The sequence below is a fragment of the Paenibacillus sp. JJ-223 genome, assembly GCF_927798175.1.
GTDB classification, from domain to species: domain Bacteria; phylum Bacillota; class Bacilli; order Paenibacillales; family Paenibacillaceae; genus Paenibacillus; species Paenibacillus hubeiensis.
The window spans coordinates 1-57671 of sequence record NZ_CAKMMP010000024.1; the positions used below are offsets into that span (position 1 = coordinate 1).

Consider the following 57671-nt stretch of genomic DNA (forward strand, 5'->3'; position numbering starts at 1 on the left):
ATTTTTTTGAAAGGGGTGGAAATTTAAGATTTGATAGCGACAGGGCACTGAGTTGTGGTAGTGCTGCTTTTGTTCTTGAAAATTGGGTTGATTTCTACAATAGTAGAATAGAAAAAGATATTAGCGATTTGAATTTGGAGAGCATTGACCTTAATGGTAATTGAATCTGGAGATATACTCGTAAAGTAACTAGATCAGTATTGGAGGTATAAGTAATATGGATTTTTCATTATATATTGGTTCTGATTTGCCCAAAAAAGAATTGGGGGAATTGCTTTACAGTATGATATTTGAAGTATTATTTGTAGAATTAATCGATTATGAGGCCGAGGTACGGGATTCGTCCTTTGCTCAGGAGGTAAATGTCGTGTGCACATATTTTTCAATGGACACTAATTCAGATGATGATGACGACTATACTGAACGTTTTAGGAAAGCAAATCTCGAATCATATGGTGTGGATACGAATGTCTTTTTTAGTATTCAATTTAAATCATATTCGTTTGAAATCGGATGGTTAAAGCTGCTCGAAGTCATTGGAAAACTATTACAGTTAAACGATTCGGATTTGTTTGTGTTGGACGATACCTCATATCCGCTATTGAAGAGGGTTAAGGGGCGTTTATTAATAAACAGTAATTTAGATTATCGATGGTGGTATTTGACTACAGAAAATCTAGAACTACTGAATTATCCTTATGATAAAGAAGACTTTTTAAAGGAAAGTGAAAAATAGAGATTACTAATTACTCACAATGCGAACTTGACACACTGCTGTGGGTTCTTTTCTGTGAAAATCAAAATGAACTCAGTTCATCCGGTTATTACTGGAGGTTTGAATAAAATGGATTTTAGATTATCTTTTGATTGCCCATTCTCTAAAGAAGAATTGAGGAAACTTATCCATTGTGTTTTATACGAAGTGTTATTTGTAGAACTAATAAATTATGATGCATATATAAAAGATTGGTCGGATGATCGACAGATAAGTATGACTGCTACTTACTTTTCTTTAAGTATTAATCTAGAGCGTGTCTTCAAACCTAATTTAACCATAGCAAAATAGAAGCCAGCGTTAAAAAGGCTCCAAACGTGCAGGATAACTTATCATATCGTGTAGCCAGCCTGCGATAGTGCTTCAATTTGTTAAACAAACATTCTACGAGATGGCGTTCTTTGTACAACCACCAATCGCATTCACGCTGGATTTTGCGATGTTTTCGGCTTGGTATGACCGCCTTAGCTTGCTTCTCACCTAGAAGGTTTAGAATATTATTCATGTCGTATCCTCGGTCAGCAATCACGTTCATCCCTTGAAGTTCCATCGACTGAAGCATTTCATACCCTGTTACGCAGTCATGACGTTGACCGCCGGTTAACTCGTAACGAAGCGGGTTACCAAGACCGTCGACTATGGCATGTATTTTGGTCGTTATTCCGCCTCGGGATCGCCCGATTGCTTGGAATTGCTGCCCCCTTTTGCGCCCGCTCCATGTTGGTGGACGCGAACGATCGTTGCATCGATCATGATGTTTTCAAAGTCAGGTGTGATGGAAACATGTTTCAATATTCCTTCCCCAACTCCGGCAATCTGCCAACGTCTGAAACGCGTATACACGATTTTCCATGAACCGTAATGTTCAGGCAAATCGCTCCATGGGGCTCAGATCTGTTAACCCTAAACATGGCGTTCAGCATCGTTCGATGATCTTTGTCAGTTCGCCCTCCCTGAGGTTTTCGTTCAGGAGGTAAGCAGATGTTTAATTTGATCCCATTGGTCGTCCTGAATTTCGTATCGTCTTTCCAAATGAAAACCTTTCCATTATTGATACTAGAATCATAGTTTTATAGTTTGAAGCCACGCTTTAGTTGCAACAGTATTATTAGTGAATTTAAAAAAGATTTTCCGAATTTCGATATTGAAGTGATTCATAATAACGGAAATAAGATTCCGAAAATGGAGACAGAAGGGGAATGAGTTAAATGTGGAAATATGAAGAGTGCATCGATGCATTTATGGAAGAATTTTCAGAACGGAAGCAGAGAGACAATGTAAGTAATAGCGAGGCTTTAGTTAGAACTTTTGGTGAATTTTATAGTCCGAACATGGAAGATGAAATGGCGAAAGCAATAATTAATGTGTTATATGTAGAACTAGCTTCAAAAAATTCAAGGATTTTCATTAAGGCAAAGGAGAATAGAGAGAAAGCATTAAAGTCAATTAATTTCGAAAAAATCATAAGTCAAATCGAAATGAAACAAATTACTAAAAGCCAAATTGATGAATTGATTATTCGTCGAGATAATGCGTTAGAACTAGTTAATACTATTCAGGTGGATTTATATCCAGATGCAAGATGGTACTATGAGGAACTTATAAATGAAGTAAATCAATATCTTGTAACAGTTGAGAATGAGAGACCAGAATTTATTGTTCAAGATGTATTAGAACATTTTGATAGGGCCTGCAACAACACAACTAGTGAAAAAATGACTATATATATGTTACTAGGAGAAAAATTAGTTAAAGAACATACATCCATTCCAGATAGCATATTAAAGGAATTGGTACAGTTTAATCGTGATGATATTGGAGATCAGCTGCTATTTGAAGAGATAAATGACTTAGAGTCACGAATTAAAAAAGTACTTGAGTTAAATGGTTAAGGATATTATTATATCAATCAATATTTTTTATTTAGATATATCAATAATTTTGTGTGAATTCTAGAGACAAAGACATACCTTTTCTTCAAACAAAATCAAATTGAATTAAGATAACATGGTGATAGTTGGTAGAACAGCTATCATCTTTTTTATATTTCTATTTTAAGTTTACAACTTAGGGGACGGGTGAATTTGACAATTCCATTCCTGAGCAATTTTATGAAGAAAATGAAGGCATGAATGCGGCAGATTTCTGAAAAACACTTGTATAATTCTGATGATCTATAAAAAGGAGTATCCATTTAATATAAGTACACCAGCTACTCCGATTGGATCTCATAGTGTCTTTATTAATCTTGAGAAAAAGCCACCAAAGACTAATAGAGACTCGCAATTCCCCTTTTATGGAGGTAAATAACATGCGAAGTATTACTATATTAGAAAAGGTTTTTAATGTAGAATTTCCAAATAAATTTAGTGAAAAAATGGATCATATCTCAAAAAAAATTGGGTGTGGTAATAAGCTTGTCTTGAACAATCGAATTGGTCCATTTCAATAATAAAGGTTTTAGAATTTGATTCGGAAAAAGAGCAGAGTATTTTTAGAGTATATACCGAATTTAGAGATTTGATGAAGGAAGGCAGTATCCCTATTGCAAATGCTGGGTATGAAGATTATATATGTCTATATTTTATTGATCGAAAATTACCACCAAAAGTTATATTATGGTGCTATGAGCGGGCATTTGAGAGCATTGATTACGCAATATTCCCTTTAGCAGATACTTTTGAAGAGTTTATAGAAAAAATAGAACAAGTAGATGCTTAGAAGAAGGCTTAGGTGTCGCTTGATCATTACTTTAAGAATAACAATCAAAAATCAGTATCTGTTAACCTACGATCGTGTATGGTGGAGGCAGCAATTGGGGCAATAAAAAGAAAAGTAAAACGGGAGAGACTGTTTCGAGAAGCAGAGAAGTAGCTGATAATGCAGCAGGCTCTGGATCAACCGGTAAATCAGCAAAGAATGCATCCCAGTCGGAGAGCAAAAATACGAGTCGCATACCTTCATCTAAAACAAGTGAGACAGATACAACGACAACGCCAAAAAATAGTACGACGTCGAAGAATAAAAATAACCAAGATGAAGCTCCAAATGAGATGAACTCTTGGAAACCTAAAGCATCGAAGAAGAAGGATGGGGGTAGATATCTTACAGAATTCCTGCATTGAATAGAGCTTTAGAGGAAATTCCTGGTGAATATAAAAATATCTCTAAACCCAAGACTGTCTACGATCCTAAGATCATATCAAATGTGCTAATGATTATTTGAGGTAAAGAGGCTATGAAAGTGGTGTGGTTAAAGGAAGATTAGTAATTGGATACGCTTCAAATGGACTTAGGTTTACGAAATATCTTGATGAAAATGGGAAAATTTCAAATTTTCATCCGTGATTTGAAAAAATAATCAAGGGGCAGCTCTATGTCAAATGTAAAAAAAACACATGAAAAAGAAATGATAGATCTTTTTTATTTTGCTATTGGAGACGGGAATCTACTTAGAGCTTTGGAAAAGCATAGTAAAGGGCAGGGGTTTGGAGTTGAGCATATTTGGTGTTTGTTTGCAGGCGAACTAGAAGAGTGGGAAGAAGGATATTTCGGAGAAAATGGAGTTTGTTATTATTTTGATCACCCTGCAGTAACTGAAGATGAAGCCATTGTACTGGATTACCCTACTTTTTATGTTTATCTTAAAGAAGCAAGCGAAGTATATTTGTCGAGACATTCTAATGACAAGGATGCAATTGAATCTTGGTTACATCAAATTAAACAAAGATTTAAAATAGTATAACCTATGGAACAGGTTTTACTATTTTGTTTGCATAGTAGCACAAGAATCTTGTGGGATTGATTGTCAAACCAAGTGTGGCAGTTCCTCTAAAAAGTTGTGAGTGATTCTCACCCCAGCGAGATTTGTACCTTGTCAAGTAATTAGAGCGGGAGGGAGGCTAAGAATTGGTTGCACGTATTTTTCAATGAGCAATAATTTAGAGGATGATGATGAAGACTATACTGAACGTTATCAGAAGGCGAAATGCGTATGGTGTAGATATAAATGTTTTATTTCGAAAGACATGAACAGGCTGATTTATATCTATAGCTTCAGAAGAAGGGAACAATGGGCCTCACCTCCAATACATATAATGAACATAGCTGCGATTGATAATGAGTATTTAGAGTCCAACCTTCTTTTACTATGAATTTAATAGAAATCTGCATTATAAGGATTTGAAAAATATGGCATGGAACTATCAAGAATTAATAGAGTCATTTATTGAAGAGTGCGAAGGATATAAAAATATTAATCATCTGAGTCACTATGAGGCCGTATCTCAGGCGTTTGATGAGAATTATAGCGAAAAATATTCTGATGAAATGGAAAAGGCAGTCCTTTGGATTATTGTAGCTGAACTAAGGTTACAACAGCCTCGAATATATAAGAATGCTAAGGATAATTACATTTTTAAACTTAAGTCAATAAATTTTCAAGTGGTAAAAGAATATATAGAAAAAAAGCAACTAACAAAAGAAGAATTTGAGGATCTTTATTTAAGAAGAAACAGAGTACTTGTGGAAATTGAAAAAATGCCAACGGATTTTTGCCCGAAAGCAAGATGGTTTTATGAAGAAATCACAGATAAAGTGAATGATTTATTTGTGAAGTCTGTAAATATTGAGGAAACTATTGATCATGTGATCGCTTATTTCAAGAGTGAATTTCGAAATAAAGCATGTGCCAAAAAAATTGTTTTTGCAACAATAGCTGAAAATTTAATGCGAGGCAATTATAAAGTACCTGACCATGTCATAAACGAGATTATAGATAATTACATCGATAATTCCCAATTTGAACTTTCTCAAGAGGAAAGCCTAGATTTATTAAATAGAATTGATAAGATTCTTGAATTACTTGAACTTAAATAAATCGAAATTTTGTTTAAGCATTCAATCCCAAAGCGATGAAAGCTTTTCTAAGCAAAAATGTTTCATTGACCCTGAAAAAACTCTACGCTACTACAGTTAAAGGGGCTACTTAATAGTTAAAGATGCTTTGGGAAATGGACGGTTTAACCCATTATTTAATTTGAAAGGATAGTTGTTATGAATATACATTTTAGTGTATCCAAATTCATTGAAGAAAATAAAGGAATTAATTTAATGAAATTATATGATTTTCTTATTTCAGAAATTTCAAAAGATACTCTTTTGCCTACGATTGAGTATATTATGTGTACAGAGGAGGAGGAAATATCTATCCTTCAAGATGATTTGTATAGAGGAACTAAATATGAAGGGGTTCTATGTGAAGGGAATCAATACTTGATAAAAAAAATGCATGATAAGGTTTTAGTTATAGATGCAGTAGCCGAAGAATATTGTTCAGACCATAGTATAACAAGGTTTGAACTGTTAAAGAGTGATTTTGTTGAAGTGATCCAACACAAAGAAAGAGTACTGGAATTGATTAAAGATTTGAGAAATTGAGAATCTATTGTCATAACCTTGAATGGCTTATGCTTTTCAAGGTTGCTTTTTTATGGGGGCTATCCAGTGCTGAATGAACTCAATAACATATATTATCCATATAATCGAAATAGAAGTGATTTATAACACTAAAGGAGGAGCAGGAAATATTTTTGGTCTCCAAGTTATCAGTAATCTCAATGGTCACACAAAGCCAAAAAAGGGTGATTAGAATGGTAGATGAAAAAAACATAATTAAAAAATTTGAATTTCATCAAGTATGGTTAGATTCAGTGGGGAGGGAGGGGGAGAAATTGGTACTTGACGAAATAAATCTGGAAGGTCTCGACTTGTCCAATTTTTCCTTTAAAGAAGCTAGGTTAATTGAATGTTCGTTTGATAGTATGAGCTTAGAAAAAGGAAATTTTATTTTAACTTGGCTATATTCATCAACGTTTAGAAATGCTTATTTACAGGGGGCTAACTTCTATAAAGGTTATGTTTCATATTCGGATTTTAGTTACTCTAATCTTAGAAACTCAAAATTTACAGATTGTGAAAGTGCAGAGACCATTTTTTTAGGGGCTGATCTTTCGAATGCTGAGTTAAATGTTTGTTATTTTAGTAGTGTAGACTTTAGAAATTCAAAACTGGATAATGCAAACATTGAAGATTCTTTTTTTGAAGATGTTTTAGTAAAGGGTGCAAGCTTCAAAAATGTTAAGGGAATTGAGAAGGCTAATATTATAAGTATAAATATTGGAACTACAGAGGAACCAATAACCTTAGGTGATGAACAAGCAAAAAGGTGGATTTTTGAAAATTGTATGTGATACTTTCCTTACATAACCCGGTTTCCAACACTAAACTGAAAGAGATAAACAATGAAAATAAATAAGAATTTTGATGAATTAACTGCAATGGAACTATACTTCCTCTATCTTGATGAAGATAAATTTGTAGATGCTCTTGAAGATTTTTCAAACTCGATAGGATATGGTATTTCGGAGTTTATCTGTTGTGCATTTCCATCTGAATATAAGTCGTGGGAAGAGGGATATTTTGGAGATAAAGGCGTGAAATTTGAAGTTGAACCCCCAGCAGTTGATGAAATTAAATATGAAATAGTATCCAATACAGACTTTATTGATTTTCTAGATAATTTAACCAGTCAGTACTTTCTTTCGCATCCTATGGAGAAATCTAAAGTGGAATTTCTTTTAAACCAAATCAAAACTACATTAATTTAATAAGTGGGGCTACCCAGTTCCGAAAGAACCCATCATTCAACCAATAACACTTATAACTCATCTAACGCTATTCCAGATACATCAAACAGGTTGATTATGGTCAGATACCAATGTATTCATTTCAACTTTGATTTTTGGGGGTTAATCGTCATGAGAAACTTTATACCCATGATAAAGGAGGCATTGTAATGAGCTATGTCTATGACAATGGTCAACTCTGTATGGACTTCTCCAATGAAGAGATTATTACATATCTGGTAGAACCTTTGAGCAAACATCCGAAGGTAGAGCTTAGAGTTCTTTCAGGTGATGAAGAATTTATACCTGCTTCAGGGAAACGGATCGAATACGTTGTTTTAGATGGAGAACATGAAGATGTTCACGTTAGTTTTTACCGTCATCAAACGTCAATTTTTTTCTTGAATGAGGAAATGATGTTTATTGATGATGCGGTAAAGGGAAATTACACTTCAAGTGATACGTACGGTAATGTCGTTTATGAAGGAAGTCTAAGAGACAAGTCACATCAAGAGATTCTTGAGTTGATTTATGAAATGCTTACTATAGTAATTGGAGTAAAAAGCACAACAATTGAAGAAACAAAAATTTCTCAGGTAGGATTAGAGTATCCAAAATGTGAATATAAAATAAAAATGACCTCAGATGAAATGGTAACAAAAATAGTGAAATATGCAAATGTAACATTGTATTTGAATGGTTCTGACCACGTTAGTGACTTCGTGTAAAAAATTCGTTCAACTTATATAACAAGATATAAATTGAAGGAGGAGCTTATGCATTATGATATTCGTGAGATTCTTCAATATTACGATTCAGATTTGCGAGTATATGATTACGATCAATTGATAGAAATTGGTGTGAGCCGAAATAACGCTGAATTCATGGTTTCTGTGGGAGTGCCAGAGGATTATGATGATTTTGTATTTTATGGAACGGATGCTATTCAAAAAATGTTAATTGACGGTACAGTTTTTATTAAAATTGGTCATTATGCGTGTTACGGGATACTTGGCTCAAATGGACTGTACATAAAAGAAGGGGAGGATGAACTTTTTACAAGCTCATCCTATCGTAAACCTCAAATTTATATGCTAAATAAAAACTTGAAAACATTTTTTTGGTTTCATTTAAAAAAAATGAATTGGCAATGGAAATGAAACGAGAAGGTGGTTATACTACACAAAAATATGTGAAAGAACTACATAGGCTGTATAAACAATTAGATCCTCTGGCAATGAAAGATGCTGAAGGATATTGGTCACATCTAATTGAGGACTATGCAACTGGATTATGAACCTCATCCTGAGGCTGCATTGGGTTATACAACGGATGGATGTCACAGCAAGTCTGTGTTCTTCCAGTGAAAGGAGTACATAAACTACTATGCAAATGCCATTAAAAAGTGACCATATCCCACCTATAGGGGATTCTACAAATCTTTTTGATCGACTGTTAAAATATATATCCAGAATCGATGAGGATTGGGTGAATCGAATCGAACCAGCAAAACAAGAGGATATAACTACACTGATTCATCTGACACAAATGAAAAATCACGGGTATCATTACCCTAAAGAATATGAGGTGTATTTGAATTATATGGGGCAGAACGACCAGGGGTTACTCAAAACTCAACTTCCGGGATATGCTTCCATTTCAGAGATCATTGAAACGTATGAAGGGATCCATGAAGAAGAACCAGACACTTTAAGTGATAGATATATACATTTTTTTCAAACTGAATTATTTTATGGTCAACTATCCTTTGATTTTACCCAAACTGATCATCCTCAAATTGTTATGACTAATGAAGAAAGCCAGTTTGTCAGTTATTTTGCCGAAAACTTTGAAAAGCTCTTATTTCAATGTGCGTTTAGTAAATACGAAAGATTGAATTATGATAAGTGTATTATCTTTGCTGGATCCCGTTACATGCTTAAAGAAGCAATGGAAAGGCACCATGTATCAGATGCAAGGGACATCATTGATCCATTTTTCGAAACCTATGATTTTCAAAGAGCCTGGTTTAGTGACCCGACCCATCATATCGGTTATAAGGACGGTATAAGCGTTTACATTGATAGTAAAAATAATGCTTTGCATGGATTTATAGCAGGTGATTTAGATAAACATATCGACACTATTGGCGCAACTTTACTGGCTGAATTAGGTGTCGATAAAAAAAATTAAAGCTTCACGGTGTGGATATTAAGAGTTTTTTTGTAGATACTTTTTCACCTGAAGTAGGCAACTGTTCTGTATAACAGTAAGTGACAAAAAGCAGAACAATGCGTCTATGGAGTGTTACTGAGAATATTTTCTTCAGCGAAAGAGCTTTCGTTATAAAAGATCAAGGAGGGAATCTATTTGTGACGTATTCAAGAAAATTGATTAGAGAGCAGCTTATTGATGCTGTCCATGGTATAGAGGAAGCAACCCATTACTTTCAGGAACGATTAAATGACAAGCTATTGTTGGACTTGTTAATCAAAATCGCTATGGATGATTATTCGACGGATGCATCTGCAAAAGCTTCATATTGGATTTCCCATTTTTCTGAGGACCTTCTGATCGAAGTAGAAGACAAGTTACTGATTCTTCAAAAATATAAGCTTAATGCAATTTCAGCATTTGCCATTATAGCTTTATCAAGGATCAACTCTAAAAAGGGGTTAAGCTACCTCGTCAGACATCGAATTGGCCCAAAGGTGAATTGGTGGGAATCGAAGGCGCTCAATCAGTATTTGAAAAATGAGGGATCTAAAGACTGTAGCCAACACTATTGAGAACGGATTAAAGCCTATTTTTCTCTTCATTTGAAACCGATATATATTATGTGAAAGATTGGGTGTAAGGTTTCTTAGAAGTATCGCATTTAATATAGGTGTCTGATGAAGGAATAATATTCATGAGTAGATGGAAATCGTACATACAAGGCATTTTTAAAGGAACAAAGAATAATGAAGCCAATATAGAGCCAACTTTGAAGGAAAACAATCTTTCCGTACAAGAAAAAGATCTGGTTCCTTAAATTTTTAAGATCCTGCGGACTTCGAGCAAATTCTGAATGATCCGTACTGTCTTATCTGAAAGACTTGTCTGTCACAGAAATGCTCCCACGAACTTATGTTGATTTTATGCGTAGAACCGGCAATGGTATAGCTTTTTGGCGGGTACAGACTTTTCGATGCATTATATTAGTAACGTAAGGGAATTGAGGCGCTTTCAAATTTTCTAATTTCGTATGTTGAATAAAGAGGCGATTCTATGAGAAAACGATGTATCTGTGGAGTTATTCTCTCGGATACAAGAGTTCCTAACAAGGTAGTGTATTGGACATACTCTGTATTAGAGGAAGCAAAGCTTCGCCAAACGTTTATGAACAAGGATTATCCCGAAATAAAGCAATTTGCCGTATGGTATTGCGAACAATGCAAAAGGTTCTATCATTGGCAGGATTGGAAAGTGTATACGTATGGTTTAAGAGGTATTTCCAGAGAGGGTACTACCTTGGATTGGTCGGACCTAGAAAACGTATATTACTCGTTCGATGACTTTGAGGATGACGAAATTCGCAATTATTATGAGAAGACAGGGGAAGTTAGGTTTCCTCGGAGAGTTCTGGTCGTGGACGGAGGCAATGATATTTGGGTGGACTCCAGAGGCTGGATAAAACGATATGAATTGGAGGAAACACAGATCTTGGAGGAAAGGAAGGATACAGGAGAGACATGATTACGAAGGAAAAACGAGACCTGGTGTATCAACATTATTCGGAAGGTTCATTCGACCGATTGTCGATGATGTTCGATTCCTACATGGCTGCTGATTGGTTGGATTATGTGGATCAAGCGGGTAGACTTATTCATATGGAAGTGCTGTCCTTATACATAGAAGTATCATTGCTTGCAGGTAGCGTTCATCGAGTAGAGAGTGAGTTGTTTCCACTTTTGCAGGAACTGTATAAAAGAAGTACAGAACACTACGTGTATGAGTATGAGAGTGTCGCTCGTCAGTTATTTGAAATCACAGAAGGGATTGTTATGGCATTACAGGACCCATGCGATGGTTACGATGTTATGCAACAAATCGGTTCTTTACTAGATAGGGAGCAGGAGAAAATTCAACCAGAGATGTATATTAGAGCAATCTATTATATGACTCTTGCCAATATAAAAGAGGGCAACTTGCTTGACGCGTTAGCCAAATTGCAAAAACGACCATCCACCAAAAGCTCATATTGGGATGAGAAGCTGAAGGACATGGAGGCATGGTTGGGAGAGCATAGTTTGTTGTATGCCGATGTGATGCAGTTTCCTTCCCGCAAACGAGCGGCTTTACTGCAACTGACACGGATGAACTCGTGGATCGGCGACGTGGCAATTAGCCCGGATGGCTCCCTTGGTGCAGTGATGGATTTCTCCGGACAATTGAAATTGTTCCGTATGCAGGATGGCATGGAACTTGCAGTATTGACGGATTACGAGGCGTTCTTTTTGGAAGAAAAAGCGATGCATGTTCGGTTAGTATTTAGCCCTGATGGGCAATTTCTTGCCGTTGGAATGGCCGTAGGTCTTGTTGCCGTGGTAGATATACAGCGTTTAGAGTTCGCCAGGGAGTTCCGATACCCTGGTCTGGATTGGGAACAGTTGATCTCCAATGCCTATTACGAAGAGTACACGCATGTATCTTTTAGCGCTTCAGGTCAGTATATTCTCATCATACCTACGGCAAGATCCTATGATCCTCAGGGAGATGATGGATTTCCCATACCAGCTGAGTATGGAACGTTCTATGTACTGAATTTTGTTACAGGGGACTTGATATTTAAACATACTTACAGTGACAGGAAAATTACAGCGAGTGCCTTCAGCCCGGATGAACGCTTTCTTGCCATCGGCCTAGCGGGGAAAGAAGTAGAACTATGGGATATTGAACGGGGGCAGCCCGTGATTTTCCGCAGTGATTTTGTATGGCTTGCTTGGACACATCGCATGGGAATGAACCAAACGCTAGCATTTACACATAACAGTGAGTGGCTGGTATATGCAACACACAACAGCGAAATCCGTGCAGTCCATGTGGCAGGTCATCATTCCGATGTTATACGCCCGTTGGGTAAGCCTTATGTTTGTAGTGCCATTGCGATGGATTCGCAGGATCGTGTCCTTATGGCACTATGTAATTACTCCAGTACATCTCAATTACATAGGTGGGGAATGGGGGATAAAAAAACGGAGGCTGTATGCACATTAGATCACTCACGAGATATCCATCAGATCATCATTGATGAGACGAGAAATCAATTATGGCTGCTTGACGAAACAACTGCGGAATTGCGCGATTATTCAAATAGTAGAAGGTTACGGATGTGGAATCCGTATTACTGGTTCTATACTAGGGGTGTTTTACGCCATTCCTATGCGATTCATAGCAAGAACGGACAGATTTTTGTCGGTTACCAGGATCACGCCAGAATTGGATTTTTTGAACAAATCCAGGAGGTCGAGTATGGATCATAACCAACAGCCTTTCTTTCGTTTCCAACCATACGCCTACACGAATGGTATCTTCGATACAAATCAAGAGAAGGAGCGGTGCTCCGTTTGTAAACAAGTCAGTGAATTCATGTACCATGGTCCCTTTTACAGCGTTCAGGAGGTAAGCGGAATTTGTCCTGTGTGCATTCATAATGGAGAAGCGTCCAGCGTTTTTCAAGGCGTATTTCAAGGTGGAGTGGAGTATGCGGGTGGATCGTTGTCGGTAACCTACGATGACGGTTTGAACAAGTTTGTTTATTACTTGAATACGGAGGAAGTCCCTGAAATTCAAAATCCGATGATTGATGAATTATTGTTTCGGACGCCGGGATATGTGTCTTGGCAAGAACCTTACTGGTTAACTGAACAGCATGTTCCGCTTGCGTTTGTGCAATATTTGAACGAGGATGATATTCGGGAGTATGGGAGTTTGTTAAACCAGGCGGTGGATGAAATTCGTGAACAATATGGTTTAAACGATCGCTTTTCCTTAAATTCCGAAGACGCAGGTATCTATTTGTTTGAATCGATATCAGAGAAGCATTCATACCGACTTCATATAGACTTTACATAGAAAAAGAGAAAGGACGTGTCTCATAATATGGAATTTGAATTTCACGTAACGGTAGAGGATTTGAAGCTGGAGGAGAAGCAGGCGTTCATCCGGACATGCGAGGAACAGAAGGTCAAACCGGTGATGATTGTGCTCGATCAAGGGGAGTATGTGCATCAGCCGATGTTTACGGGGAACGTACATAGCGACCGTTATGAAGAAGTGAAACAAGGCATGGATGCGCTGGCCTCGATTTTCGGGAAACAAGGGTTTAACGTGGTGCGCACCAAAATCGAAATTCCCGCGCAGGAAGAACGTTATTTTCACGAACCGATGGTTGCAGGCTCGAAGCCGTATTTTGAATGGCATGGCAAGGTGGAAGTCGGCGATATCGCAGACTTGAAAAAGCAGTGCGAGCCCTATGGCGGACATATCTCGCGTAATTCATTGAATGCCAATGGTAAAGTAAGGTTCATTACGGTGCGGGAATACGGCTCTGCCGCTCGTTTCTATGAACGGATCGCCGGCATTGAAGAGGTCTTGCGTCTGAACGGGATCAAGCTGCTGAAGCAGCAGCACGAATTGTGCGTACACGATAGCCGGGAAGAGCTGGATAAAGGTTGGGTATCGCAGAATAGTCATTGTTAGGATACTCACATGTAAACAAAAGGAGGACACGAAATGGCTGGCATTATGAATTTGGATCAGATGAGTTACGAGGAACGATTGTTAATCGGTCTGGAAGCGTTGTTGCGAAGGGCGGCATTGGTGAATGGGCCGTTTGCCTTGAAGGGCAGCCTGTTGACGAGGCAGTATTTGGCGGACCGGAGCGTGCGCGATGCGGACGACATCGATTTTTTGTGCCTGGAGACGATTCGGGACGAGAACGAGGCCAGACGTATGTTCACGGATTGGATGATCGAGGTGACCGAAATGGATCTGAACGACGGCGTTCAGTTCCGCAGCTTCCGGGAAAATGCGTTCTGGAGATGCATCGACTACGCGATGGCGGACGACTTCCCGACGGTGAACACCGATTTGGCGTATCGTTTCTACCGGACTTCCACTAGCGAGAGCACGTATGCGGATGAGATGTATCTCGACATCTCGTTTAATTTGTCTTTGGAAAACGAACCCGTGCCGCTGACCTATCAACCGTCGGTTGGGGAAGCATTCGTTGTTCCGCATACCGTGCCGCTGTCTACGCAGGTTGCCTGGAAATTGCATCAGACGATCGTCAGACCGAGATTCAAGGATTTGTACGACTTGACGTTTTTGCTGGCCCATCCGTCTTACGATGAGCAGGCATTGCGGGGAACCTTGCAGACGCTGGTGAATGAGTGCGCCATGGACTCGTCGATTACGAGCGAGGCGATCCGCAAGGTGCTTGTGGACGATCTGCATGATCTGTATCCTCAGATGGAGAGAGATTATGACTTGAGAGATTACGCGGGAGAGCGCGTGCCAGCCGTTTATTTTGCGGAAGTGGCCGCGGGGCTGCGGAACATGATGAACCAGCGTGGTTTTACTGAACAGGCGTATGAGCAACTGCCAGGACCGACGACGAATAGCTCTAAATAGCGCGATGAAGCTGTTCTTCCGGACAACCAGCGTATTGAAGGCGCCCCCTCGCCTAACAAAAGCGATTTGAATTTGCGCCCCCAACTCGCTACAATGGTTCCATGGATTTGGCACAGTCAGCGTGCTATTGTAGGAAGGAAGGATGACATAATGATAGACGATACAAATTTCGGCGACTTGAGCGATGCCATTCTGGCTGCGGCGGCAACGGAGCTCGAACAGATGGTACATAAAATATGCGAATTGATCGATATACCCTTGGAACGGACGACCGAGCTGCAGCGCCAGGTTATTGCCGCTTTTGGTTTCGGAGCCGTTTACGGCATTACGCACCGGGATCGGTTGGCTGAGCATCAGGCTCATGCCCTGAGCATTCGCATGCTGATTCAGCCGTTTGGTTACAGCGAACAGCAGGCGGTTGATTTCGCGGACGACCTGATTAAAGTTGCGTCCAACCGTGACGCCCACCCTGTCATGAATACGATTATTCACCGCGGCATAGATGGATATGCGCAGTTCACCCAAAACGATGACGAAGGATTGGGGCGGAACATGCAGGAGATTTTGGCGGCAGTGCAGTCTGCCAGCTAACGTAATAAGAGCCCTGAACAATAGCGGCAGCGAATGGAAAGGGGTGTGAGACCAATGGATTTGATGAAATTAAGCAAGGAGCTGTCTTACGCGCTGCGGCACGCGCCTTGGGAGTATGAACTGGAGCTGGACGACGAAGGCTGGGTCGAGATCAGCCAGCTGCTGGCGGCTTTGCATGAGAGCAAGAAATGGACGGCCGTCACGGAAGCGGACCTGCATCGCATGATTCAGGCCTCGGACAAGCAGCGCCACGAGATCGCGGACGGCCGCATACGGGCATTATACGGCCATTCGACGCCGCAAAAAATAAGCCGAACCCCTGCGCAGCCGCCGCAATGGTTGTATCACGGAACGCCGACGCGCGCGGTGGACTCGATCATGGCACAGGGATTGCAGCCGCGGCAGCGCCAATACGTGCATCTGTCTGCCGACGTCGAGACGGCTTCGCTGGTGGGCAGCCGGCGTGACCCGAAGCCGGTCATCCTGCGCATCGATGCACAGGCGGCTGCAGCGGACGGCCTTTCCTTTTATCATGGCAACGAGAACATCTGGTTGGCCGACCACGTTCCCGTGAAATACATTCACCGGGATTAGGCCGAATGTCGACACGAATACAAACACAATATACAAAGGAGCACCTCCAGCGAAGATGATTCGCCTTGGGTGCTCCTTTTGTGCTTGCCATGCTTTTGTAAGCGGTCGTACTCGTTTTCCTCTCGATTAACCGAGAAGCGCTTTGATGCCTTCGCTCAGCGGTTGCGCCGGACGGCCCAGCAGCTGTTCCAGCGTATCGCTTTCGACATTGAGCGCGCCTTGCGCGATCGCGCTTTGCATATCCACCAGCATGGAGACGACGAAGTCCGGCAAGCCGGCGCCTTTCATGATTTCCGCGTAAGCGGCACTGTCCACGTTTTGCACCGGAATGTCCTTGACAAGCACTTCGCCTGCGATGGCAGCAAGCTCGGCTTGCGTGATCGGTTTGCCGGAAAGCTCGTATACGGTGTTGTCGTGCCCTTCGCCCGCCAGTACCGCCGCCGCCGCGTAAGCATAATCGCTGCGCGTAGCCCAGCCTACTTTGGCCGAACCTGTTGCATGCACCCAAGGCGCGCCTTGTGCCGCAGCTTGAACGCTGCCGCCTTCGTTTTCGAGGTACCAGTTGTTGCGCAGCAGGGAGTATGCAATGCCGGAATCGCGGATGGCTTTCTCGGTTGCGCGATGGACTTCGGCGAGTCCGAGCGTGCTCTCGTCGGCTTTGGCCACGCTGGTATAGGCGATGAATTGCACCCCGGCGTTTTTGGCAGCCTGTACGGCTGTTTCATGCTGGCGAATGCGTGTTTCATTATCGCCGTCCGCGGAGATGAGCAGCAGGCGCTCCACGCCCGCGAATGCCGCAGCCAGCGACTCCGGCTGGTCGAAATCGCCGTGGCGGACCTCTACGCCTTGAGCGCTCAAATGCTGTGCCTTTTCCGGATTGCGCACGCTGACAGCGAGCTCGGAGGCCGGCACTTTTTTCAGCAAAGCCTCCACGACGAATGAACCCAAATGACCTGTAGCACCAGTAACGAGATATTTCATAATAAATGTCCCTCCAAAAAGTAGTTTGTATGGTTTTGCTTGTTGTTATCGATGTAGTTATAACAGAAGTGATTACAACGAAGGGGGAAGAAAAAGCTCCTGAGGAGCTTTTAATCCGAGACGTCGACCTGATCCATCATCTGCTGCAAAGTTACGCTATTCAAACGCCGTTCCATCGCTTTCTGGGCTTCGTCAAGCTCGGCCCGCAAAGAATGCTCGATCATTCGTCCGACCGGGCATGCCGGGTTCGGATTTTTGTGGAAGTTGAACAGCTGCCCGTCCTCCACGACATCGAGGGCGCGATACACGTCCAGCAGCGTAACCTCTGCCGGGTCCCGCAGCAGGGAAGCACCGCCCACGCCTGGCCTTACGTCGATCAGGCCCGCCTTCTTCAGGCTCGACATGATCCGGCGAATGATGACGGGATTGGTGTTCACGCTCTGCGCGATCAGGTCTCCCGTGCATTCATTCGGCATCGTTGCGATCAGGGATAGGGTGTGCACCGCGATGGAAAAGCGACTGCTGATCTGTTTCATCGATCATCACCACCGTTGTAACCATAATAGTTACAAAATAAATAAAAGTCAATTCCTTTTTCGTCAAATGAACATCCGAGACGTTGCGAATCGGTCTCCGGGCGGAGCATGAATCCGAACCCAAGGCCGATTTGTCTTACTGTCATCCTTGCTATAATCTGTTTAATTCGTACATATTTATCCATAGATGTTGGGTATGGGGCCGTCCGCCTTTGGCAAATCCACGTTTTGCTGCAGCATCAGCGGGATGGATGACATCAGTTTTCATGATGTGGAGGTAGCGGCAAGGTCGGGGCGTAAGCCTGTATATGGTGGAAGAGAGAGGACGATTGTTGCAATGGCAGGCAGAGATGGGGTTCTAAAAGGGCGCTCTGATGACTAGAATAGACCGACAGTCGGTCGAGTTGATTGGAGAATCGCATGAGAGTCGTCGAACACCCGGAAGAACGGCGGCGTTTTAATGACATTCTCGATGCTGAAGACACGCGCTTCATCGTCCGGAAATACGGCAAAACAGCGGTAAACGATATTTTACGCGCATGCGAGATTGCCAAACCAAAGGTACCTTCGACGTGTGATTGGTGCGGAGAAGGGCAGCTTTGCCTATATGAGCCAACGGTATCTGTCCCATTAACCTGAAGCGTTATTCTGAAAGGAGTCGGAACAATGGAACCAAACGTGCAAAAATCGTTTCACAAATTTCTGTTGGTATGGTTCGGCCAACTGATTTCGATGATCGGCATCGGGCTGACGGCGTTTTCGCTCGGCGTGTATGCCTTCGAGAAAACCAATACCGCCACAAGCGTGGCGCTGATCACCCTCTTTACCTTCCTGCCGAACATTCTGCTGCGGCCGATCGGAGGCGTTATGGCCGACCGGTTCGACCGACGTCTGATGATGATCATTGGCGATCTCGGTTCGGCTGCCGGGCTGGTCTTCATCTTGTCGTTCATGCTGACTGGAGATATCCAGCTATGGCATATCTATGCAGGGGCAGCGTTCAGCTCCGTATTCTCAGCCCTGCAAAGCCCGGCTTACAAGGCTTCGGCAACCGATCTGCTGACTGAAGAGCAATTCTCCAAAGGAAGCGGCCTCGTACAGCTCGCGGAATCCTCCAAGTTTCTGTTTTCGCCGATTATCGCAGGCATGCTTCTGAGCATAACGACCATTGAAACGATTTTGGTCGTCAATATATTGACCTACGTGGTGGCGATTCTGGCCGTGCTGGTTATCCGCAAAAGCTTGAAGGTGGAACGCATGGAGGAGGAAAGAAACCGTCATTGGCTGACGGATCTTCGGGAAGGCTGGACGGAAGTGGTCACCAATAAAGGCGTGCTGCTGCTGGTCATGATTATTTCGCTGATTACCTTTTACATCGGATTTCTGGAGACGCTCATCGGTCCGATGATCCTCGCCTTTGCTGATGCAAAAACGCTCGGGACATTTCAGTCGGTAAGCGCCGTCGGCATGCTGATCAGCAGCCTGTGCATTGGCGTGTTTAGGATGTCCAAGAAATATGCAAGCGTGCTGGTTACCGGATTGGTGATGTGCGGTCTGTCATTCTCGCTGATCGGTGTATCTACAAACATGTATTTGATGATCTCCGCAGGTTTCCTGTTCCTGGCTTCGCTGCCGTTCGTCAACATGAGCGCCGACGTGCTGGTGCGCAGCAATATTTCCAACGAAAAACAGGGCAGGGTATGGGGCATCATCGGCATCCTGTCGCAGCTTGGCTTTATCATTGCTTACAGCCTGGCTGGTTTCCTGGCAGATCATGTGTTCAATCCGCTGCTGGTGGAGGACGGCCCGTTGGCATCCACGGTGGGTCAGGTGACGGGTACGGGAGAAGGAAGGGGCATCGCTCTGCTGTTTATCATTGCCGGCCTGTTCGTTGTGATCATCGCAGGCATCACGTCCCGTCTGAAAACGATCAAAGCGCTGGAACAATGATTCGCATATAAGTCGTTCGGGCGAAACAGACTTGGCGCATGATTAAGGCGAGAAACGCATTAAAAAGCGGCCCCTTGGATGCCATTACGTTTGGCTAAATGGGGGCAGCTTTTTGTGGTCAGGCGTCATTAAAACGTATTGCACTTTATAAGTTGAACTAGACCGTTACACAAAAACGAAGGGGGCAGAAAGAATCCGAAGAAGCGGAGCTAAAAGCTTTCTGTAAGAAAGCTCTATCGGAAGCATACACCTCGTGTTTATCACCGGATTTTCCCTTTGAAAAGGGATCAAAAAATCTGGGGATAATGACGATCGGAAGATGGTTCTGCCCCCGTAGTGACTTCGTGTAGTGGTTCAACTTATATAGGCATTCAAGCCTCTAGAAAAGGTAGAGCGCACATCGCTTTCATCAAACCTGCGACTTACCCTTTCACCGCGCCGGACGTCAGGCCGCCGACGATGTATTTTTGCCCGATCAGGAACACGATCAACACCGGCAGCGACGTGAGCACGATATCGGCGCTGACGAGATTCCACTGGGCGCTGAATTGCCCGAAGAAATTGTACACGGCCAGCGTCATCGGCCACATTTCCACCGTGTTCAGCATGTAGAGGGGAGCGGTAAATTCATTCCACACGCTTAGGAAATTAAGCACGAATACCGTGACGAGCACGGAAGTCAGCAGCGGCATGATCACTTTCAGGAACAGCTTGATGGCATTGCAGCCGTCCATGATGGCCGCTTCGTCCAGCTCCTTCGGGATCCCCGAAACGAATGCGTACGTGATGAACAGCGAGATCGGAATGCCCATAGCGGTGTATAACAGGATCATGCCGATATGGGAATTGATCATGCCCAGCGTTTTCATCACTTCCATCAGCGGAATGTAGTTGAGCGGCAGCGTAATGCCGAGAATGAGAAAGAAGTACAGGAAACCACTCAGCTTCGAATGATTGCGCGACAGCGTAAAGGCCGAGAAGGCCACAACGACGACCAGCAGCAGGGAAGAGGCCGTGGAATGCAGCAGGCTGTTGAAGAATGAGCCGCCGAGATGCCCTTGTTCATAGACGATGCGGTAGTTGTCGAAAATGAAGGTTTCGGGCAGTGTCAGCTTCAGTACCTTGGCCTCCGCGTCCGACTTGAATGAGTTCAGCACGATGACCACGAACGGAATCAGCACGATCAGGCTGAGTATCCACGCGACCACGTTGAGGCCGATGGACACGAGTCTTTTTTTCAGTTGCATCTACAGTTCCACCTTTCGGCTCATCAAGCGGATGATAAAGAACGAAATGATCGCCATAATGACGAACAGAATCGTGGACAGCGCGCTGCCAAGGCCCCAGTATCCCTTCGCGAACGAGGAATATACAGCTGTGTTGATGACATCGGTGGCGTTGCCGGGTCCACCGTTGGTCAGTACGTAAACCGCATCGAACACGCGCAGCCCGTAGGTAATGTTCAGCACGGTGGCAATCGTGATGGTTGGCATCAGCATCGGGATCGTAATTTTGAATAAACGCTGCCAGAACCCGGCTCCATCAATGGCCGCAGCTTCGTAATAATCGCGCGGGATGGAGAGCAGGCCGGCGATGAACAGCACCATGATGTACCCCATGCCTTTCCACGTATCGACCGCCATAATGGATGGCATGGCCCAGGTCAGCGAACCGAGCCAGTTTTGGGCCAATGCGTCCAGTCCAAGCGAACGCAGCGTCACATTGACGAAGCCGTTGTTCGGATCAAGCAAGCTTTTGAACACCAGGCCGATGATCAGGAACGACAGCACTTGCGGCGAAAAAATGATCATGCGGTGCAGGTTGGCCATCTTCACCCCGCTGACGAGCAGCAGGGCGAGGAACAGGCCCATGACCGTTTTGGCCACGGCGGTCACGATCGTGAAGATCACCGTGTTTTTGATGAACAGCAGGTATGTCGGGTCTCCCGCCAGAATGGTGCGGAAATGTTCGAACCCGATAAAGTTTTTCTCCGGGCTATAGCTGTTCCAGTCGGTAAAGGAATAATAGATGCCCAGCACCGCGGGAGCGACGATAAAGAGAACGTACAGCACGATCGCGCCAGAGGAGAAATACCATGGGTAAATTTTGTTTGCATTCATGTCAAGCAACACCCTTCCTTCCTGCCGCGCGCTTTGCGTGCATTCGCGCGCGGCGATGCCGGACGCGGCTTATTGCCACGCCTCATCCTTCAATACCTTGGCTTGTTCGGCCCGGCGCTTATCGATGTTCTGCAGAATCTGGTCCGGCGTCATTGCTCCGGCGAACATGCCGGAGATGTCTTTACCGATATCCATCCACTGCGGATCGATATATTTGACTGCGGCTTGCATCACCGTGCCCTTTTCGTGCGCTTTCTCGTAATCGATGTAATCCTGGGTCAGCTTCGGCTCGATTTCCGGCCAGCAGATGGTCAGATTGCCTTCGCCGCCGTCAAATACTTTTTGCAGGTTCTCGTGTTTGGTGATCCAACGGAAAAACTTCAACACTTCTTCCGGATGTTTGCTGTTTTTGTTGCCGAACATGGCCGCCGAACCGCCCGGGTTCACGCCGATCGTCTGGTTGTCGCCCCATGGCATCACGAAGAATCCCATGTTGTCCTTCATGGCCGGATAGGCCTCGGCGACTTCCTTCTCCGTGCCCGGAACGCGAAGCAGCATGGCTGCCTTTTCCTGGCCGAAGGCTTCGATGCCCGCCTCAACCGTGTTGGACAGGAAGTCTTTACCGAAGTAACCCAGCTCGGCAAATTCGTTCAGCTGCTCCAATACCGTTCTGAGCTGCGTCAGGTCGGCGACCTTCATTTCGTTGCTGTTCAGCTTGTCGTAGGTGCCAGGCGTGCTTTTCTCGTAGTTTGGTCCGGTTTCGAACAGAGGCAGCACCTGGTACCAGCCGCTTGCCGCAGCCTGATAGAACGGAATGATGTCTTTCTCTTTGATCTTTTGGCTGATTTCCTTAAATTCCGCGTACGTGGTCGGCGGTTCGATGCCGAGCTCGTTAAAGATGCGTTTGTTGTAATACACGTACCATATTTTCGTCGGGGCAAAGGAAACCCCGTACACTTTGTCGTTGTGGCTGACCGTTGGCAAAATCTCTTCCGACATGCGGCCGGTGAACTCCTCGCCCGTCAGGTCGATCGCATTTTCTTCCGGTCTTACGTTCGCCGGCATGCTGAGCGGGTCCACGTCCACGTTGAAAATGTCGGGCGCTTCTCCCGAAGCCAGCTTGACTTTGATCAGATCGCGCCACTGGGCATCCGGAACGACCTGGAAGTCGATTTTGACGCCGGTTTCCTTCTCGTATTCCTTGGCCATTTCTTGCATGATGCCTGTGCGCGGAATGCCCGTCTGGCTTGTGCCAAAGGTCAGCGTTACCTTGCCCGAACCTTCGGATTTGTCCCCCGAGCCGCATGCGGCAAGCAGCAGGCCGGACAGAAGCAGCAAGCCTGCGAGCGTAGCTAGAAATTTCGTTTTCATCATTGAACCTCCCGATGGAATAAGATATGATGTCTTGCATAACGCTTAATGTAAGCGTATTCTTTATGTGCATAACTTTACTGTGAACGGGAACATCGCTCAATAGACAAAAGCGTTCTGTTGAGGTGGACATTTTCGCCGGGCGCCAGACATGATCATTTTGACGGGGTGGATAAACCATGGTCCGATATCGTTTTAGAACATTGCAGCAAAGCCTGTTTACGTATTACTCCGCCGTGTTCATCGTGTTTGCGCTGCTGGTGGCCAGCTTGCTGTACATGTTTCTCGCAAACGACATCCGCAGCCGCAGCGCTGACCAGCAAAGACAGCTAAGCATGTCGATCGTGAGCAATCTGGATCAGGAAATCATCAAAATGAACAATTTTTCGATGAGCATCGTCTACTCGAACCTGGTCAAGGAGCATTTCAGCCATTACTTGTCCCCTGCGGAGGAAGATCCTCAGCGGCCCATTGCGGACTCGGCATTTTACAAGGATACGACCACGCTCATCGATGTCATTCTTGCCGTCATCAGCAGCTCGAATACGGCGCAGCAGGCGAACATTTATGACGTAAACGGCAAAATGATCGGCGCCGGGGCGTTCAACGGGCAGCTGTCCGTCGACATGACCCAACGTCCGTGGTACGAAGAAACGTGGGAGCGAAACGGATGGCGCGTCCTGCAGCTTCTGGAGGGTGGTTCGCTGCCCATGCCGACCGGGCAGGGACGGCCGACGAGCCAGTACCTTTCGTTAACACGGGTGTACAAAGACGGCAATTATGTCAGTCAGGGCATCGTCGAAATATTGCAGGATGCACACACCGTATTTGGTTCGCTGGACGAATTGCAGGCAAGCAACAAGGAGCTGCATATCTACGTGTTGGATGACCAAAGCCGACGGTTGTATCCGTTCTCCGCGGACGGAGATGGTTCCTCGGCGGCGGTAGCCAATTATTACGAAGAAATGATTCGCAGTGGCGGTTATGCACCCGAAACGATGCAGGAAGTGGCCGCATTTGACGGAGGGGCGAAGCAGATGATGACTTACGCGATGTCCGGGGAGACGGGATGGACGGTCATTTTGACGCAATCGAAATCATCGCTGTTTGCCGGCCTGAACCGGATGGCGCTGTTGATCATCGGGGTGACCGTGGGCACGCTTATGCTAATTCTTCTTTTATCCTATCTGATCTCGAAGAGGGTCACTTTGCCGCTGCATCGCCTGCAGCGCATCATTCAGAAAACGGGCGTTCAGCAGCTCGAAACGGGACAGGACCCTGCGCAAATGTTCAAGCTGGAGCACCCAGGCTCCATTCGGGAGATGGATGAATTGAACGATACGTTCATTCGGCTGAACCAGCAGCTGGTACAGTCCTTCCAGGACATGCTGGCGCTCAAGTCGGAAGAAACGCAGGCTCGCCTGCTGGCGCTGCAATCGCAGATGAATCCTCATTTTCTATACAACAACATCACGAACATCAGCATTATGGCCGAGGAAGGCATGAACGAAGAAATTGTTGCTTTTTGCGGCCACATCGCTTCGATGCTGCGTTATATATCAGCTTCCGGCAGAAACGGCGTTACGTTGGCGGAAGAGCTGGAGTACTGCGAACGTTATCTCGAATGCATGAAAATCCGGTTTGAGGATGATCTGCAGTATGAGTTCGATATTCCAGAAGACATGAAAGGACAGGTCGTTCCAATGCTGCTCATTCAGCCTTTGCTGGAAAACGTAATGAAATACGGGCTGAGCGACGTCCCGCCATGGAAATTGCGAATTACGGGGGAGCAGGATGAGGAACAGGGGACATGGAGCATGACAGTGGAAGACAACGGCCCAGGCATGGAGCCGGAGACGCTCGCGGCGATGGAACAGTACATCGAATCCTCGCACGATTGGGAGCGGATGCCCGACATGCAGATCAACGGCATGGGGCTCAAAAACAGTTGGATCAGGCTGAAATTATGGTATGGTGACGCGGCCTGCATGCACATCGTGAATCTGCCGTCCGGCGGGATGCGCATCACGATCGGCGGTTCCATTCGAAAGGAGAAGGGATAACGATGGCAATGACTTATCGAACGATCATCGTAGAAGACGAAGCGTTGATTCGTCGCAATGTGTCGCGCAAATTTCGGGAGCTGGATTCCCGCTTCGAAGTCATCGGAGAGGCGCGGAACGGCCGTGAAGCGCTGCAATTGATGGAGCAAACGGTCCCCGATCTCGTAGTGACGGACATTCAGATGCCGGTGATGAACGGGTTGGAGTTGGCCAAACATCTATATTTCGCCTACCCGCATGTGAAGATCGTCATTTTGAGCGGCCATCATGAATTCGAGTACGCGCGGCAGGCGATCAGCTACAAAGTGGAGGATTATCTGCTCAAGCCGTTAAGGGAAGATCAGCTGCGAGCGCTGCTGGATGCGATGGAAATCAAGCTGGGCCATGCTGCGGATTCGCTCACCCATGTCAGCGCCGTGACGGAGGAGCAGGCGCAGCCGGAGGATATCGCCGATGCGGTGAAGCTCTACCTGAAACAAAATTACATGCATGAGATCACGCTGCAGGACATGGCGGGGCAGCTGCATTTCAGCGTCGATTATTTGGGGAAATGCTTCAAAAAGGTCACCGGGGAAACGCCGCTCAAATATTTGACCGGGCTGCGGCTGAACGAGGCCAAGCGGATGCTGGCTGCCCATGAAGACATGGATATCAAGAGCGTGGGCAGAGCGGTAGGGTACGGGGACTCCCACTATTTCAGCCGGATTTTCAAAAACAAAACGGGACTGTACCCCAGCGATTACCGGCAGCAGTGCGCGCAACGAAAAAAAGCCCAGTCTGCGCATCAGGGTGACGTGAGCTGATCGGCAGGGCTATTACTGGGCCATCGCTTCTTCGGTAATTTTGCGGATGTCGATCGGGGAGAGAAGTCCTTCCTGCACGATATCGGGGAGAATGTGATCGAGGAAATAACGCACGCAGTGCAGGTCGATGTTTTTGATCTTGATCAGGGCGTAGCGGTACATGACGATAAACTCTTTCTCGGTATTGCCGCGCTGCATTTCAGCGAATGCTTCGTACACCTGGTCCATCTTGTCGGCAACTTCAAGGATCAAACCTTCGACGCTGTGATCCTTGCCTTCGCGCAGTTGTCTGCGGAAGATGGGTTGAAATTGCTCGGGGATGTTCTCATCGATGAAATGGGCCACCATGCCTTCTTCGACTTGCTGCAGCATGGAGCGAAGTTCAAGGGAATAATGTTTGACCGGGGTTTTGATGTCGCCGATGAAAATTTCGCCATAATCATGGCTGCTCGTAATCTCGTAGAGCTTCTTCCAATCAATGGCGACGCCATTTAATTCCTCGATATCGGCCAGCGTTTTGGCGTACTGCACGACTTTCCAGGAATGCGCCGAGACGCTGTGCTCCTCGAATTTGAACTTGCCCGGAGTACGGATAATGCGTTCCAGATCGTTCAGCGATCGAAAGTACGTATGAATGCCCATGGAGTGATCATCCTTTGCTGTAGTATGAACCGACTATACTCCAGATCTGTCAACGCAGTATTAACGAACGTAGACGATTCGGTAATAACGGGACCAGCGTCTTCCTGGAAACACAAAAACCACAGAGTTCTCTTCCGCTCCATATGTGAGCGGTTGCTGAGTTCCGTGGTTTTATTATGCCTCTGTAATGAGAAGGCATTCGGGGAGAGCAACATTCCCAGGGTTGCCTTTTTCTTGTGTTAGCTTTTACGGCCTTGCTTTTTTGCGTACAGGGGACACGTACCAATACGCCATGCCGACAAAAAGCGCTCCGCCGACGATATTGCCCAGCGTAACCGGAATCATGTTATGGAACCAGCCTGCGAGCGTAATCGTATCCGGATGGTTCGGAAGAAGCCAGGACAGGGAAAGCAGCGTCATATTGGCCACGCTATGCTCGTATCCGCTGGCGATAAAGGCGTACAGGCACCACCAGATCAGTACCAGCTTGGCGATGTCTTCCTTGGAGCGGGAGGACATCCAGATGGCAAGACAGACGAGCCAGTTGCACAGGATGCCGCGAAAGAATAACTCGGTGACCGGGGCGGCCATTTTTTTGGCCGATACGGCAAAGATAATATGCTCCGGGGCCGCGCTTTTGAATAGACCGCTGCCCAATATCAGCAGGCAGAGCAGCACGGCGCCGATCAGGTTGCCAAGGAAGACGAGGCCCCAGTTTTTCAGCGTATCCTTCACGGTGGTACGCCCGGCGAGCGTGCTCATCGTAAAAAACATGTTATTGCCCGTAAACAGCTCGGAACCGGCAAAAATGACCAGTGTGAGCGCAAGACCGAAGGACATGCCCATCAGCATCATTTGCAGGGGCGATTTGGCCGCGAGCAGCGGGGCGCCGATGCTGAAAATGAGAATGATGCCCAGACCCACGTAAGCGCCCGCCATCAGGGCGGATACCATATAGCGCGGCAGGCTGTTGTTCATCGCGTCCCGCTTTTTGACGGCGGCTTCAATAATGCCTTCAACATTAGGTGTGTACATGTCGTTTTCCCCCATTAAGGAACTCAAATAAAAGGTGTGCGATACAGAAGTGGTGGCGCTGGCGAGTTATATGGAGATCCAGACTCGGCCATCCTCAATTTTTACCGGATACATGCGGACTTGACCCTCATCGGGAGCTTGCACCAAGCCTGTGCTGAGGTCGATTTTCCAATCGTAGAGCGGGTCGTACAAATAATGTCCTGACACGATGCCTTCCGCCAGCGGTCCGCCTTTAGGGTGAGGATTGCTGTTGTCCACAGCGAATACAGTCCCGTCGGAAGCACGGAAAACGGCCAGCTCATGGCCCTCAATATCAACCACTCTTCCGATGCGCGGCAGAAATTCCTCAATCTCTCCCGCTGCGAAATACGTTCCCGTTTGCTTGGTCGTCATATGAATCTCTCCTTTGTCTGTAATGATCATCTATGAAAACCCCGACCGAGGCCGGGGCGGAAGGTGCCTGGGTTTATGGACGAGCTGCCACCTCGATGCCTTGAAAGAGCTTGCTTTGTCCTTGTTCGTTCCGCAATGCTTTTTTCCAAGGGTCCTCGACTTGCTGTAAGGCGAACTCGATTCGGGCCATCAATGCTTTGCGTTCCTCGATATTGTCTACCACGACCGACCGGATCTGCTCCAGCCCGATGCGCTCTACCCACTCCGACGTCCGCTCCAGATAATTGCCTGTTTCGCGGTAATATTGGATGATCGCACCGCACAGCTCGATCAGCTCTTCGTCGGTTTTCACTTTGCAGAGCGAGTCGGCCAAGCGGGCTTTGATGCCGCCATTGCCGCCGATGAACAGCTCCCAGCCGCCATCGTTGCCCACGATCCCGATATCTTTTGTACACGATTCCGCGCAGTTCCGCGGGCAGCCGTTCACGGCCATCTTGAATTTGGCAGGCAGATCAAGGCGTTCGAACTTGCGCTCCAGCAGCGCGCCCATGGCCATCGAATCCTGCGTACCGAAGCGGCAGAATTGCGATCCAACACATGTTTTGACCGTGCGCAGCGATTTGGCGTACGCGTAACCTGAAGGCATATCCAGTTCGGCCCATACTTGTGGCAGGTCTTCTTTCTTAACCCCGATCAAGTCGAGCCGCTGCCCGCCCGTTACTTTCACGGCTTTGACGTCGTATTTCACCGAAATGTCGGCAATGCGTTTCAGTTCCTCCGGCGTAGTTACCCCGCCATACATGCGCGGTACAACGGTATACGTACCGTCTTTTTGAATGTTGGCGTTCATGCGTTCGTTCACGAAACGAGATTCTTTCTCGTCCTCATGGGTGTCGGGGTAAATCATGCCCAGGTAATAGTTGATGGCTGGACGGCATTTCGAGCATCCCTCAGGCTGGGACCAACCAAGTACGTTCATGACTTCTTTGCTTGTTTGCAGTCCTTTTTCCCGGATTTCGGCAACGATTTCGTCCCGGCTCAGCGAGGTACAGCTGCAGATGCCTTGTTTGGCTCCGCTTGTGAAGCCGTCTCCAAGTACATATTGCAAAATCTGTTCCACGACCGGTTTACAGCCGCCGCAAGAACGGGTTGCACCCGTGCAGGCTTTGATCTCGTCCACGCTGCTCAGCCCTTGATTGGTAATGGCATCCACGATGGCCCCTTTGGTAACGCCGTTGCAGCCGCAAACGATCTCGTCTTCAGGCATCGTTTCCACGGAGGTAGCCTTTTTGTGGCCGCCGCAGCCGGTACCCATGAGTGAAGCGTACAGGTCATCGGTCATTACCGCCTGTTGTTTGATTAATTTTTGCAGCTCGGCTGAATCGGTGATGTCCCCGAACAGCACGGCCCCGACCATGATGTTGTCGCGCAGCAATATTTTTTTGTACGTGCGTTTCCAGTCGTCTTTGTGCGAAATGATCGTATGTTCGGGACTGTCCAGGAATTCGCCTGTCGAGAACACGTCGACGCCCGATATTTTCAGTTTCGTGGATACCACCGAGCCTTCATACGGGGCGGTTTCCACGCCGCAAATATGTTTCGCCAGAACCATGCCCTGTTCGAACAATGGGGCAACGAGGCCGTAACAGGTGCCGCGATGCTCGGTACACTCGCCGACAGAATAGACGTTTTCCATCGAGGTTTGCAAATAATCGTTGACCACGATCCCGCGGTTCACTTCGATGCCGCTCTCGCGGGCCACGCTTGTGTTTGGCTTGATGCCGACCGCCATCACGACGAAATCCGCATCCAGCACCGAATCGTCGGCGAATCGAAGGCCCTGCACGCGCTCGCCGCCGATCAACTCCTTCGTTTCCGCGCCCATTTTGAATTTGATGCCTTGTCGCTCCAGTTCCGCCTTCAGCATGGCTGCGGCTTGCGGATCAAGCTGACGCTCCATCAAGTCCTGCATCAAGTGCACCACGGTAACGTCCATGCCGAGCTGCACGAGACCTTTAGCCGCTTCGAGGCCGAGGAGTCCGCCGCCGATGACCGCCGCTTTTTTGTATTGCTTGGCCGCTTCGAGCATTTCGTTGCAATCCGCGATGTCCCGGAAACCGACGACGCCCTGTTTGTCATGTCCGGGAACCGGAAGGATAAACGAACTGGAGCCTGTTGCGATGATCACTTTGTCATAAGGAATTGTTGTGCCCGCGTCGGTTACGACTTCGCGTGTTTCCGCGTCAATCCGTGTAGCGGTTGTGCCTGTATGCAGTGTAATGCCGTAGTCCGCATACCAGTGCAGATCGTTCAGTACGATGTGGTCGATCGTTTTGCTGCCTTCCAGCACATAAGAAAGCATGATGCGATTGTAGTTGGGATAAGGTTCTGTTCCAATGACGGTAATGTCAAAGCGGGAGCTGAGTTTCAGAATTTGCTCCACCGTGCTGATTCCTGCCATGCCGTTTCCGATAATAACTAACTTTTCTCTATTCCCGTTCATGTGTATATGCCTCCTTGGATGTACACTGTGCGTTACCACGAATTTTAGTGGTCCATATTTGAATCATACATGACATAGCCGACATATTATGTGATATTTTTCACTAATAACGATAAAACGATCACTAATTTAAAAGTGTGACGGGGCTCACGAAAACGATAATTTATTATTTGTGTTTTTCATGTATGAATGGGATATACGCGCTACTACCACAAAATGGAGGATCAAGGCAAATGATAAATGCGAACTATTGTTCTTATTTCGCTTTCATTGTATGATAAAAGGCGGACCGTCCCTGTTCCCTATTTTTGCGAAAGGATGTTATGGCATCATGATGGGAAGATCCCACCTCATTATCGGGACAGGCGTTTCTCTTTCTGTCCTTCAATTTGCGGGCGTGCCTGTAACCGTTCCTGCCGTTGCCGCGGCGTTAATCGGTTCGCTGCTGCCGGACATCGACGAACCGAATTCCTTGCTGGTGTCCAAGGCGCTGCCAAACGGCTTGCTTCGGCTGCTGCAAACGATTCTGCTTCCCGCGGCCGTGTTCGTTTATTTTGTCGTTCCGGCCAAACCGTGGAATTTGCTGCTTGCCGCGCTGATCGCGCTCGTTTCGTTTTTGCCGTCCAGGTCGCTGCGCAAGGTGTTGATGTTTGCGATCGGGCTTGGCCTTGTGTTTTATGGCCATTCGCTTGCACCCTGGAACTTGATCGGGGGAAGCTTGCTCATGCTCTGCACCACGCTCACGCATCGGGGGCTTACGCATACGCTGTATGGAACCGCCGTATGGACGGGGCTGTTGTATGCGACAACCCAGCAGCAGCAGGGGGATGCCATCTGGCTGGCCGGAGGTTCGGCTTATGCCATGCATCTTCTAGCCGATTCGCTGACGAATCGCGGCATCAAGCCGTTGCCGCCATTGAAGTGGCGGATCCGCGCCAACTTGATGAGCACCGGATCAAGGCATGGGGCCGTGGTTGAAAACGTATGTATCGTGTTGACGCTGATTTTGGCCTGGATCGCCTTTTCGCCGATGTTTTTATGAATGGCCGGCCAGGCAACCGCAAACGACGTTCGAACCAAAAATGCCAGTTCCGATGATGCGGGACTGGCGTTTTTTTAACTATGCGCAGCCATAGAGCAAATCCGCTTCGCATGTTGAATGGTTTAGCCGCTGGTGGGTGCACCGGACAGAGTTTCGATGTCCGTTGATCCGAACACGAACAGCATAATAAGAATGAAAGCAATCAGCAATTCGGCAAAGCCGACGCCATCGAAAGCGGATGATTCCACAACAATCCCTCACCTTCCGCATCCTGCATCAGGAATTCATTCGCTGCTGGAAAACCTGAATGATGTCATTGATGGTCATATCTCCATTCTGATCCAGAAAATCCTTCAATTGATCCGCATTGCTCGGTTGAAAATCCTTCAACGTTTTATATCGTCCCGTCAAGGTAACCAGCAAGGTTGCTCCCCGGAATAGCGTAACGGCGTCAACTCTTAATTTGCCACTAACAAGCAAAGCCGCGACGATGAAAGCCAGTTTTTTGCTTGAAAGGCTTCCGTTCAGCAGATCGTTGGCTACGTTCGTTTTATTTGAATTTTTATTGGATGATCTGGTCGTTTTCCCTTTCCTTCCGGTTGCCATCACGGATCACCTGCTGTTTTCTCGGTTTGGAACTTGCTTATGTATTCTATCTTATGAAATCTTCGGATGAAAGGTTCTCGACCTGAAAAGAAATAGGGGCTGACCCTCGTCATTTTCATGACCTACGGGACAGCCCCAATCTGTTATTACGATCGCTCAGGCGTTATCAATAATGGTATTCAGCGTGGTCCGGTCCAGACCTTTGACCAGCTTCACGAGCAGCTCTTTCGCCGCATCATAATCATCCGTATGGATAATGGAAGAAGACGTATGGATGTAGCGCGCGCAAATGCCGATGACCGTAGAAGGCACTCCGATGCCGCTCAGATGAACCTGTCCGGCGTCCGTGCCGCCCGGAGAGATGAAATACTGCATTTTGATCTGATTCGTGGAAGCTGTATCCTGCACGTATTCCACAATGCCGCGGTGAGTGAACATGGTCGGGTCGAAGATTCGCAGCAGGGCGCCTTGGCCGATATGTCCGAACGATTGTTTGTCGCCGGTCATGTCATTGGCTGCACTGCAATCGAGTGCAAAGAAAATGTCAGGCTGAATGAGGCTCGCTGCCGTACGAGCACCGCGTAGACCCAGTTCTTCCTGAACGGTTGCGCCGCTGTAGAGCGTGTTCGGCAGCTGCTCCTTGTGCAGTTCCTCCAAAAGTTCCAGCGCCAAGCCAACCCCGTAACGGTTATCCCAAGCTTTCGCCATGATTTTTTTCGGATTGGCGAGCGGTGTGAACTCGCAGATCGGCACGATCTGCATGCCTGGATGGATGCCCCACGATTCGGCTTCTTCCCGGTTATCCGCTCCGATGTCCAGATACATGTGGTTCAGATCGACGGGTTTGCTGCGTTGGGATTCGTCCAGCAAATGGGTAGGTGTCGATCCGACTACGCCTGTAATCCGGCGATCGGGCGTAATGATCTGCAATCGCTGCGACAGCACGGCCTGGCTCCACCATCCGCCGAGTGGACGGAACTTGATCATGCCGGTCTCCGTAATGCCTGTCGTCATAAAGCCCACTTCGTCAAAATGACCGGCTACCATGACTTTCGGTCCGGTTTCTTCCCCGCGCAGTACGCCGAAAAGACTTCCCAATCGGTCCTGAACGAATTCTTGCGTGTAAGCCGACATTTGTTCTTTCATCCAAGCGCGCAGTTCGCGCTCAAAACCCGAAACGGACGGAAATTCGGTCAATGTGCGAAACATGTCCAGCGTTTTTTGATTCATGCATAACCAACTCCTCTGTTTGTATGTAAGGTAAACGAAGTCGCGGCAGAACGGCTGCCGGACGGATGGCTTTCCGGAAAAGGAAAGACAAATTAACCACTGGTCACATCATAGTATGAACGTTGTTATCCCAAATGTCCATGTTTGCGTCATGTATAGGAAAGGTGGAATAACCCACAGCCGCGTAGAAGGTCTGCAAATCTCCGCACATGCCCCTGTCTGGCAGCATGGTTTGTGAATATGCATAACTGGAACGGAATCGGACCCCTGAAGGAGATGGAGACAACGATGAAGCCGGATTACCAGAGAAAAGAAGAGATCATCATCATCGTACTGTTTATGCTGCTCGTGATCGTCCTGATTTATTTGTGACGCTAGGGTATTGAAACCTCCGACATCCGGTTGCGGGCTTGAGCTGCTTTGGAAATAAATGCCTCGATTTGCCGGATACATAACCTTGGGAGCAATAACAAACAATGTAGAGAGGAATTGACTCCAACATGCTGTGAGCAGCGTGATTCCATTTCGAAGGAGGTCTTCACCTTGCCAACTCAAACGAAGGGATTCGGCAGTGGAAAAAAAGCATCGTCCATATCCATCAGCGAGCAGGAGTACAAGAAGGTTGCCAAAAAACATGAACCGGCACGGCCGATCTGGGGCAATTGCGTTAAGGCCTTTTTTGTGGGCGGCACGATCTGCCTGATCGGACAAGCGATCCAACAGGCTTTTATGGCAGGCTTTGACATGACGTCCAAGCAAGCGTCAAGTCCTACCGTGGCGGTCATGATTTTGATCTCGGTCATTTTGACGTGCTTGGGCGTTTACGACAAAATCGCCCAATGGGCCGGAGCGGGAACGGCCGTGCCTGTAACCGGGTTCGCCAACTCCATGTGTTCCGCCGCGCTTGAGCATCGGGCGGAGGGCCTTGTCCTCGGCGTCGGTGCGAACATGTTCAAGCTGGCCGGCTCGGTCATCGTCTTTGGCGTCGTCGCCGCGTTTATTATCGGCGTCGTGTATGCCTTTCTCGGATTCGGGGGTGGGCATTTATGAAAAGGGTCGGCCGTCAGACCTGGCAGTTCGACAGCCGTCCCCGTCTCATCGGCCGAGCGACGGTCGTAGGGCCGGACGAGGGGCAGGGACCGCTCGCTTCCGATTTCGACTATGTATACGACACGCTTGAAATGGGCGAGAAGACGTGGGAGAAAGCGGAGCGCAAACTGCTGGAAAAAGCGACTCAACTGGCGCTGATCAATGCCAATATCACCAAGGAGGAGCTTCATTTCTTCGTTGGCGGTGACCTGATGAACCAGATCATTAGCAGCTCCTTTTCCGCAAGGCAGCTGGGAGCGCCTTATTTGGGCGTGTTCGGGGCGTGCTCCACATCGATGGAAACGCTGGCGCTGGCCTCCATGATCGTCGATTCCGGAGCCGGAGATTACGTGTTGGCCGGTACGGTGAGCCACAATTGCACGGTGGAGAAGCAGTTCCGCTATCCGACGGAATACGGCTCGCAGAAGCCGCCGTATGCCCAATATACCGTTACCGGTTCAGGCTGCAGCGTCGTGGCTCGTACCGGAGAAGGCCCTGCCGTTACAAGGGCAACCATCGGAAGAGTCATGGACATGGGCATTAAGGATCCGTTCAACATGGGCGCTGCGATGGCTCCCGCAGCAGCCGATACCATCGTCTCCCACTTCCGGGATACCCAGCTTGACCCCAGTTATTACGACCTGATCGTCACCGGCGATCTGGCTTCCGTGGGACTGCCGATCACAAAGGAATTGCTTCAGAAGGAAGGTATCTCTATGGAGCAGACGACGTTCAACGATTGCGGTTTGATGATCTATGATCGGGACAAGCAGCCCCAAGTCGTTGCAGGAGGCAGCGGCTGCGGTTGTTCGGCGACTGTAACGTATGGCCACATATTGAACCGAATGCAGGAAGGCGAACTGAAGCGGGTGCTCGTCGTTGCTACAGGGGCTTTGCTGTCCCCGCTATCGTACCAACAGGGTGAAAGCATTCCGTGCATCGCGCATGCGGTCGCCATTGAAAAGGAGGATTAAACGATGCAGTTTTTGTGGGCTTTTATCATCGGGGGCCTCATCTGCGTGATTGGGCAAATTTTGATGGACGGCGTCAAGCTGACCCCTGCGCATACGATGAGTACGCTGGTCGTGGCTGGTGCGTTGGCTGATGCGTTCGGATGGTACGATCCGCTTGTCAAGTTCGCTGGCGCGGGGGCATCCATTCCGATTACGAGCTTTGGCAACTCGTTGGTTCATGGGGCGCTGACCGAATTGGAACGCGATGGATGGCTCGGTGTCATTACGGGCATCTTTGACGTGACCGCGGCGGGCATTTCCTCGGCGATTATTTTTTCCTTTCTGGCGGCATTGGTCGTCCGTCCCAAAGGATAATCGCCGGGCGTTCAGCGGCAAAAAGCAAAATGGCAATGGCCCGGTAATCTCCGGGCTTTTTTGTCGTAAATGGACAAACTTTGCGGCAGAGGCGGCGGCTGGAAACAAATTGCGATTTCCTTCGAGTGTACTCAGGACCTACAATCATGTACAATAAAAGGAAATCTGTTTGCTTTTTTAGGAGGTTTAGACCAAATGCCTGTGCGCAAAGAATCGATCCAAATCATTTCGGCAGTCCGTTCCAATCTGGAATCGTGCATTATGGGGAAATCCTTTGAAATCCAGCTTTTGCTCACAGCATTGCTTGCAGGTGGACACGTGTTGATCGAAGACGTACCCGGAACCGGCAAGACGCAGCTGATCAAGGCCTTATCCAAATCGATGCGCGGCGAATACCGCCGCATTCAATGTAATCCTGATATATTGCCAAGCGACATTACTGGAGTATCGGTATTCCATCCGCGCGACGAGCGCTTTTATTTCCGTCCGGGCCCTGTCATGACCAACATTCTGCTCGCGGACGAAATCAACAGGGCGACCACCAAAACCCAATCCGCTCTGCTGGAAGTCATGGAGGAGCGCAGCGTGACCGTGGACGGCGATACGTACGATTTGCCACATCCGTTCATGCTTTGCGCCACGCAAAATCCCATCGACTTTGAAGGGACGTATACGCTTCCCGAGGCGCAGCTGGACCGTTTTATGCTGAAGATCAGTCTGGGTTATCCGGACAAGGATATTGAAAAAACGCTGCTGAAGCAGCACCAGTCGGGACAGCCCGTCGACCGGCTCGAGTCGGTGACCAACATGGAACAGATCTCGGTGATCCAGCAGGAAATCAAGGATGTGTTCCTTGGCGAGCCGGTCATGGACTATCTGCTCGACATCGTTCGCAGCACGCGCTCCCACCCGTCGGTATTGCTGGGTGCCAGCCCGCGGGCAGCCATTTCGTTTATGATGGCCGTGAAAGCTTTCGCGTTTTTGCAGGAACGCGATTACGTGCTTCCGGACGACGTGAAAACGATGGCTCCTTACGCTCTGGCCCATCGAATCGTGCTCCGTCCGGAAGCAAGGCTGGACAGCATGAGTTCAGGAGCCGCGCTTGCTTCCATCCTGCATCAGGTCCGCGTGCCTGTCACGATGGGGCAATAAAATCATGAAACAGATCATGGGTTCGGTCAGAAAAAAGCTACGCCATCCCCGCGCGTGGAGCATCGCGGCAGTGTGGCTGTGCTGTCTGGCTTACGTTTTGTTTCAGGGAGGCAAAACGTCCATTATGCTGTTGTCGATGGTAACCTTGTTGTGCGTGTACCTCGTCATTGCGGGTTTGGGCGGGGTTAGGCGTGCCAGAGGGGAACGTTTCCTTTCGTCGGGTCAGGATCACGAGGAGCTTCTGCACGCGGGAGACCAGGTCCAGGTTCGGTTGCGATTGAGCATTCCAGGATTTCTGCCTCTTCCTTATGTCGTCGTAAAGGAAATGCTGCGACGCCATAACGGCGAATCCTGGTCTTTCCGGGAAAGCCTGCTGCCGAATATGCGGGGGACGGGGGAACTGACCTTTCAGACGCCTCCGTTGGAAAGAGGGAAATATGCGTTTCTGGATACCGAGTGCACCAGCGAGGATATATTCGGTCTCGTTCAGCACAAAGGCACCTTCAAGGCGCATAGCGAATTCAGGGTTCTCCCCCGAACCGTGTTCATTCCGTTTTGGCAGCTGTATGACCGCAAGTCGAGATTGGCAGGGCCGCAGACGGCGATGACGCGTTCGCGGCGCGAAACGACCCAAATCAACGGTGTGCGGGATTACGTATACGGTGACCGGTTATCCCGAATCCATTGGAACGCAACCGCAAGGACGGGAACGTGGAAATCGAAGGAGTTCGAACACGAATCCATTCCCAAAACGGTGCTTGTACTCGATGCGCTGGCCGCCAGCTACGCGGGATCGGAGGCGTTTGAACTGGCCGTATCCACCGTAGCCTCGCTGCTGGAGTATGGCACGCGGGAGAGAATGGGGATGGGACTCATGACGCTGTCGGACGAGCCTTCCCTGATTCCGCCCAGCGAGAGCTTGCTGGATCGACAAAGGATGATTCATCATCTGGTGGACGTTCAACATGACGGTCGGGATGCACGCTTGCTGCCTGGTGTGGAAAGATTGGCACGCCAGCTGCCGCAAGGAGCCTATTTTGTCGTCGTTTCTCCCCAGAAGGATGAGAAGGTGCTTGAATTGCTGCGTTGGGCAGATCAGCGCGGCATGACGCCGTGCCACATTTTAGTAGATATCAAGGAAGAGCGGCAAAGCGCAGAATGGACTGCCCTGCTGCGAAGCCGGGGAACGAGGGCGTTTACGGTTTCCAGCCTGCAGGAGCTTCCGACCGTGATGGGAGGAGGAGCCGCATGAGCGCACCTATAGATTTGTCGAGAGGCAAACGGTCCTGGTACCATGCGGCATCCCTGCTTTGGATTTTCCTGATCGGGCTGCAGTGGATCTCGTTTACCGAGGAATCCTGGTACACGGAGACGACGTCGCTGGTGCTTTGGACGATGGCGGCGGTATGCGTTTTGGAGATTATATTGCCGCTTAAACTGTTGTATCGAACGGTCATCAAAGTCATCGCTATCTTTTTTATTTTGCATAAAACCTTAGTGGATTACTCCGTATACATCCCTTACGGAACGTTTACGGAGCGAACGGAGCAATTTCTGCTGCACATGGTTCCTTATGTCTGGTTTTCGCTGTGTGCATGGGCCATGCTGGAGGCGGCGCACCGGCTGGTGACAACGAAACGGCGCATTCTTGTCTTTTTAGGGATCAACATCGTGTCCATGGGCATTTTGGATTCGTTCACCCGGATTCCGCTCTGGACCGAAGTGGCTTGGGTCATGTTTGCGGGGATGGGGTGGCTGGTATGCCAGCATTTCCGCAGCTTCCAATTGCAATATCCGCAAGGGTGGAAACGGCTGATTCGGTATCCGTACAAAATTATCGCCAACATTGCCATTATTTTTTCATTGATCATCGTGGCGAGCGTAAATATGCCCGAGGTTCCGCCAACCCTGACGGACCCGTATACGGCATGGCGGAACTATACCGGAAGCGGTTCGATCGAGGCGGGAAACGGTACGCTGGACATCCCAACCTCCACCGAGTCCGGGTACAGCCGGGAAGACAACCAGTTGGGCGGAGGATTCAATTTTGACTATACTCCCGTCATGTCGGTCACGACCAGTGAGCGCAGTTATTGGCGCGGGGAAACGCGGGAAGAATATACCGGCACGGGCTGGGACGACAACCGCAGAGTATCGGCCGAGGCCGTGCAGCCTGGCGAGGCATTGGAGAACAACGATGCGGGCAGCGGGAAAACGAAGCAGGTTACGCAGAAAGTCACGATGCTGAACGACAACGTTTATCCCATTTTGTTCGGTGCCTATTCGATCTCCGAGGTAAGCTCGGTGGAAGGCGAGCAGCAGTCGAACCGCATGCTTTGGAACGCCGACCAGGCCGAACTGCATGTGGTGACGAACCGCAATCAGCCCCAATATCCCAAAACATATACAGTGGTATCCGAGGCCCCGGTCATCGTGGTGGATGAGCTACGAACCAAAACGTACGACGATTTGTACGATAGTCATCCGGCCGACGACATGTATTTGCAAGTGCCTTCCAAATTTCCGCAGCGGGTTAAAGATCTCGCCAGCGAAATTACGGGGGCCGCAAGCACGCCGTATGAAAAGGTGGCATTACTGCAAAACTATTTGCAGCAAAACTTTAGTTACACGAACAACCCGGACTTGTCCCGGAAAGTCAGCGATGACTTTGTCGATGGTTTTTTGTTCGAAGTGATGGAGGGCTATTGCGACTATTTCTCTACGGCGCTTGTCATGATGGCCCGTTCCGAGGGCATTCCGGCACGCTGGGTTAAAGGATATGCTCCCGGGCAGCTGTCCCTGAACTCGGACATGCAGGCTCCGCGCCAGCCGGGTGCCGATATCGAAACAACGTATACCGTAACGAATGCGGATGCCCACTCCTGGGCCGAAATCTACTTCGGCGAATACGGATGGATTCCGGTTGAAGCGACGCCGGGCTTTGACATGCCGCTGTTGACCGAATTGCCGGAGGTGCAGCCTGCGGACGAGCCGGAAGAGCAACCGGAAGAAGAGCAGGTGCAGGAAGAAGAGGAGCAGGCAGCGGCACCGGAGCAGGCCAAGTCTGCGCTTCCGTCCTTCGTGATCTGGATGGCCAGTGCAATCCTTGTGCTGTGGATCGGATATATGTTTTGGCGCAGCCGGTTGTCGCTTCGTTTCCTGCTGCTCCGGCTTCGGAGCGGCGGCCCGCTGACGCCAGAGCAAAAAGTGATTGCGGAAACGGAGCGCTGGCTTCGTTACGCGCAGCGAAAAGGGCTGAAGCGGAGCGGCGACGAAACGCTGCGGGAATCGGTGGTTCGTTGGAGCCAGGCGAAACCGGCGGCGGCGGGGACCTTCGGGGAGCTGCTCCGCACGTTCGAGCAGGCCAGATATAGTCCGGCGACCGTTCATGCCGATGACTGGAAGAAGGTTTATGAGACAGCCCAGAGGCTGCGCAAGGAACTGAAAGCGGAACAGGCCTGAGCTTCGGCCTGTCCCGTTTTTTCCTTTTTCTTGTCCGGCAGGGCTGGATGCATTTTCAGGGAAGATGGATTTGTGATATAGTGTGTCGTATGAAACTGAGGTGACTTTTTTTGTTTAAAATGCTGATGCCCAAACTTCGGGTGGACACGGTTTATGATATTGATTTGGAAGGACTGTATGCCCAAGGCTATCGCGGGATTATTACAGACCTGGACAATACGCTCGTCGGAGCCAAAGCGCCCGACGCCACGCCGGAGCTGATCGAATGGTTTGCGCGCGTGAAAGAGGTCGGCTTCAAGCTGATCATCGTATCCAATAACAATTTGAACCGCGTATCGGTATTTGCGACGCCGCTGGACATCCAATACGTGCACAGCGCACGCAAACCGTCGAACGTGCCGTTCCGCAAAGCGATGAACATGATGGGCCTGACGCCGGAACAAACGATGGTCGTTGGCGATCAGATGCTTACGGATGTGTTTGGCGGCAACCGCCTCGGACTGTACACGGTGCTGGTGTTGCCCATCTCCATCGATGACGAAGGCTTCATGACCCGGTTCAATCGGCGCGTGGAGCGAATAGCCGTTACCCGTTTGAGCAAGAAAGGCTTATGGCTTGAGGAGGATAAAAAGAAATGACAGAAACGCATAACGGCCAACTTGCCGTGAAATGCAGCGGATGCGGTGCGCATCTGCAGACGGAAAATACGGAAAAACCCGGCTTCATCCCCGAGAAAGCGCTGGATCGCGAACCGGTCATTTGCCAGCGCTGTTTTCGCATTAAAAACTATAACGAATCCTCTTCCGTTACGGTAGACCAGGACGAATTCCTGGCGCTGCTCAGCAAAATCGGGAATAAGGACGCGCTCGTCATCCATATCGTGGATCTGTTCGACTTTGACGGCAGCATCATTTCCGGATTGCAGCGCTTCGTCGGCAACAATCCGGTGCTGCTGGTCGTCAACAAAACGGACCTTCTGCCCAAAGTAACGAATTGGAACAAAGTCCGCAATTGGGTGCAGAAACAGGCCAAGGAGCAAGGGCTGCGCACCGTGGACGTGGTGCTGTGCAGCGCCAAGCAGAATCAGGGCTTCGATCGTTTGCTTGAACTGGTGTCCGAGTACCGCGGGGACCGCGACGTATATGTCGTGGGCGGAACCAATGTCGGCAAATCGACCCTGATCAACCGGCTGATCCGCGACTACAGCGATCTGGAGCAGGAACTGACCACATCCCGTTATCCGGGAACGACGCTGGACATGGTGAACATTCCGCTGGACGATGGCAAACATATCATCGATACGCCCGGAATCATGTATCCATGGCGATTCAGCGAGATCGTGTCCCGCAAGGATCTGGGCGCGATCATGCCGGAAAAGCCGCTTAAACCGGCGGTATACCAATTGAATGCAGGCCAGACGTTGTTCTTTGGCGGCATGGCTCGCTTCGATTTCATCGAGGGAGACCGCCAATCCTTTACGTGTTATATCAGCAACGCATTAGGCATTCACCGCACGAAGCTGGAGCGTGCAGACGAATTGTACCGCGACCATGCCGGGGAGCTGCTGTCGCCGCCGACGCGCGAGAACGCGGCGGACATGCCTGAATGGACCCGGCACGAGTTCCGCATCAAACGCGGCAGCCAGTCCGACATTTTTATTTCCGGTCTGGGCTGGATCAAGGCGAACGGAGAGAACGGGGCACTGGTTGCGGTGCATGCGCCAAAAGGCATCCGCGTGCTTCTCCGCCCATCCTTGATTTAAAATGACGGTTGCGGCGAGCATCCCGGCCGATCGGAGGCGAATCGAATGACGGAATCGAAGAAAGAGCATGCTGCGCTTCCTGTCCTGCTTGGGGTAATGGGCGATCCTATCGCGCACTCCAAATCCCCGGCCATGCATAATGCGGCCCTGCAGGCGGCAGGCGTGAGCGGCATGTACATGCCGCTGCATGTACTGCCAGGGCAGCTGGAGGCGGCTGTTCGAGGCATTGCTGCCCTTGGTTATCTTGGCGTTAACGTGACCATTCCGCACAAGGAACAGGTTATGCAGTATCTCGACCATATCGACGAGAGCGCGCGGCTCATCGGGGCCGTGAACACCATCGTCAATAGAAACGGCAGGCTGACGGGCTACAACACGGACGGGATCGGATATGTCCGGTCCCTTAAGGAAGAAGCTGTGCCTGATCTCAAAGGCAAGAACATCGCCGTTCTTGGTGCCGGAGGAGCGGCCAGGGGCGTCATTTACGCTTTGGCCCTCGAAATGCCCGAACGGATCAGCATTTTGAACCGCACTGCGGCCCGGGCTGTTGCATTGGCTGCGGATCTGAGCAGCCATGGTCTCGGACAAATTGTGGGCAGCGGCATGGAACAAGCCGAATCGATATTGGCCGAAGCGGATATCGTCATCAACACAACGTCCGCGGGCATGCATCCCTATGTGGACGATGTTCCCGTAGATCCTGCATTTATTCGGGAGGGGGCGGCCGTAAGCGACCTGATCTATAACCCGCTGGAAACCCGCCTGCTGCAGGAAGCGAAGAAGCGCGGCTGCATCGTGCACGGCGGCTTGGGCATGTTTGTGTATCAAGGAGCAGTGGCTTTCGAGCACTGGCTCGGCGTACCTGTGCCGGTAGAAACGATGCGGCGCGCGGTATTGAACAGTTTTAACCTGTTAAAAATATAATTGAACGCTCAGGTTCGGAAATGACATTGAACGAGGTTGTTTTTGTTTTTTCCGTGACCTGCTCGGCATAAGGAGTTATGAAGGATTTATGTTAACCGGAAAACAAAAGCGCTTTTTGCGCTCGCAAGCACATCATTTGACCCCTGTATTCCAAATCGGCAAAGGAGGAACCAACGAGCATTTGTTCCGTCACATCGAGGAAGCGATCGAGAAACGTGAATTGATGAAAGTGCAGGTGCTCAACAACTGCCTGGACGACAAAAACGAAATCGCCGCAGAGCTGGCGCGCGAGACGGGCAGCGAACTCGTTCAGGTGATCGGCAGCACGATCGTTCTGTACAAGGAATCGCGCGACAACAAGCAAATTGAACTCCCTTAGGCGGTGAAGCGGGTGAAGATCGGCATCATGGGTGGAACGTTCGACCCGATCCATATGGGGCATCTGCTCGCGGCCGAGGCGGCCCGGGATTCGCATGCGCTCGACGAAGTCTGGTTCATGCCATCGCATGTGCCGCCGCACAAACGCGAGGCTGGAGCTTCGGGCCGGCAGCGTCTGGACATGACGACGGCTGCCGTGAAAGATGTGCAGCAGTACGAAGTGCTGGATATCGAAATGGAGCTGGGCGGTGTCTCGTATACGATCGATACGATGCGAGAGCTCTGGAGACGCTACCCGGAGCATGATTTTTATTTCATTATCGGAGCGGATATGGTGAACTATTTGCCCAAATGGGAACAGATCGAAGAGCTGGCAGCCCGTCTTACTTTCATCGGCGTAGGGCGACCCGGATTCCAGCTGCATCTGGATGATCTTCCTGACGAGCTGCAAGGCCGAGTGCTGCTGGCCGAGATGCCGCTGGTGGACATCTCCTCGACAGCCATACGCAGACGATTGGCAAGCGGCCATTCCGTCCGCTTCATGGTTCCCGATTCGGTTTACGAATACATTGTAAGGAGCGGTTTATATGGAGCTAAGCCGTGATGAATTAATCCGCGCCGTTTCCGGACAGATGCCCGAAAAGCGATGGAAGCATACGCAAGGCGTCATGGATTCGGCCGTGCGCCTTGCCGAAAAGTATGGCGCTGATCCGGTAAAAGCCGACTTGGCGGCGATTCTGCACGATGTGGCCAAATATTGGCCCGTCTCGGAGATGGAGGCCGTCATTCGCAATAACGGATTGAACGAGGAACTGCTGCGGCATGACAAACAATTGTGGCACTCCGAGGTCGGCGCATTCGTTGCCCGGCGCGATTACGGCATTGACGACCCCGAAATCCTTAATGCCATTCAGTGGCATACCTCGGGGAGAGTGGGGATGAGCCTGCTTGATAAAGTGGTATGTCTTGCCGACTATATTGAACCGGGCAGGGATTTTCCCGGCGTGGATCTGATCCGCGAACAGGCCGAGAAAAGCCTGGAGGCGGGGCTCATTGCCGGTTTTGATTCGACGATCAGCCTGCTGATCTCCCAGCGGCGCGTCATTTATCCGCTGACGATGCTGGCCCGGAATGATTTGATTTTACAACTATCGAACATGGAGGTTGGTTCATGACAATATCATCGAAAGAACTTATGAATATGGCGGTTACTGCCGCCGACGATAAAAAAGCGTCCAACATCGTTGCCTTGGATCTGAAAGGCATTTCCCTTGTAGCGGATTACTTCGTGATCTGTCACGGGAATTCCGATACGCAGGTGCAGTCGATCGCCACGGAAATTCGCAAACAGGCACACGCTGCCGGCGTCAATATCCGCGGCATCGAAGGCATGGATTCGGCGCGTTGGGTACTGATGGACCTTGGAGACGTGGTCGTTCACGTATTCCATCGGGATGAACGCGAATACTACAACATCGAGCGTCTGTGGTCTGACGCCAAAGTGGTGGAGACGGTATGAGTTTGATTGCGGGTACGATCGTTTCTTTGCCCGTTGCACGCGAAGTGTCGCCGTACGGCTACTTCCTGACGACAGGCACGGAGGATGTATTGCTCCATTACACGGAACTGACTAGAGAAATCAAGATTGGCGAAACGTTGGAAGTATTTCTGTTTTTTGATACCGAGGACCGTCTCGCGGCTACGATGAAAAAGCCGCTGCTGACGCTGGGGGAAATGGGCCGCCTCGTCGTGGCTGATGTTCATCCTCGTTTAGGCTGTTTCCTCGAGATGGGACTTGGACGGCAGCTGCTGCTCCCGATTCGCGAATTGCCCGAGCTGCCTGAGCTTCACCCGCAGGTTGGCGATGAAGTGTTCGTGATCATGGAGCATGATAAGCAAGGGCGTTTGCGGGCCAAGCTGGCCGGCGAACGGGAGCTTGCTCCGCTGGCGTTCCATGCACCGACGACCTGGCTGAATCAATGGGTCGACGTCCTTGTGTACAAGCCGCTGCAAATGGGTACATTCGTGCTCGTCGAAGGCGGAGTGCTCGGTTTCGGGGCCATCGGCATGATTCATTCTTCCGAACGGAACCGGATGCTGCGCCTTGGCGAAAAGGTGAAATGCCGGGTAACGCTCGTTCGCGAGGATGGACGCGTAAATCTTGCGATGTCGCCTCGCAAGGAAGTTGGACGCAATGAGGACGCGGACATGCTGCTTGCGTTCCTCAAGGAACGTCCGACAGGCGGCATGCCCTATTCCGATAGCACGCCGCCGGACATCATCAAGAAACGGTTCGGCATCAGCAAATCCGCTTTTAAGAGGGGCCTTGGCAAACTGATGAAAGAAGGGCTCGTGAAGCAAAAAGAAAGCTGGACATATCTCGCGGACGCGGTTCCTGCGGACGACGATCAACCTAAATAGGCGCTTCGCTTCCATTCCTTGACGGGCTTGCGACAGGATATATGCAGATCTGCACCCTACGGGCTTGGATCTGGCTCGATCCGGCAGCTGGCCACCTCTCGGAATAAAGCTGAATGCCGAATAAAGATGGCAGGGTAAACTGGACGAAAGCCGGATGCCCTGCTTTCTTTTTGGAAAAGGTTTAAATTGAATTCGAAAGTGCGGTGTCTGACATGTCTTACCGTAGATTTGCCTACGTATACGATGAATTAATGGAGGATATGCCCTATCCCGATTGGATCCGATTTGCGCGGACGGCCTGGGAACGGCACGGCATGCCGAAAAGCGTGGTCGAGTTGGGCTGCGGGACGGGCTCCATCACGATTCCTTTGGTCAATTCGGGTTTTGAAGTGATCGGGATCGATTTGTCAGCGGACATGCTGTCCGTGGCAAGAAACAAAATGGATGCCACGCCGCAGGGCCATCGCATGTACCGTGGAGGCAGCGTGCGGTGGGTGCAGCAGGACATGCGGGACTGGAGCGTTCCCGAGCCGGTAGATTCGGTCATTTCGTTCTGCGACTGCATCAATTATTTGCTCGAAAAAGAAGATGTCGTTCGCACGTTCCAGCGGACGTACGCGATGCTGAAGGAGGAAGGCACGTTTATGTTCGACGTGCATCATCCGAATACCCTGATTCGATATGATGACGAACAGCCTTTTGTATTGGACGAACGCGCCGTGTCCTATATCTGGACATGCGACATGGACCGGGAGCGGTGCGAAATCGAACATCATTTGAGCATCTTTGCACGCATGAAGGAAGCCGGCAAGGACATGTATCAGCGCTTCGAGGAAGTGCACGTACAGCGGGCCTACGATCCGGAATGGATGAAGCTTGAGCTGCTTAAGGCAGGATTCAGGGAAGTCGGTGTCTATGCAGACTTTGAGTGGGATGAAGCCGGACCGGAGGCGCAGCGCCTGTTCTACGTTGCTGTAAAATAAAGTGAGTAAAAGAGCTGCCTGCATGTTATGCAATGGCAGCTCTTTTTTTAATCCCGATTGTATTGGATTTTGGACAACCAGTACGTTGATGGCAGAGCAGAGGCAATGCCTATAATGGGACTGATCGCCAGGATGACGAATATCATTCCGTATGGAGCAGGGCTTTGGGCATCGAGAGCACTCAAAAATTGATAACGTAACAGTACGCCAGCAATGAGTCCCATGACAGTCCCGGATACCGCTATCATTATTCCTTCGAACCAGGCTAAACGGATGACCTGCCAGGGTTTGCTTCCGATGGAGCGCATCGTGGCAAACTCTTTTTGACTTTCTCTTAGATTGCTGGACATAATGTTCATTAGTCCGGCAAGGATAATAAGCGTCAAAAGCAGTATGGAGGCCGTTAAAAAAGCCGTACGCTGTTTGTATTGCTGATAGAACGTCTCCAGTTCCGCCATGCGGTCATAAAATACAGTATTTTGATATTCGGGCTGTTCAAGTAGGGACTGAACCTGTGCTTTTATGGCTTCCTGCTGATTCTTGTCCGTGATATTGAACAGAATTTGTTCCACCTTGGCTTCCCGGTAGCTGTTAACGGCGTCAACGGAAGTATACATGGTCATTTCGTCTCCCGGAAACAATGGATTTTGATCGATAACACCCACAATATTCATCTGTAAGGGAGCAGCGCCAGCTGCCTCGCTGACTTCATCCATCTTTAGTTCCAGTGTATCCCCAATAGAGTACCCGAAGTAACGACAGAAATCCTTCGTGACTACAATCTGGTTCTTTTGCAGATCCTGAATCTTACCCTCAACGACCTGATAAGAAGAAAACTGCTGAGCTTTGATCAAATCCATCGATTGCAGGCTTGCCAACACGTGATCCTTGTTATCAATTTTAAACACAGAACCGTTCCAATCCGGTGACATTTGATTAACCGGGATATCTACGAGGAGACTTGAACTTATTGTAATACTGTCTATTCCTTTCAGGCGGTTCAGCTGATTGCTCAGTTCGGGTGAGAATCCAGGTTCATATGAAGCTTCGGCCGACTGGATAATATAATCCAGGGGGAATTGATTGGCCATATTTTTTTCTGTTTCCTTCACTATGCTATCAAGAACGCTGAACCCTACGAATCCGACAATAACGGAGAGCATGATTACCCGGGTGATTTGTTTGCTTCGTCCGATGCGGCTAAGTGCATTTCTGCCAGCAATGGTCCCTTCCATGGCATATAAAGGCTTCAGGCACAGTGCAATCCCTTTGATTAATGGCTTAAGCAGGAAGGAAATGCACAAAAAACATAGGAGAACAAACAGTACACCGACGATAATGACCGCGGTTTTGGACGTTTCCTTGCCCCCGGGGATCAGAATGGAAAGTGCAATAAGTCCAACAAATAGGGAATACACGGCGATATGCTTCCACAAAGAGTGCTGTGTAAGACGTGCCGGCTGTTGACGGTGGGCAGCAAGTGGAGACATTCTGCTGGAGGAATAAGCCGGGATGAAGGAAGCAAGCAGTGTAACGAGAATACTTCCGAGCATGACAGCGGCAATCACCGGATAGGATACCACAACTGAATCCACACGATATCCCATCCATTTTTCAAGCACCCCAGAAGTAGCATAACACAGCATAATCCCCCCCGCGGATCCTATGAATGAGGACAGAATACTGATCCACAAGGCTTCCCAAATGACCATCTCGAACAATTGTCTCCGTGTGCCTCCCAAAAGCCGGAGAACCGCCAGTTCCTTCTGTCTCTCTTGGACGGACATTTGCAAAGTACTAATGACGATCAAAATACTCCCAAGCAGAACAATAACGGACAGTCCGGTTACCAGCGGCCGAAGCCCACCCAAATTTTTTTGTTCCTCTTCCTTTGCGCTGCGGCGATCAATAGTAAGTCCGTCGAAATGGTCATTCAATTGCTCGATGACCTCACTCTTTACATTCCCGTTATCCAGCTTCAGGATCAGCGCACTAGCCTGTCCGGTATGATCTGTCAGCTTGCTGATCCAATCATAATTGAAAATAAAAAGACGGGACAAGCTTTCGCTTTCTTTTAGAATTCCCGAGACCGTTACGGTCTGATCTTCGGCGGGTGGGAAAGGCAATGTCAAGGTCGAACCGATCCCCAGCCCCGCCTCCTTGGCATATTTGGAGGAAATCAGTACTTGCGCATCTTCAGGAAATGATCCCGTTTGCAGAGAAAGCAGTTCATGCTCAGCGGCCAGACGGTCTGCTTTGAAGCTGTAATAAAAGGGTTGAACAGCAACATTTTCGGGCATGTGTCCTGCTGTGTAGGGCAGCAAGATCGGAGTGGTCTCCTGCACCCCTTCGAGGTTGTTAATCCATGTTATATCTTTGGAAGAAAGCAGCCTTTGCCCTTCGTTATATCCTGCTATCAGATCAAAATCACCGAACCTCTCCCGCGCTGAAACTTCAGTGGAATGCTGCAAAGTGCTCATCATCGTCTGAGACGATACAAGAAGAAGAACTCCCAGGCTTATTCCCATTATGGCAAAGAAGGCTCTTATTTTACGTGCAATCAAGAAACGCCAAGCCAGACGGGCTAACATCCACTTCATATCAGCATTCCCTCAATTCTGGATGTGATCTGACTCAGGTTCACTTTTGGGTCCTGCTGCAGGTTCAGGTTTTCTACCAATTTCCCATCTTTCATAAAAAGAACTCTGTGCGCATAAGAGGCGACGCTTGCATCATGGGTCACCATAACCAGGCAATGATTGCCTGTATCACAGAAGCTTCGCAAAACCGTCAGAATGTCTTTCCCTGTTTTGGAGTCCAGACTGCCCGTAGGTTCATCGGCCATCATGATGCGGGGTTGTGTAATCAATGCTCTGGCGATGGCTACCCGTTGCTGCTGTCCACCTGACATCTGGGATGGATATGAAGCTGCCAGATGCCCAATGCCTACTTTTTTGAGCATATCCAACGCCATGCTATTAACTTTACTGTCAGTCTTGCCAGCAAGCAGAAATGGCAAAGCTACATTCTCCTGAGCCGTTAGTACCTGAATCAGGTTGAACATCTGAAAAATAAAACCGATCTTGTCTCTGCGGGTGAGTGTGATTGCGGATTCCGTGCCGGCGTATAAATCTTGTCCGTCCAGCATGACTTTACCACGGGTCGGCCTGTCCAAACCTGATAACAGATGAAGCAATGTGGACTTGCCGGAACCACTGGGTCCCATGATGGCAACAAACTCTCCTTGATGGATCGCCAGGTCAACAGCATCGAGGGCAGGAACACTTTGATTGCCTTCCCCGTAGACTTTGCTTAGATTGTGGGTTTGTAAAACGGGTTTACTCATTTCTCTTTTCTCCTTTTCACGGAAATCTGCTGAATCGCTTTGATCGATATCATTATGCAGAAGATGTCTCACCTTTTTGTGGGAAAAAGATCAATAATGTATCAATAAAATATAGTACTTTTATCTAATCGCTGTTTAGGAGGTTCCATCAACAACAGGAATGCTCCATAATAATGGGACAGCAGATGAGAAAGGGAGATACAGTATGCAGGAAGTAATCTTGATTGTGGATGATGACATTGAAATTATAGAGCTTATGCGTGATTTTCTCGAAATGGAGGGGTATGCTGTCCTTACTGCGGAGAACGGGGAAGCGGCCATGCGGATCATGAATCAAAATCGGGTGGATTGTGTGCTGCTCGATGTGATGATGCCCGGCGAGTCGGGTTTTACAATCTGCCGTGCCATTCGGGAATATTCGGATGTTCCCGTCTTGTTTCTGAGTGCCAGGGAGGAATCTACCGATAAAATCAGAGGATTGGGCGTCGGAGGGGATGACTACATCGTTAAGTCCGCCACACCGGGAGAGATTATTGCCAGAATCAAAGCGGTGAGGCGGCGGTTTGGCAAAGAGGAATCCACTTCGTTGGCAATCGGCTTATTCAAAGGTTTGAGCATTGATTACTCCGCACGTGAGGTCGAGGTGAATGGTGAAAAGGTTACGCTCACAACCAAGGAATTTGACTTGCTGGCTTTGCTGGCCAAACATCGCAATCAGGTGTTTACGCATGATCAGATCATCGACCGAATCTGGGGAGAACACTACGGAGATCAGCATTCGGTAAGAGTGTTTATAGCCCGGATCAGGGACAAGATTGAGAGGGGAAGTACGGGAAACGAATACATACAGACCGTATGGGGAACGGGATATAAATTTACGGGAGAGCCGTTGTCATGAAGGGGTTCCAATCTTTAATGAAAAGCCGGTTATCATTAAAACAGTGGCTGTTGATTATCATCTTGTGTACAGTGCTTGTTCCAATTTCGGTTGTGAAATTAACAGGGAATTGGTATTCAAATATGGCAACGACCGACGATGGATACAGCATTGAATGGGTGCAGCAGAGAATTTTGGCTCAGCGGGATCAGTGGGAAAGCGAAGAGTGGCAAATCAAGCTGGAGCAGGATTCCAAAAAAATGAATGTTGGGATACGGCTGCTGGACAGAGAACGTCGGGAGATTTTCTCGAACATATATGATGAAGGAGGATATATTCTTGAAGAAGGGGGAGACATAACGCCCAAGGAGAATGTCGGTGACTTTTCGGAGTGGAACGTATTAAATGAGTTTTATGTATATTCATCGACGAACACGCTGACCGGAATGGTTTATATTCAGGATCAGGGTCCGGTATTGCGGAGCTATGGCAGCTTGGCTGAAAAAATGATTATGGAATACGGCGGATTTGTGATTTGGGGATGTTTGCTTGCCATCATTTTGCTTACAGGTGCCTGGTTCCTGAACAAGCAGGTGCTGAAACCATTGAAGAAACTGGGACAGGCAGCACAGGGGATTTCCAGAAGTGAATTTTGTGTGGATCTTCCGTCTTCCCGAGTGAAAGAAGTACATGAGGTTTCGGCAGGCTTCAAAAAAATGCGGGCCGAACTGGAACATTCCCTAATTCGGCAGCAGGCCATGGAAGAAGAGCGGCGGCTGTTCATCGCTTCCATCGTCCATGATATAAGAACACCCGTTTTTGCCATCCGTGGTTATCTGGAAGGGCTGGAGAATGGCGTTGCCTTCACTCCCGAAAAAACTCAAAGGTATATCCGAAATTGCCGTATTAAAGCAGATGTTCTGAATCACTTGGTCACCGACCTGCTTACATATACCAAGCTCGACTGGTTTGAAGACAAACCAACGCTTGCAAGCACACGAATGGACGGATTACTGAACGAGTTGATCCTGGGGTATCAGGAAGAAGCGAATCGCAAACAGATCCGTCTTGCGCTGTCATTGCCGGAGCAGGGAGCTGAAATCATGACGGATCCATATCTGCTGCAAAGGGCGTTCGGAAATCTTCTGGATAATGCCTTGCGTTATACTCCAGAAGGCGGAAGCATTGAAGTGAAGGCAACGTGTGATAACGGCATATGGGCCATAGCTGTTCAAGATACAGGCCCTGGAATTGCCAGTTCTGACCTGCAGCATTTGTTCAAGCCGTTGTACAGAGGCGAGCAATCCAGAAACCGCAAAACGGGTGGTGCTGGCCTGGGTCTGTCCATTGTATGGAAAATTACTGAGATTCTGGGAGGAAGGGTCCAGGCCGGGAACAGACCAGAAGGAGGCTCTGTTTTTACGGTGAGTTTGCCTTTAAATGTTGGAAGGTGATCAAAGGTCTTGCAAGCGTAGAGAGGGCCGGACATAATGGGTATGGAAATATTTCTTTACATTGTCATCCCCTTAACGAATAAGGTAAATGAGGTGCAAAGTGGAAAGTAATTATAAAACGAGGCTGACTTCAGAACAGTTGAACCGGATTACTCAACATCATTTCAGGACAGGTGTCAGAGAATACAAGGAGATGACGGATGGATGGGCGAACCATGCCTATTGTATTACGTTGGATGACGGACAGAAAGTTGTACTCAAAATTGCACCTTCCTCCGGAATTAAACGAATGCGCTGTGAACAGGATGTGATGGTTGCGGAGGTGCAGGCACTTCGTCTCGCCGCGGATCTCCAGGATGTTCCCGTTCCCCGTGTGCTCGCCCATGATCTTTCGCGGAGCTTTGTCCCTGCAGAGTATTTTATTATGGAATACATGCCAGGCAAGCCTTATAACAAGGTCAAAGACCAATACAGTGTGGAAGAGCAGGAAGCCATCGAACAGCAGCTGGGCGCTTACAATCGGAGAATCAATGAGATCAAGGGCGAAAAATTCGGCTACTTTTCCGAGCGAAAAACACAATATGCTACCTGGAAAGAAGCTTTCCTGAACCTGATGGATGATTTGCTCGCAGATGGGAAAGAGGCTGGAGTGGAATTTTCGATCGGTTATGAAGACCTCGAACGTTTAATTCAAGAGAAATCGGATGTCTTGGTTGATGTAAAAGAACCTGTACTGGTCCACTGGGATTTGTGGGATGGCAATGTTTTTGTGGAACAGGGCAAAATTACGGCCATCATTGATTTTGAGCGTTCGCTATGGGCTGACCCTTTGATGGAGCACTATTTCAGTCATTTTAACAATACGCCCGGATTTGTCAAAGGTTATGGAAGAGCGGCTGCAACGGCAAGCGAACGGCAGAGAAGGAGCCTTTACGACCTGTATTTTGATCTGGTGCTCCGGATAGAATGTGCGTATCGGCAGTTCGATAACAAGGAACACGTGGCATGGGCGACCCGCAATCTTGAGGAGGGCATCGAGCGTTTTCGGTTATCCTGATTCGTGTACACACAAGGGCAGTAATATTGACTTTAATGCCGCTTTTTAATATAATGTTTCCGATCAAAGCGAATACATATTTCGATGATAAGGATCAGTAGCGAGTCCTGCACATGACAGAGAGTCGGCGGTTGGTGCAAGCCGATTGGCAGTATATCGCGAACTCACCTTGGAGAAATGCGGTGATTACACCATTTTGATGCCTGTAAGGATCTTGCCCTTCGGGGAATGGAAAATCCGCATCGGTTCACCGCCGTTACAGGTCCAAAGGGAGTGGACAACGAAGCACGTTCGTCCGCTAACTAGGGTGGTACCACGGGAAATCAACCTCTCGTCCCTAGCGCTGCAAACGCTACGGGATGCTGAGGTTTTTTTGTTGCAATAGATGGAATGATCAGAGGAGGAAATACAGATGAGTGAACATCATCAGCCAAAGCATGGCTATCAGCCGCAAACCATGGAGAAAAAGTGGCAGCAGTTCTGGGATGAAAACAAAACGTTTAAGACGGGGGAGGACCCGTCCAAGCCTAAATTTTATGCATTGGATATGTTCCCGTATCCATCCGGTTCCGGTCTTCACGTAGGCCATCCGGAAGGATATACGGCAACGGATATCGTTTCCCGCTACAAGCGCATGCGCGGTTATAACGTATTGCATCCAATGGGATGGGACGCTTTCGGCCTTCCGGCAGAGCAGCATGCGCTGGATACGGGCGAACATCCACGGGACATCACGTTCCGCAACATCGACAATTTCCGCCGCCAGATCAAGTCGCTCGGTTTTTCCTATGACTGGGACCGCGAGATCAGCACGACAGACCCTGAATATTACAAATGGACGCAATGGATCTTCATCCAGTTGTACAAAAAAGGACTGGCATATGTAGACGAAGTGCCGGTGAACTGGTGTGAAGCATTGGGTACGGTGCTTGCCAACGAAGAGGTCATCGACGGCAAGAGCGAGCGCGGCGGGCATCCGGTCGTGCGCAAACCGATGCGCCAGTGGGTACTGAAGATCACGGAATACGCCGAGCGTTTGCTTGAGGATCTGGAGGAACTGGATTGGTCCGAGAGCATCAAGGATATGCAGCGCAACTGGATCGGCAAATCGACGGGCGCGGAAGTGACTTTTGCCATCGAAGGACGCGAGGAAGTCATCAAAGTGTTCACGACTCGTCCGGATACGCTGTTTGGCGCGAGTTATGCAGTGCTGGCACCGGAGCATGAATTAGTGGATGCCATCACGACGGCCGACCAACGCGAAGCGGTCGCAGCCTACCAGGAACAGGCAGCTCGCAAGAGCGACCTGGAGCGCACGGATTTGGCGAAAGACAAAACGGGCGTATTCACGGGTGCTTATGCCATCAATCCGGTAAACGGCGCTAAAGTGCCTGTGTGGATTGCCGATTATGTGCTTGCCGGTTATGGAACGGGAGCCATTATGGCCGTGCCGGGACATGATGCCCGCGACTGGGAATTTGCCAAACAATTCGGCCTGAATATCATTGAAGTTGTTGAGGGCGGAAACGTGGAGGAAGAGGCGTACAGCGGAGATGGAGCCCATGTGAACTCCGAATTCCTGAATGGCCTGAACAACGAAGAAGCGATCGCCAAAATGATCGCCTGGTTGGAAGAGAACGGCAAAGGGCAAGGCAAAACGACATATCGTCTGCGTGATTGGTTGTTCAGCCGTCAACGCTATTGGGGTGAGCCGATTCCGATTCTCCATCTGGAGGACGGAACGATGAAAACCGTGCCGGAAGAGGAGCTGCCGCTGCTGCTGCCGGATATCGACCAGATCAAACCATCGGGCACGGGCGAGTCTCCGCTGGCCAATGTGACGGAATGGGTCAACACGGTAGATCCGGAAACTGGCATGAAAGCGCGCCGCGAGACCAACACGATGCCTCAATGGGCGGGAAGCTGCTGGTACTACCTGCGTTTCATCGATCCGCACAACGACAAGGAACTGATTTCGCAAGAAAAACAACAACAGTGGCTGCCGGTTGACTTGTACATCGGCGGCGCCGAGCATGCGGTCCTTCACTTGCTGTATGCGCGTTTCTGGCACAAGGTTCTTTACGACCTGGGCGTGGTCAGCACGAAGGAACCGTTCCACAAGCTGGTGAACCAGGGCATGATTCTCGGGACGAACAACGAAAAAATGAGTAAATCCCGCGGCAATGTCATTAACCCGGACGAAATCGTGGGCGAGTTCGGTGCGGATACGTTGCGCCTGTACGAAATGTTCATGGGGCCTTTGGAAGCAACCAAACCATGGAACACAAGCGGCGTTGAGGGAATGCACCGCTTCCTGTCCCGTGTATGGCGTTTGTTCATCAACGAGGATACCGGTGCCATCAACGATAAAATTACGGTTGACGGCGGAACGGAAGAGTTCAAGCGCACAACGCATAAAACGATCAAGAAAGTGACGGACGATCTGGAGAACCTGCGTTTCAACACGGCGATCAGCCAGCTGATGATCTTTATCAACGATGCTTACAAAGCCGAGAGCCTGCCGCTGGCTTCGATGGAGAGCTTCGTGCAGCTGCTGTCACCGCTCGCACCGCATATGGCAGAGGAACTGTGGAGCCGTCTCGGACATGAAGGCGGAATTAGTTATGTAGCTTGGCCTGTATATGACGAAGCGATGACGGTCGATGCCGAGGTTGAAATCGTCGTTCAGATCAACGGCAAAATCGTAACTCGCGCAACGGTTGCGAAAGATCTTGACGCACAGGGACTGCAGGACCTGACCTTGGAAATGGACGCTGTCAAACAGGCGCTGGAAGGCAAGACCGTTCGCAAGGTCATTGCCGTTCCAGGCAAGCTGGTCAATATTGTTGCCGGTTAATCTCATTGGCTCTGAACAGTTCATCCAGCTTGATCAAATCTTCCTCGTATTTGTCGTGGGTGGTTTGAATGAGGCTGTCGAAAACACCATCCAGATTGGCTTTCAATAGCGCAAGTGCCTGTGCGGTAATACCGCCGGGCACGGCAACGCGTGCCTGAAGCTCCTGCGGCGTGTAACCTCCTTCGGTGAGCAGCTTGCCTGTTCCTAGGAGCATCTCGCCGGCAAGGGCGCAGGCATCCGCGCGTTTGATCCCTGTAAGCTTGACTGCGCTGTCGATCCACTGCTCCAGGAAAAACGAGATGAAGGCAGGTCCGCAGCTGGTAAAATCGGAAGTGATTCGGGTGCATTGCTCGTCGACCTGGTAGGGTCTGCTGAAATGGCCGAGCAAGCCTTCCAGCACGGCACGGTCCTCCTCTGTCATTCGTTCGCCATGAATGCAGAGGGAGGCACCGCTGCCGACCTGGTGGGTCACGCTGGGAATCACTTTGGACACCTTGCAAGGAAGCGATGCTTCCAGATGGCGTAATTGCACCGGGCTCGTGATGGAGACGATAATCTGCTCGGGTTGCAGAACAGGCAAAATTTCATCGATGACATGCTTGAATTCAAGCGGTTTGACGCACAGAAATACGATCTTGCTTCGAATGACCGTTTCTCGATTGCTCTGGGACTCATGCAGGCCGGGATAACGGAGGGTTAACTGACGTACTTTGGAAGGGGTCCGATTGCTCGCGGCGATCTGCCTGGGCTCCAATGCTCCGGATTGGATCATGGCATAGATCAGCAGGCTGCCCATGCTGCCGGTTCCGATAAATCCAACCTTCATTGTTTCAGGCCTCCTTTCATGCTTTACGGTACTGGCGCGCAGTATGTTCCTTCTAGTCTATGCGTCATGCCCTTGCCGGCATGACATGAAAATCAATCATTTTGGACGCAAAGTCCGCTTTACGGTTCGGAAGCACCGCCCGTGTTCATTAATCCAA

The 57671-nt window shown here is 48.9% G+C and carries 61 protein-coding genes, 1 pseudogene and 1 other annotated feature; of the genes and pseudogenes, 45 read left to right on the forward strand and 17 right to left on the reverse strand.

What is annotated here, in order from left to right:
• Positions 1–217: 217 nt before the first annotated feature.
• Both L6H98_RS29240 and L6H98_RS29245 read left to right on the forward strand, forming a co-directional pair.
• On the forward strand, positions 218–736 hold the full coding sequence (locus L6H98_RS29240; protein WP_236421230.1) for a hypothetical protein: 519 nt from the start codon (positions 218–220) through the stop codon (positions 734–736).
• Positions 737–844: 108 nt separating this feature from the next.
• Positions 845–1066, forward strand: coding sequence for a hypothetical protein (locus L6H98_RS29245; RefSeq protein ID WP_236421231.1), 222 nt, complete (start codon positions 845–847; stop codon positions 1064–1066).
• Here L6H98_RS29245 and L6H98_RS31485 read toward each other — a convergent pair.
• Both L6H98_RS31485 and L6H98_RS29250 read right to left on the reverse strand, forming a co-directional pair.
• Positions 1044–1457 carry an IS5 family transposase gene (locus L6H98_RS31485; RefSeq protein ID WP_356724861.1) on the reverse strand — a complete coding sequence of 138 codons (414 nt, stop codon included), beginning with the start codon at positions 1455–1457 and terminating at the stop codon, positions 1044–1046. The genes L6H98_RS29245 and L6H98_RS31485 overlap by 23 nt on opposite strands.
• A pseudogene (locus L6H98_RS29250) lies at positions 1433–1651 on the reverse strand (IS5/IS1182 family transposase); the annotation flags it as partial. The pseudogene L6H98_RS29250 and the gene L6H98_RS31485, both read right to left, overlap by 25 nt.
• 332 nt (positions 1652–1983) lie before the next feature.
• Here L6H98_RS29250 and L6H98_RS29255 point away from each other — a divergent pair.
• The 18 genes from L6H98_RS29255 (at position 1984) to L6H98_RS29335 (ending at position 16323) form a co-directional block, all read left to right on the forward strand.
• Complete coding sequence (locus tag L6H98_RS29255) at positions 1984–2667, forward strand: Imm3 family immunity protein (RefSeq protein ID WP_236421233.1); 684 nt, start codon at positions 1984–1986, stop codon at positions 2665–2667.
• Between the two features lie 556 nt (positions 2668–3223).
• Positions 3224–3496, forward strand: a complete 273-nt coding sequence (locus tag L6H98_RS29260) for an SMI1/KNR4 family protein (RefSeq protein ID WP_356724864.1) — start codon at positions 3224–3226, stop codon at positions 3494–3496.
• Between the two features lie 655 nt (positions 3497–4151).
• Complete coding sequence (gene cdiI / locus L6H98_RS29265) at positions 4152–4520, forward strand: ribonuclease toxin immunity protein CdiI (RefSeq protein ID WP_236421234.1); 369 nt, start codon at positions 4152–4154, stop codon at positions 4518–4520.
• Positions 4521–4966: 446 nt separating this feature from the next.
• Positions 4967–5653, forward strand: a complete 687-nt coding sequence (locus tag L6H98_RS29270) for an Imm3 family immunity protein (protein ID WP_236421235.1) — start codon at positions 4967–4969, stop codon at positions 5651–5653.
• A 177-nt stretch (positions 5654–5830) separates the two neighbouring features.
• On the forward strand, positions 5831–6214 hold the full coding sequence (locus L6H98_RS29275; protein ID WP_236421236.1) for a hypothetical protein: 384 nt from the start codon (positions 5831–5833) through the stop codon (positions 6212–6214).
• Between the two features lie 212 nt (positions 6215–6426).
• Positions 6427–7026, forward strand: a complete 600-nt coding sequence (locus L6H98_RS29280; RefSeq protein ID WP_236421237.1) for a pentapeptide repeat-containing protein — start codon at positions 6427–6429, stop codon at positions 7024–7026.
• A gap of 51 nt (positions 7027–7077) precedes the next feature.
• Positions 7078–7443 carry a ribonuclease toxin immunity protein CdiI gene (cdiI, locus tag L6H98_RS29285; RefSeq protein ID WP_236421238.1) on the forward strand — a complete coding sequence of 122 codons (366 nt, stop codon included), beginning with the start codon at positions 7078–7080 and terminating at the stop codon, positions 7441–7443.
• A 188-nt stretch (positions 7444–7631) separates the two neighbouring features.
• Positions 7632–8189: a hypothetical protein gene (locus L6H98_RS29290; RefSeq protein WP_236421239.1), complete on the forward strand. Its 558-nt coding sequence runs from the start codon at positions 7632–7634 to the stop codon at positions 8187–8189.
• 48 nt (positions 8190–8237) lie between these two features.
• Complete coding sequence (locus tag L6H98_RS29295) at positions 8238–8621, forward strand: hypothetical protein (protein WP_236421240.1); 384 nt, start codon at positions 8238–8240, stop codon at positions 8619–8621.
• A 226-nt stretch (positions 8622–8847) separates the two neighbouring features.
• Positions 8848–9654: an SMI1/KNR4 family protein gene (locus L6H98_RS29300; RefSeq protein WP_236421241.1), complete on the forward strand. Its 807-nt coding sequence runs from the start codon at positions 8848–8850 to the stop codon at positions 9652–9654.
• 179 nt (positions 9655–9833) lie between these two features.
• Positions 9834–10250, forward strand: coding sequence for a hypothetical protein (locus tag L6H98_RS29305; RefSeq protein WP_236421242.1), 417 nt, complete (start codon positions 9834–9836; stop codon positions 10248–10250).
• 122 nt (positions 10251–10372) lie between these two features.
• A complete protein-coding gene (locus tag L6H98_RS31315) occupies positions 10373–10495 on the forward strand; it encodes a hypothetical protein (protein ID WP_290371508.1) in 123 nt (40 codons plus the stop codon).
• 700 nt (positions 10496–11195) lie between these two features.
• On the forward strand, positions 11196–12986 hold the full coding sequence (locus L6H98_RS29310) for a hypothetical protein (protein ID WP_236421243.1): 1791 nt from the start codon (positions 11196–11198) through the stop codon (positions 12984–12986).
• Positions 12976–13578 (forward strand): CbrC family protein, encoded by a 603-nt coding sequence (locus L6H98_RS29315; RefSeq protein ID WP_236421244.1) that lies wholly within the window; start codon positions 12976–12978, stop codon positions 13576–13578. The genes L6H98_RS29310 and L6H98_RS29315 overlap by 11 nt, the downstream gene beginning before the upstream one ends.
• A 27-nt stretch (positions 13579–13605) precedes the next feature.
• On the forward strand, positions 13606–14205 hold the full coding sequence (locus L6H98_RS29320; RefSeq protein WP_236421245.1) for a hypothetical protein: 600 nt from the start codon (positions 13606–13608) through the stop codon (positions 14203–14205).
• A gap of 33 nt (positions 14206–14238) precedes the next feature.
• Positions 14239–15138 carry a nucleotidyl transferase AbiEii/AbiGii toxin family protein gene (locus L6H98_RS29325; RefSeq protein WP_236421246.1) on the forward strand — a complete coding sequence of 300 codons (900 nt, stop codon included), beginning with the start codon at positions 14239–14241 and terminating at the stop codon, positions 15136–15138.
• Between the two features lie 150 nt (positions 15139–15288).
• Entirely contained in the window at positions 15289–15729 is a 441-nt protein-coding gene (imm48, locus tag L6H98_RS29330; protein ID WP_236421247.1) for an Imm48 family immunity protein, read from the forward strand.
• 54 nt (positions 15730–15783) lie between these two features.
• Entirely contained in the window at positions 15784–16323 is a 540-nt protein-coding gene (locus tag L6H98_RS29335; protein WP_236421248.1) for an RNA 2'-phosphotransferase, read from the forward strand.
• Between the two features lie 126 nt (positions 16324–16449).
• Here the strand turns inward: L6H98_RS29335 and L6H98_RS29340 are convergent, their stop codons facing one another.
• The gene (locus L6H98_RS29340; protein WP_236421249.1) at positions 16450–17304 is read right to left on the reverse strand and encodes an SDR family oxidoreductase; all 855 of its coding nucleotides are present in this window, start codon (positions 17302–17304) and stop codon (positions 16450–16452) included.
• 110 nt (positions 17305–17414) lie between these two features.
• On the reverse strand, positions 17415–17840 hold the full coding sequence (locus L6H98_RS29345) for an Rrf2 family transcriptional regulator (RefSeq protein ID WP_236421250.1): 426 nt from the start codon (positions 17838–17840) through the stop codon (positions 17415–17417).
• Between the two features lie 420 nt (positions 17841–18260).
• Here L6H98_RS29345 and L6H98_RS29350 point away from each other — a divergent pair, with 420 nt between their 5' ends.
• Positions 18261–18479 (forward strand): hypothetical protein, encoded by a 219-nt coding sequence (locus tag L6H98_RS29350; protein ID WP_236421251.1) that lies wholly within the window; start codon positions 18261–18263, stop codon positions 18477–18479.
• Positions 18480–18506: 27 nt separating this feature from the next.
• Positions 18507–19790, forward strand: a complete 1284-nt coding sequence (locus L6H98_RS29355; RefSeq protein ID WP_236421252.1) for an MFS transporter — start codon at positions 18507–18509, stop codon at positions 19788–19790.
• A 422-nt stretch (positions 19791–20212) separates the two neighbouring features.
• On the opposite strand, the gene L6H98_RS29360 is transcribed toward L6H98_RS29355, so the two are convergent.
• The 3 genes from L6H98_RS29360 to L6H98_RS29370 form a co-directional block, all read right to left on the reverse strand.
• On the reverse strand, positions 20213–21037 hold the full coding sequence (locus L6H98_RS29360; protein WP_236421253.1) for a carbohydrate ABC transporter permease: 825 nt from the start codon (positions 21035–21037) through the stop codon (positions 20213–20215).
• Complete coding sequence (locus tag L6H98_RS29365) at positions 21038–21910, reverse strand: sugar ABC transporter permease (protein WP_236421254.1); 873 nt, start codon at positions 21908–21910, stop codon at positions 21038–21040. It abuts the gene before it with no gap.
• A 69-nt stretch (positions 21911–21979) separates the two neighbouring features.
• Positions 21980–23284, reverse strand: a complete 1305-nt coding sequence (locus L6H98_RS29370; RefSeq protein ID WP_236421255.1) for an ABC transporter substrate-binding protein — start codon at positions 23282–23284, stop codon at positions 21980–21982.
• 176 nt (positions 23285–23460) lie between these two features.
• Here L6H98_RS29370 and L6H98_RS29375 point away from each other — a divergent pair, with 176 nt between their 5' ends.
• Together L6H98_RS29375 and L6H98_RS29380 are read left to right on the forward strand one after the other, a co-directional pair.
• Complete coding sequence (locus L6H98_RS29375) at positions 23461–25344, forward strand: histidine kinase (RefSeq protein WP_236421256.1); 1884 nt, start codon at positions 23461–23463, stop codon at positions 25342–25344.
• Between the two features lie 2 nt (positions 25345–25346).
• Positions 25347–26147 carry a response regulator gene (locus L6H98_RS29380; RefSeq protein WP_236421257.1) on the forward strand — a complete coding sequence of 267 codons (801 nt, stop codon included), beginning with the start codon at positions 25347–25349 and terminating at the stop codon, positions 26145–26147.
• Positions 26148–26159: 12 nt separating this feature from the next.
• On the opposite strand, the gene L6H98_RS29385 is transcribed toward L6H98_RS29380, so the two are convergent.
• The 4 genes from L6H98_RS29385 to nirB all read right to left on the reverse strand — a co-directional run bounded on the left by L6H98_RS29385 (position 26160) and on the right by nirB (position 30720).
• On the reverse strand, positions 26160–26789 hold the full coding sequence (locus tag L6H98_RS29385; protein WP_236421258.1) for a YfbR-like 5'-deoxynucleotidase: 630 nt from the start codon (positions 26787–26789) through the stop codon (positions 26160–26162).
• Between the two features lie 246 nt (positions 26790–27035).
• Positions 27036–27824, reverse strand: a complete 789-nt coding sequence (locus L6H98_RS29390) for a formate/nitrite transporter family protein (RefSeq protein WP_236421259.1) — start codon at positions 27822–27824, stop codon at positions 27036–27038.
• A gap of 66 nt (positions 27825–27890) precedes the next feature.
• Positions 27891–28217 carry a nitrite reductase small subunit NirD gene (gene nirD / locus L6H98_RS29395; RefSeq protein WP_236421260.1) on the reverse strand — a complete coding sequence of 109 codons (327 nt, stop codon included), beginning with the start codon at positions 28215–28217 and terminating at the stop codon, positions 27891–27893.
• Positions 28218–28290: 73 nt separating this feature from the next.
• A complete protein-coding gene (gene nirB / locus L6H98_RS29400) occupies positions 28291–30720 on the reverse strand; it encodes a nitrite reductase large subunit NirB (protein ID WP_236421261.1) in 2430 nt (809 codons plus the stop codon).
• Positions 30721–31051: 331 nt separating this feature from the next.
• Here nirB and L6H98_RS29405 point away from each other — a divergent pair, with 331 nt between their 5' ends.
• On the forward strand, positions 31052–31762 hold the full coding sequence (locus L6H98_RS29405; RefSeq protein ID WP_236421262.1) for a metal-dependent hydrolase: 711 nt from the start codon (positions 31052–31054) through the stop codon (positions 31760–31762).
• Positions 31763–31884: 122 nt separating this feature from the next.
• Here the strand turns inward: L6H98_RS29405 and L6H98_RS31320 are convergent, their stop codons facing one another.
• The 3 genes from L6H98_RS31320 to L6H98_RS29415 form a co-directional block, all read right to left on the reverse strand.
• Positions 31885–32010, reverse strand: coding sequence for a hypothetical protein (locus tag L6H98_RS31320; RefSeq protein ID WP_290371509.1), 126 nt, complete (start codon positions 32008–32010; stop codon positions 31885–31887).
• Positions 32011–32038: 28 nt separating this feature from the next.
• Positions 32039–32368 (reverse strand): hypothetical protein, encoded by a 330-nt coding sequence (locus L6H98_RS29410; RefSeq protein ID WP_236421263.1) that lies wholly within the window; start codon positions 32366–32368, stop codon positions 32039–32041.
• A gap of 156 nt (positions 32369–32524) precedes the next feature.
• A complete protein-coding gene (locus tag L6H98_RS29415) occupies positions 32525–33598 on the reverse strand; it encodes a M42 family metallopeptidase (protein ID WP_236421264.1) in 1074 nt (357 codons plus the stop codon).
• A gap of 234 nt (positions 33599–33832) precedes the next feature.
• Here L6H98_RS29415 and L6H98_RS29420 point away from each other — a divergent pair, with 234 nt between their 5' ends.
• From L6H98_RS29420 to L6H98_RS29495, 16 genes are all read left to right on the forward strand, one after another.
• Entirely contained in the window at positions 33833–33970 is a 138-nt protein-coding gene (locus tag L6H98_RS29420) for a hypothetical protein (protein WP_236421265.1), read from the forward strand.
• Positions 33971–34141: 171 nt separating this feature from the next.
• Positions 34142–34648 carry a stage V sporulation protein AC gene (gene spoVAC, locus L6H98_RS29425; protein ID WP_236421266.1) on the forward strand — a complete coding sequence of 169 codons (507 nt, stop codon included), beginning with the start codon at positions 34142–34144 and terminating at the stop codon, positions 34646–34648.
• On the forward strand, positions 34645–35661 hold the full coding sequence (gene spoVAD, locus L6H98_RS29430) for a stage V sporulation protein AD (RefSeq protein WP_236421267.1): 1017 nt from the start codon (positions 34645–34647) through the stop codon (positions 35659–35661). The genes spoVAC and spoVAD overlap by 4 nt, the downstream gene beginning before the upstream one ends.
• 3 nt (positions 35662–35664) lie before the next feature.
• Positions 35665–36015 (forward strand): stage V sporulation protein AE, encoded by a 351-nt coding sequence (spoVAE, locus tag L6H98_RS29435; RefSeq protein WP_236421268.1) that lies wholly within the window; start codon positions 35665–35667, stop codon positions 36013–36015.
• A gap of 195 nt (positions 36016–36210) precedes the next feature.
• Positions 36211–37167 (forward strand): MoxR family ATPase, encoded by a 957-nt coding sequence (locus tag L6H98_RS29440; RefSeq protein ID WP_236421269.1) that lies wholly within the window; start codon positions 36211–36213, stop codon positions 37165–37167.
• Positions 37168–37183: 16 nt separating this feature from the next.
• Entirely contained in the window at positions 37184–38419 is a 1236-nt protein-coding gene (locus L6H98_RS29445; RefSeq protein WP_236421300.1) for a DUF58 domain-containing protein, read from the forward strand.
• Entirely contained in the window at positions 38416–40629 is a 2214-nt protein-coding gene (locus L6H98_RS29450; protein WP_236421270.1) for a transglutaminaseTgpA domain-containing protein, read from the forward strand. Before L6H98_RS29445 ends, L6H98_RS29450 begins: the two co-directional genes overlap by 4 nt.
• 110 nt (positions 40630–40739) lie before the next feature.
• Entirely contained in the window at positions 40740–41267 is a 528-nt protein-coding gene (locus L6H98_RS29455) for a YqeG family HAD IIIA-type phosphatase (RefSeq protein WP_236421271.1), read from the forward strand.
• Positions 41264–42391, forward strand: coding sequence for a ribosome biogenesis GTPase YqeH (yqeH, locus tag L6H98_RS29460; protein ID WP_236421272.1), 1128 nt, complete (start codon positions 41264–41266; stop codon positions 42389–42391). The genes L6H98_RS29455 and yqeH overlap by 4 nt, the downstream gene beginning before the upstream one ends.
• Positions 42392–42436: 45 nt before the next feature.
• On the forward strand, positions 42437–43315 hold the full coding sequence (gene aroE / locus L6H98_RS29465; RefSeq protein WP_236421273.1) for a shikimate dehydrogenase: 879 nt from the start codon (positions 42437–42439) through the stop codon (positions 43313–43315).
• Between the two features lie 88 nt (positions 43316–43403).
• Entirely contained in the window at positions 43404–43694 is a 291-nt protein-coding gene (gene yhbY, locus L6H98_RS29470; protein WP_236421274.1) for a ribosome assembly RNA-binding protein YhbY, read from the forward strand.
• A gap of 12 nt (positions 43695–43706) precedes the next feature.
• A complete protein-coding gene (locus L6H98_RS29475) occupies positions 43707–44297 on the forward strand; it encodes a nicotinate-nucleotide adenylyltransferase (protein WP_236421275.1) in 591 nt (196 codons plus the stop codon).
• Positions 44281–44868: a bis(5'-nucleosyl)-tetraphosphatase (symmetrical) YqeK gene (yqeK, locus tag L6H98_RS29480; RefSeq protein ID WP_236421276.1), complete on the forward strand. Its 588-nt coding sequence runs from the start codon at positions 44281–44283 to the stop codon at positions 44866–44868. The genes L6H98_RS29475 and yqeK overlap by 17 nt, the downstream gene beginning before the upstream one ends.
• A complete protein-coding gene (rsfS, locus tag L6H98_RS29485) occupies positions 44865–45212 on the forward strand; it encodes a ribosome silencing factor (protein ID WP_236421277.1) in 348 nt (115 codons plus the stop codon). Before yqeK ends, rsfS begins: the two co-directional genes overlap by 4 nt.
• Positions 45209–46114, forward strand: a complete 906-nt coding sequence (locus L6H98_RS29490; RefSeq protein ID WP_236421278.1) for a S1-like domain-containing RNA-binding protein — start codon at positions 45209–45211, stop codon at positions 46112–46114. The genes rsfS and L6H98_RS29490 overlap by 4 nt, the downstream gene beginning before the upstream one ends.
• 212 nt (positions 46115–46326) lie before the next feature.
• Positions 46327–47097 (forward strand): class I SAM-dependent methyltransferase, encoded by a 771-nt coding sequence (locus L6H98_RS29495; RefSeq protein ID WP_236421279.1) that lies wholly within the window; start codon positions 46327–46329, stop codon positions 47095–47097.
• Positions 47098–47144: 47 nt separating this feature from the next.
• On the opposite strand, the gene L6H98_RS29500 is transcribed toward L6H98_RS29495, so the two are convergent.
• Complete coding sequence (locus L6H98_RS29500; RefSeq protein ID WP_356724846.1) at positions 47145–49697, reverse strand: FtsX-like permease family protein; 2553 nt, start codon at positions 49695–49697, stop codon at positions 47145–47147.
• A complete protein-coding gene (locus tag L6H98_RS29505) occupies positions 49694–50443 on the reverse strand; it encodes an ABC transporter ATP-binding protein (protein ID WP_236421280.1) in 750 nt (249 codons plus the stop codon). The genes L6H98_RS29500 and L6H98_RS29505 overlap by 4 nt, the downstream gene beginning before the upstream one ends.
• A gap of 205 nt (positions 50444–50648) precedes the next feature.
• On the opposite strand from L6H98_RS29505, the gene L6H98_RS29510 reads away from it, so the two are divergent.
• The 4 genes from L6H98_RS29510 to leuS all read left to right on the forward strand — a co-directional run bounded on the left by L6H98_RS29510 (position 50649) and on the right by leuS (position 56688).
• Complete coding sequence (locus L6H98_RS29510) at positions 50649–51341, forward strand: response regulator transcription factor (protein ID WP_236421281.1); 693 nt, start codon at positions 50649–50651, stop codon at positions 51339–51341.
• Positions 51342–51463: 122 nt separating this feature from the next.
• Complete coding sequence (locus L6H98_RS29515) at positions 51464–52774, forward strand: HAMP domain-containing sensor histidine kinase (RefSeq protein ID WP_236421282.1); 1311 nt, start codon at positions 51464–51466, stop codon at positions 52772–52774.
• 100 nt (positions 52775–52874) lie between these two features.
• Positions 52875–53831: an aminoglycoside phosphotransferase family protein gene (locus L6H98_RS29520; protein ID WP_236421283.1), complete on the forward strand. Its 957-nt coding sequence runs from the start codon at positions 52875–52877 to the stop codon at positions 53829–53831.
• Positions 53832–53906: 75 nt separating this feature from the next.
• Positions 53907–54173, forward strand: a binding site (T-box leader).
• Positions 54174–54243: 70 nt separating this feature from the next.
• Positions 54244–56688: a leucine--tRNA ligase gene (gene leuS, locus L6H98_RS29525; protein ID WP_236421284.1), complete on the forward strand. Its 2445-nt coding sequence runs from the start codon at positions 54244–54246 to the stop codon at positions 56686–56688.
• Here the strand turns inward: leuS and comER are convergent.
• Positions 56669–57514 (reverse strand): late competence protein ComER, encoded by an 846-nt coding sequence (gene comER / locus L6H98_RS29530; RefSeq protein ID WP_236421285.1) that lies wholly within the window; start codon positions 57512–57514, stop codon positions 56669–56671. The two genes, leuS and comER, sit on opposite strands and share 20 nt — an antisense overlap.
• Positions 57515–57671: the final 157 nt, after the last annotated feature.

Excerpts from the sequence above, each read along its gene's own strand:
- L6H98_RS29500 (WP_356724846.1), bottom strand. The coding sequence starts at position 49,697 with ATGAAGTGGATGTTAGCCCGTCTGGCTTGGCGTTTCTTGATTGCACGT.
- L6H98_RS29370 (WP_236421255.1), bottom strand. The coding sequence starts at position 23,284 with ATGATGAAAACGAAATTTCTAGCTACGCTCGCAGGCTTGCTGCTTCTG.
- nirD (WP_236421260.1), bottom strand. The coding sequence starts at position 28,217 with ATGACGACCAAGCAAACGGGAACGTATTTCGCAGCGGGAGAGATTGAG.
- L6H98_RS29335 (WP_236421248.1), top strand. The coding sequence starts at position 15,784 with ATGGATTTGATGAAATTAAGCAAGGAGCTGTCTTACGCGCTGCGGCAC.
- yqeK (WP_236421276.1), top strand. The coding sequence starts at position 44,281 with ATGGAGCTAAGCCGTGATGAATTAATCCGCGCCGTTTCCGGACAGATG.
- L6H98_RS29295 (WP_236421240.1), top strand. The coding sequence starts at position 8,238 with ATGCATTATGATATTCGTGAGATTCTTCAATATTACGATTCAGATTTG.
- L6H98_RS29405 (WP_236421262.1), top strand. The coding sequence starts at position 31,052 with ATGATGGGAAGATCCCACCTCATTATCGGGACAGGCGTTTCTCTTTCT.
- L6H98_RS29445 (WP_236421300.1), top strand. The coding sequence starts at position 37,184 with ATGGGTTCGGTCAGAAAAAAGCTACGCCATCCCCGCGCGTGGAGCATC.
- L6H98_RS29345 (WP_236421250.1), bottom strand. The coding sequence starts at position 17,840 with ATGAAACAGATCAGCAGTCGCTTTTCCATCGCGGTGCACACCCTATCC.
- L6H98_RS29275 (WP_236421236.1), top strand. The coding sequence starts at position 5,831 with ATGAATATACATTTTAGTGTATCCAAATTCATTGAAGAAAATAAAGGA.
- L6H98_RS29515 (WP_236421282.1), top strand. The coding sequence starts at position 51,464 with ATGGCAACGACCGACGATGGATACAGCATTGAATGGGTGCAGCAGAGA.
- L6H98_RS29310 (WP_236421243.1), top strand. The coding sequence starts at position 11,196 with ATGATTACGAAGGAAAAACGAGACCTGGTGTATCAACATTATTCGGAA.
- L6H98_RS29510 (WP_236421281.1), top strand. The coding sequence starts at position 50,649 with ATGCAGGAAGTAATCTTGATTGTGGATGATGACATTGAAATTATAGAG.
- L6H98_RS29375 (WP_236421256.1), top strand. The coding sequence starts at position 23,461 with ATGGTCCGATATCGTTTTAGAACATTGCAGCAAAGCCTGTTTACGTAT.
- nirB (WP_236421261.1), bottom strand. The coding sequence starts at position 30,720 with ATGAACGGGAATAGAGAAAAGTTAGTTATTATCGGAAACGGCATGGCA.
- L6H98_RS29410 (WP_236421263.1), bottom strand. The coding sequence starts at position 32,368 with ATGGCAACCGGAAGGAAAGGGAAAACGACCAGATCATCCAATAAAAAT.
- L6H98_RS31315 (WP_290371508.1), top strand. The coding sequence starts at position 10,373 with ATGAGTAGATGGAAATCGTACATACAAGGCATTTTTAAAGGAACAAAG.
- L6H98_RS29360 (WP_236421253.1), bottom strand. The coding sequence starts at position 21,037 with ATGCAACTGAAAAAAAGACTCGTGTCCATCGGCCTCAACGTGGTCGCG.
- L6H98_RS29440 (WP_236421269.1), top strand. The coding sequence starts at position 36,211 with ATGCCTGTGCGCAAAGAATCGATCCAAATCATTTCGGCAGTCCGTTCC.
- leuS (WP_236421284.1), top strand. The coding sequence starts at position 54,244 with ATGAGTGAACATCATCAGCCAAAGCATGGCTATCAGCCGCAAACCATG.
- L6H98_RS29450 (WP_236421270.1), top strand. The coding sequence starts at position 38,416 with ATGAGCGCACCTATAGATTTGTCGAGAGGCAAACGGTCCTGGTACCAT.
- L6H98_RS29240 (WP_236421230.1), top strand. The coding sequence starts at position 218 with ATGGATTTTTCATTATATATTGGTTCTGATTTGCCCAAAAAAGAATTG.
- L6H98_RS29355 (WP_236421252.1), top strand. The coding sequence starts at position 18,507 with ATGGAACCAAACGTGCAAAAATCGTTTCACAAATTTCTGTTGGTATGG.
- rsfS (WP_236421277.1), top strand. The coding sequence starts at position 44,865 with ATGACAATATCATCGAAAGAACTTATGAATATGGCGGTTACTGCCGCC.
- comER (WP_236421285.1), bottom strand. The coding sequence starts at position 57,514 with ATGAAGGTTGGATTTATCGGAACCGGCAGCATGGGCAGCCTGCTGATC.
- L6H98_RS29495 (WP_236421279.1), top strand. The coding sequence starts at position 46,327 with ATGTCTTACCGTAGATTTGCCTACGTATACGATGAATTAATGGAGGAT.
- L6H98_RS29365 (WP_236421254.1), bottom strand. The coding sequence starts at position 21,910 with ATGAATGCAAACAAAATTTACCCATGGTATTTCTCCTCTGGCGCGATC.
- L6H98_RS29315 (WP_236421244.1), top strand. The coding sequence starts at position 12,976 with ATGGATCATAACCAACAGCCTTTCTTTCGTTTCCAACCATACGCCTAC.
- L6H98_RS29390 (WP_236421259.1), bottom strand. The coding sequence starts at position 27,824 with ATGTACACACCTAATGTTGAAGGCATTATTGAAGCCGCCGTCAAAAAG.
- L6H98_RS29270 (WP_236421235.1), top strand. The coding sequence starts at position 4,967 with ATGGCATGGAACTATCAAGAATTAATAGAGTCATTTATTGAAGAGTGC.
- L6H98_RS29280 (WP_236421237.1), top strand. The coding sequence starts at position 6,427 with ATGGTAGATGAAAAAAACATAATTAAAAAATTTGAATTTCATCAAGTA.
- L6H98_RS29380 (WP_236421257.1), top strand. The coding sequence starts at position 25,347 with ATGGCAATGACTTATCGAACGATCATCGTAGAAGACGAAGCGTTGATT.
- L6H98_RS29350 (WP_236421251.1), top strand. The coding sequence starts at position 18,261 with ATGAGAGTCGTCGAACACCCGGAAGAACGGCGGCGTTTTAATGACATT.
- L6H98_RS29415 (WP_236421264.1), bottom strand. The coding sequence starts at position 33,598 with ATGAATCAAAAAACGCTGGACATGTTTCGCACATTGACCGAATTTCCG.
- imm48 (WP_236421247.1), top strand. The coding sequence starts at position 15,289 with ATGATAGACGATACAAATTTCGGCGACTTGAGCGATGCCATTCTGGCT.
- yqeH (WP_236421272.1), top strand. The coding sequence starts at position 41,264 with ATGACAGAAACGCATAACGGCCAACTTGCCGTGAAATGCAGCGGATGC.
- cdiI (WP_236421234.1), top strand. The coding sequence starts at position 4,152 with ATGTCAAATGTAAAAAAAACACATGAAAAAGAAATGATAGATCTTTTT.
- L6H98_RS29505 (WP_236421280.1), bottom strand. The coding sequence starts at position 50,443 with ATGAGTAAACCCGTTTTACAAACCCACAATCTAAGCAAAGTCTACGGG.
- L6H98_RS29320 (WP_236421245.1), top strand. The coding sequence starts at position 13,606 with ATGGAATTTGAATTTCACGTAACGGTAGAGGATTTGAAGCTGGAGGAG.
- L6H98_RS29300 (WP_236421241.1), top strand. The coding sequence starts at position 8,848 with ATGCAAATGCCATTAAAAAGTGACCATATCCCACCTATAGGGGATTCT.
- L6H98_RS29490 (WP_236421278.1), top strand. The coding sequence starts at position 45,209 with ATGAGTTTGATTGCGGGTACGATCGTTTCTTTGCCCGTTGCACGCGAA.
- aroE (WP_236421273.1), top strand. The coding sequence starts at position 42,437 with ATGACGGAATCGAAGAAAGAGCATGCTGCGCTTCCTGTCCTGCTTGGG.
- L6H98_RS29325 (WP_236421246.1), top strand. The coding sequence starts at position 14,239 with ATGGCTGGCATTATGAATTTGGATCAGATGAGTTACGAGGAACGATTG.
- spoVAD (WP_236421267.1), top strand. The coding sequence starts at position 34,645 with ATGAAAAGGGTCGGCCGTCAGACCTGGCAGTTCGACAGCCGTCCCCGT.
- cdiI (WP_236421238.1), top strand. The coding sequence starts at position 7,078 with ATGAAAATAAATAAGAATTTTGATGAATTAACTGCAATGGAACTATAC.
- yhbY (WP_236421274.1), top strand. The coding sequence starts at position 43,404 with ATGTTAACCGGAAAACAAAAGCGCTTTTTGCGCTCGCAAGCACATCAT.
- L6H98_RS29245 (WP_236421231.1), top strand. The coding sequence starts at position 845 with ATGGATTTTAGATTATCTTTTGATTGCCCATTCTCTAAAGAAGAATTG.
- L6H98_RS29290 (WP_236421239.1), top strand. The coding sequence starts at position 7,632 with ATGAGCTATGTCTATGACAATGGTCAACTCTGTATGGACTTCTCCAAT.
- L6H98_RS29340 (WP_236421249.1), bottom strand. The coding sequence starts at position 17,304 with ATGAAATATCTCGTTACTGGTGCTACAGGTCATTTGGGTTCATTCGTC.
- spoVAE (WP_236421268.1), top strand. The coding sequence starts at position 35,665 with ATGCAGTTTTTGTGGGCTTTTATCATCGGGGGCCTCATCTGCGTGATT.
- L6H98_RS29385 (WP_236421258.1), bottom strand. The coding sequence starts at position 26,789 with ATGGGCATTCATACGTACTTTCGATCGCTGAACGATCTGGAACGCATT.
- L6H98_RS29255 (WP_236421233.1), top strand. The coding sequence starts at position 1,984 with ATGTGGAAATATGAAGAGTGCATCGATGCATTTATGGAAGAATTTTCA.